This is a genomic window from Empedobacter sp. UBA7620 (genome assembly GCF_002484185.1).
GTDB classification, from domain to species: domain Bacteria; phylum Bacteroidota; class Bacteroidia; order Flavobacteriales; family Weeksellaceae; genus Empedobacter; species Empedobacter falsenii_C.
In genome coordinates this window covers 57,672-115,342 of the sequence record NZ_DLJI01000020.1, presented here as the reverse complement: position 1 = coordinate 115,342, position 57,671 = coordinate 57,672, and the positions used below count along the sequence as shown (strand labels likewise).

Below are 57,671 nucleotides of genomic sequence, written 5' to 3'. Positions count from 1 at the left end.
TGAGTTTTTACATTCGAAAGAATTTCTTCGTTTTTATCCACATCTTTTGATTCGAAAGTTTTCAAAACTTCAGAAAAAGTCAAATAATATTTAGGTAACCATTCATTTGGATAATCATTTATTAATTGCTTAAAATTAGCTTCAGAAGAATGATTTCCTTTGTTCCATTCCGTTAAAGTTTTATTCATATCTGATTCAAAATTCTTTTGTGCAAAAGTTGATACAGCGAATAAAATTGCGATTGTTAAGAAAATTGTTTTCATCATTTGTTTTTTTTTAATTTGTTGAGTCAAAGTTCTTACAAACACTTTTCGTTTGAAATTATATGTTACCGAATTGTCAATTTTCGAGGACGAATTGTAAAATGGTTTCATTTTTGGATTAACATAATCAAAACTAAATCAATCGAATATGAAAAAACTCTTTTTAGCTACTTTACTTGTAACGGCTTTTGCAAGTAATACGAAAGCGCAAGTGACAGGGCGTTACAGCCAAGTTGCGTTGACTGCGCCAGACGAATTGCGCGATAGTGAAAATGATGTGCAAATAACAAAAGACAAACAATCTTCGAAGAAAATTTGGATCGATCATTTGATTCCAAACAAGCGTATTTATGCGATTTCTTATTTAGCAAGTGACGAAAAAGTAATCTATACAATTCCGAAACAATTGGTCGGGAATTATCAAATCAATACAGGTTGTGTTATATATGATAACGAAGAAAATCAATTGACAATTTCGGCGAATAATCCTGTTGATTGCATTGGAATTAGTCAAAAAGATTATGAAAATATTTCGGTTGGAAAAGATGGTGTTTCTGTAGGGAAAACTAAAGTTGGATCGAACGGAAAAATCTCAACAAACGGAGTAGAAATCAAAGGAAGTGAAGTGAAAGTTGATGCAAAAAAGTTGCTTTCTGGCATACAATATGTTGGACGTAAAGCTTAAAAATATTCAAAATAAAAGGGACAACTCAAAAACTGAGATTGTCCCTTTTACTATCTAAAAAACTTGAAATTTATTTTCGTAATAATTCTTCGGAAATATTTTGCGTTGCTTCGAAAACTTCTTCTAAATTTTGATGCAAACCACCAAAGGCATATTTCGCTTGTCGCGCATTATTCAACAACAATTTCCATTGTTCTACGGCTAATTCGCTTACACCATTTTCAATCAATTTATTTGCAATCATCTCGTCAGAAAAATGAGCTAAATCTGTATTTGTTTTTAATAGCGCTGCATTACACAAAATATTTTCTTGTAATTGATAAAAATCTTTTTGGTCTTCAGCGTTTATTTTTTTCTTCAACTCATCTAATTCAGCAGAAATTTGACTAGAATTTATCGTTGGTTTTTCAACCAAAGTAAACTTTTGGGTTTCTGTTTTTGGTTGATATGATTCAAAATTATTTTGCTCGTTAAGAGGTTTTATTTTTGGTTCAATTGTTTGTTTTTGTGTCGAATTATTTTTCTTTCTCATCAAAAATAAACTTCCGGCACTCAATGCAATTACACCACCAGTTAACCACAACCAACCGCTTTTTCCTTCTTTTACATCATTCGTCATTTCTTCTATTTTATCAGAAATTGTCGAATCTGGTGAATTAGATGCCATAGCAGTTGCAGAAGAAGTTTTAGAACCTGAAACAGACAAATTAATCGAATCTGATTTCAAGGTTACATATTTCTCTTTAACAGGATCGAAATAACTAAATTCTACAGGCGAAATCGTATATTCTCCTCCAAAATTTGGTACAAGAACTGTTTGCTCAGCAACTTTTCCTTTCATTCCTGTATCATATGTTTTATATGCATCACGTTTTTTCGGCGCAAATTTTTCTAAATTTTTTGGCGTTGTAATTTCAGGTAAATTAATGGTATTAAAGTTTCCTGTTCCAATAATTTCGACATCAAAATTTACACTTTCATTGGTAGCAACTTCTTTTTTATCAACCGAAGCATTCATTTTAAATTGACCAACTGCGCCGCTAAAGTTCTTTGGTTTTCCTTCTTCTGGAAGCGCTTTTGCATTAATCACAACTGGATTACTACGCACTTCTACAGGCTCAGCTCCATACGTTGTTGGCAAAACGACATCTACCGAAAACGGATCAATTTCTATCTTTCCTGGTTTTTGAGGAAAAACATAATAACGTGCAATTTCTTCAGAGAAATATTGTTTTCCTCCTACAATTTCTTGCTTGATATTTTCGGGAGAACTTTTAACTATTTTTGGGCTTAATCCATCTAAATTTCCTTGACGAAAGTTTTGTTTACGATTAAGATAAGATAAATCTTTTACGTATAATTTTACTGATAAACCAACTTGTTCATTCACATAAGGATTCGTTTTCGAAACTTTACTTTGCAGAAAGACTGGTTGAGAAGTATTACTTCTAAAATTATTGTGCGTCAATCCCGTTCCTTTCACTACAACATCGACAGGTTTCGATGTATAGGTTTTTCCATTAATTACAATCTTAGCAGCTCCAATGCGGTATTTACCCTCTTTTTCAGCAACAAAAGCAAGGATAATTCCTTCTTCTATCACTCCTTTTCCATTCACATAAGAAACATTTTGCGAGCGTTGTTCACCTACAATTTGTAATCCATTATGTGGAGGATATTTCATTGGTTGATCAATCGAATAACTATCTGTATTAGATTCGATAAAAAAGCCCACGCTAAATGCTTCTCCTAAACTGACCTGCGTTTTGTCTGCATCAGATTTAAAAGAAATTTGTTGTGCTAACGCTGTGATAGACGTTAAGGCAAACACTAAAAAGCTATTTAAAACGCTTGTCGTTGTCATTACCAATCCTTAGATGTTGTTGTTCGTTGTTTTTCTGCTTTTTGTTGAATAATTTTTCGTTGGGTTTTGGCTTCCTGATTTTGCAATGCTTTTAGCAAACCGTCTCCCAAATTATTCTTTGCATTATCTTGTTCTTTACCGTCTCCATTATTTCCTTGTTTGATTTCTGGAGATTGATTATTTCCTTGTCCTTTATTATTTCCATTTTCACCACCAGCTTTCGGATTTCCTCCTTGATTTTGCTGTTTTTGCTGATCAGATTGTTGTTGTTGAGATTGATTCTGATTCTGCTTTTGGTTATTTTGGTTTTGCTGATTCTGTTTGTTTTGCTGCTGTTGTTGTTTTTGCTGATTATTTTGATCTTGTTTGTTCTGATCTTTATTATCCTTATTATTCTGATCCTTTTGCTTCTCACGTTCTTTTTCTAACATCTTCTTTGCTAATGCATAATTGTAACGTGTAGCATCATCTTTTGGATCATTTCGTAAGGCTTGTTTGTAATTATCAACAGCATTTTGATAATCTTTTTCCTGCATAAAAGCATTTCCCAAATTGTGATAAGCCAAATGTTTATCATTATTCGTTTTAGATACTTCAGCAGAACGTTTGTAATGCGCTATACTTTCTTTGTAGCGTTTTTGTTGAAATAAGGCATTTCCTAAATTGTAATTTGCTTTGACAGAAGTTGGATCTTCCATGGCAGCTTTCTTGTAGGCAACTTCTGCATTATCAAATTTTCCTTTTTGATAATACTCATTACCTTCAATAATGTAGCTTTTCGCTTTCGATTGGCTATAACCAAAAACGGATAAAAGCATTATTCCTAAAAATCCTATTTGTTTTAAAAAGTACATCATTTTACCATACAAACTTACTATTTCTTTTTGTTAAAAATCTTATATTCAGATGTTAATAATTCCACAAAAAGTAAACAAACCGCAACCGCTAAAAACCACTGATAAACGTGATTCATATCTCTTGTTGTAGAGTTAGCAATTTCGTTTTTATCTAATCGGGCTTTATACATTGATAATGCGGATAATGCATCTTGTGTATTATCCAAATGAATGTAAGTTCCGTTTGTATCTTGTGCCAATTCGCGAAGATTTTTATCTTCTAATTTTGTAATAACTGTAGAACCTGTTTCGTCCTTTTTATAGTCTTCTGCGTAGCCATTGTAGTACATCGGAATTGGAGCTCCTTTGTCTGTTCCAACACCAACTGATACAATATGAATTCCGTTATCTTTTGCTATTTTAGAAGCTTGATTAACTGTATTTTCGTTGTCTTCTCCATCTGAAATTAATACAATTAATTTACTTGTATTCGCCGAACCTTTGAATGTTTTTGCAGCTTCCTGAATCGCATTTAAGTAATTTGTTCCTTGGCTCGAAATTAACTCAGTATTAACATTTTGCAAATAACTTTCGATCGCTGCATAATCATTTGTCAATGGAGAAATTGTGTAAGCATTCGCTGCAAACGCAACCAAAGAAGCTCGATCTCCACCTAATTGATGTAATGTTTCTGTGATTAATTTTGTTGCTTTTTCTAATCGAGAAGGAGCGACATCTTGTGCATTCATAGAACTTGATAAATCTAACAAGAAAACCATATCAATTCCTTCGCGCTTTACTTGTACATCTCGTTCACCATAAAGTGGGTCCATCAATGCAATTACCATTAAAAATAAAGCCACACAAAATGCAATGATTTTGAAACCATAACGCTTTGAAGATGTGATTGGAAAAACAAATGGAAACAGTTCTTTATCTGCAAATGTTTTCTTTACACGTTCGCGCCATTGAAATACTGTTATCGATAGAAAAATAACGACAAACAATAAAATCATCAACCAAATATTATGTAATTCTCCCCACTGCATTAGATTAATTCTTTAAAAACGGTTCTTCGTAAAATGGCTTCTAATACCAAAAGGATGAATGCAGGTAATAAGAATCGTGCAAACAATTCGGTATAATTATAATATTTGACTTCGTTAATTTCTGTTTTTTCAAGTTTATCAATTTCGTTATAAATATTTTTCAAACTTTCATTATTCGTTGCTCGGAAATATAAACCTCCCGTTTTATCAGCAATTTGTTCTAACAATTTTTCATCAATTTGTACAGGACGCATATCAAAAACATAATCACCTAACATATCGTAACCATAAGGCATAGGTGCCATTCCGTTTGTCCCAATACCGATTGTATATACTTTAATTCCCTTTTCAGCTGCAATATCAGCAGCTTGTCTTGGCGAAACATACATTAAATCTCCAGAAGGATTTACACTTTCAACACCATCTGTAATCAAAATAACTACTTTAGATTTTGCCTTACTATTTTTGAGATGATTAACAGCTGTTGCTAAACCAACTCCAATTGCTGTTCCATCAGCTAAACTACCTGAATGTAACATTTCGATTTCTTGCGTCAAAACATCACGATCTGTTGTTAATGGAACACGTGTCAAAGCTTCTCCAGAATATTCGACCAAACCAACTCTGTCCGTTTTTCTTCCAATTGAAAAGTCTTTTGCAACTTCTTTTAACGCTGTTAAACGATCTGGTTTCAAATCGCGTGCTAACATACTCAACGAAGTATCTACAGTCAATAAAATATCAACTCCTTCGTCCGATTTTACTTTTGTTGTAACATCTACATAACGTGGACGAGCCAAGGCAACAATGCACAAAGCCATTGCGATAATTCGCATCAAAAATAAAAGTGGTTTGTACGTCGCTAACGAACTTTTTGCACCTCCAAATGCTTTGAGCGAAGGTAATTTTAAGGATGCTTTTTTCTGGCTCGTTTTGCGAATTTCTCTGAAAATAAAGAAAGGCAAAGCAAGCAATAAGAGTAAGATCCAAGGATTTTGAAACTCAAAATTTAGCATTCCTAATTGTTATTAAACTGTTTATATTTTTCTCCCGTCACTTGATCTTTTTTCAAATCTTCGTTCTCCGGAATTTCTAATGGTTTTACACGATCTACAAATTCATCTACCCAATTTCGATGCGAAATATTTGTTGGTTCATCAAATTCTTGTTTGGCGAATTTTACCAAATCAGCATCGAACAAAAATTGTTTAAATTTCTGTACATCTTCTGGTAAAACATCTGGTTTTGTCGCAACATATTTTACTAAATCATCCGACAAAATTTCTAATGCAGAAAAGTTATAAATACGTCCTAAATATCGTCTTACAATAAATGATAATTGCGTGTAATATTCTTTTTGTTCGCCTCGTTTCAAATATTTCTTGGCATCCAACGCTTTCAGACTTGCTTTCGCTTCGTCATAAGGCGTTTTGTACGAATCTTTGCCAGATAATTTCGATTTTGCGCGAACATATAATACAACCAAAACAATTCCGATGATAAATAAAATCAACGCAATAATGCCGTACAACCAATATTTATTCCAATAATCTCCAATAGAATATTCTTCTTCCATCACAGGTTTTATCTGGAAAATTGCATTTTTCGTTGTATCAATTGCAATATCTTGAATATCAATTTCGAGTTGTTTTGTTGTTAAATCTTTTCCATTTTTCTGAATGATAAATGATGGAATATTAAATTTCCCTGCATCATATCCAGTCAATTCTAAATGTTGAACAATTTCAGATTTTCCATCCGTTTTTACCGTGTCAATTTTTTGACCTAAAACTTCGATGTGATGATTAATTGAATCTGAAATCGTAGGAAATACAACTTTATCTCCTTCTTTGTAATCAATTTTTACTTCATATTGGATTGGCTCGCCAATTTTGATTGTCGTGCGATCTAATTTTGGCGTAATTTCTTGCGCAAACGAAAATTGAAGGATAAAAAAACTTACTAAAAGCAATAAATTCTTCATTAGGCTTTATGACTTTTAAAGTAGTTTAACAATGGGCGAACATAATCTTCGTCGGTACGAATACTGATTGCGCCTGAATGATTTTTCTTGAAAATAGATTGATAACGTTGATCTAAATCACGATAATATTGCGCATATTGTTGACGCAATTTCTTCGATGAAGTATCTATCAAGCGGATTTCGCCTGTTTCGTTATCTTGCACATGAACCAAACCTACATCTGGAAAAGATTGTTCTTTTTCATCATAAACTCTAATTCCAGTCACATCATGTTTTTTTGCTACGATTCGCAACGCTTTTTCATAATCAGACGAATCAATAAAATCTGAAAGAATAAAAACATTTGATTTTCGGCGAACCAAATTCATAAATGTTTCCAAAGTCTCTGCTAAATCAGTTTTCTTACTTTTTGGCTCATACGAAACAATTTCTCTCACCAAACGCAACACATGTTGTTTTCCTTTTTTGGGTGGAATAAATTTCTCCACTTGATCCGAATATAATATCAAACCAACTTTATCATTATAAGTAATTGCCGAAAAAGCCAATGTAGCGCTCAATTCAGCAATTGTTTCCATTTTAATTTGTTTTCGTGTTCCAAAGTTTTCAGAATTCGAAACATCAACCAATAAAAACATGGTTAATTCTCGTTCTTCTTCAAAAACTTTTACATAAGGTTCGCTGTATCGAGCCGTTTTATTCCAGTCTATATTACGAACGTCATCACCGTATTGATAAGGACGAATTTCACTAAAAATCATACCTCTTCCTTTGAATGAACTGTGATATTCACCCATAAAAAGGTTACTCGCTTTACGCTTGCTTTTTAGCTCAATACGTTTTACACGTTTGATGATTTCTTTTGCATCCAAAGTTTAAATGATTTTGAATAATGGTTTAAGGAACTGGAACAACATTAAGAATATTGTCGATAATTTCTTCTGGCGTAACATTTTCTGCTTCTGCTTCGTAGCTAATTCCGATACGATGACGCAACACATCTTTTGCCATTGCACGCACATCATCTGGAATAACATAAGCGCGTTTACGTAAAAATGCATACACTTTAGAAGCTTGTGCCAAATTGATTGATCCACGAGGTGAAGAACCAAACGAAATCATTGGAACCAATTTTTCTAATCCAACTTTTTCTGGAAAACGAGTTGCGAAAATAATATCCAAAATATATTTTTCAATTTTTTCGTCCATATAAACTTGTTTCACCATTTCGCGCGCATCCAACAATTCTTGAATAGAAATTACTTTCTCAATTTTTGGAAAAGATTGATTAATCGAATTTCTTAAAATCAAACGTTCTGCTTCAAATTCCGGATAAGTAATTACAGTTTTCAACATAAAACGGTCAACTTGCGCTTCTGGCAAAGGATAAGTTCCTTCTTGTTCCACTGGATTTTGAGTTGCCAAAACCAAGAAAGGTTTTTGTAACGGATACGTTTCATCACCAATTGTTACTTGACGCTCTTGCATTGCTTCTAACAAGGCAGATTGTACTTTTGCAGGCGAACGGTTAATCTCATCAGCTAAAACAAAATTGGCGAATATTGGTCCTTTTTTGATTCTAAAATCGTTTTCTTTTACATTGTAAATAAGTGTTCCCACAACATCGGCAGGTAACAAATCTGGTGTAAATTGTATACGAGAAAAAGATCCATCAACAGCATCAGATAATGTTTTAATCGCCAATGTTTTTGCTAATCCAGGAACACCTTCTAATAAAACGTGTCCATTTCCAAGTAATCCGATTAATAGACTTTCAATCATTTTTTCTTGTCCAATAATCGCTTTATTTATTTCCGATGTCAACCTTGCAATGCTTTCGCTTTTTGCTTCTATTTGTTGGTTTAGTTGTTGTATATCCAAAATTTCGTTGAAATTAATGTTTATATTATTGATTCAAATTTCCTCTAAAATTAACAAATACAATTGATTTAGAAATTAAAACTTTCATACAATATTGTTAAACTTTGTTAAGACAAAAGTAGTGTACCAAACGTTTTGATTATTATTTTCAGTAAAATTTTTCCAAGACTTACAAACTATTTATAAACAATAAACGTTTCCAAATAATATTTCTTTAAATGATTATACAATAACTATTTAAAGAATATTTATATTTTTACTGAAAAACAATACTGTATGAAGAATTATTTACTGATGATTTGCTTTATAACAAGCATTTTAACTTTTGCTCAAAAGATTCAGGTTGTATCTGGAAACACTGATTTTTTAAAAGATCAAAAAGAAATTAATGTTCAACTATTATTTGATGATGTTAAATTTTATGATGAAAATAAAACTGAAACTGAATATTTAGAGAAACGTGAAAAAGATGTTTTAAATAATCCGAAAAGAGGAGAAAATTATTGGAAACAATGGCTTGCAGATTGGAATGAAAATAGAAATGTTACTTTTTTGGATAAATTTATAAAAGGAACTACTAAATCTAAAAAATTAAATTTTGTAAAAAATCCAGCTGCAAAATATACTTTGATTATCAATTCTGAATGGATTTATCCTGGTTATCATGCTGGTATAGCTATTGAACCAGCAAAACTAAGCACAACTTTAAATTTTGTTGAAACTGCAAATCCTTCTAACATTTTACTTTCTATAAAATCGGATAAAGTAAAAGGAACTTCGGGTAAAAATGATTTTGTTATGGAATACGGTCGAATTGCTTCTGCTTACGAATCAACTGGAAAATTATTAGGAAAAGAATTGAAATAATTTTTCAAAAAAATACATCAAAATCCATTCGATAAAGAATGGATTTTTTTATTCAATAAATTTGACAACTTTGTTAAAAAATTTAATAAATCCTTGATTTCACCGATACTTAACACTCGTTTACCTCAATATTTTTGACGTCTTTTTTTTGTGTTGCAACTTTGTTTCAAGAAAAATGAAAAGAATATAATTCTAACATTTAGTTGTAAACAAAAACATAGATTATGAAAAAAGCATTTTTATTAGCAAGTATAATGATGGTTATGGCAGTTTCTGCTCAACAAAGACCACAACAAGGTGAACGATCTGGAAATAGAAAAGAGCAAAGAGAACGCCCAACTGTAGATCAACAATTAAAAAAATTTGATCAATATAATTTGAGTTCTACTCAAAAGAAAAAAGTAAAATCGTTGTTAGAAAGTAGAGATTCTGACATGAAAAAAGAATTTGCGAACAGAGACAAAAATTCTACTCAAAAAGGAGAAAGAGGTTCTCGACCAGAAAAAGGTACAAACGATTTTGATATTAAATTAGAGAAAATTTTAGACAAAAATCAGTTCAATCAATACAAACAAGATCGTGAAAAACGTATGAAATCTGATAAATTTAGTATGCACAAAAAACGTGATGCAAAAGGAAATAGACCTTCGTCTAAATGTGCATAAAATCATAAAAAATAGGGTTAACCTATAAATTTTGATGGTTAACCTCTATTAATTTAAATTTTGAAAGAATATTTTAAAATTTGTATGAGTTTTAAAATTATTATTGAATAGCACAATGTGTTATTTTATTTCATAAGTAAGTTTTTTTAAAGTAGTTTTTAAAATTCATTTTCATTCAATTATCAAGTGAAAAGCGAGCTAAATCGGCTCGCTTTTCTTTTTTTATTCTTCTGGCATTGCTTGCCATTTTTTATAAAGATTAATGATGAAATAAAAACTTATTAAATATAAAATTGGATTGATGTAAAGAAAAATTTTTGCAAATTCTTGTAACATCAATAATTCTTTATTTGTTTGTCTAAACTCATAAATATTCATATGTTTATTTGCTTCATATAACATTTCTTCACGCAAATCTGTGTAAAAACTAAGCATCACAATTCCAATAAAAATATTGGTCGCAACAAACCAATTAAGATTAACACCTGTCAAAACTTTATATTTTTTGGAACGTAAGCCAATTAGTGTAATCACTATAAATGCAATGTAAAAAACAAATAAAATAATATAAGGTGTGAATTGTGTATAACCAATACTCGCATCGATAGAAATTCCGAAAACGCTTCCTAAAATTGCCAAAATTCCTGCGCCAATTAATGAAATTAACCAAACTTTGAACGAACTAAATCTGAATGTAATGATAAGAACGGTAATAACTAAAGCGATTAGTAAATAATACTGAATATGTTCTAACCAAGTGGAACTATATTTCGAAAACTCAATATTTTCATACACTTTGTTTAAACTTGATTGGTTGATATAATCATTCAGTTTTTTATCTACAGTTTGATAAGGATCAATATAATTCAATTTATGATCAATGAAATAATATGGATATTGAGGCAAATAATCAATCCAATTTTTATGTTTGAACTGATAACCAATTTCTTGATTTTTTAATAAATCGGTATAATTATTCAATAAATTTTCAATTACTTTTCGATCATTTTTTTGCAACAAAGCAATCCATTGTTCATCATAAAATTGATGATTTAAAGTAGAATCTTTCGGATTGTTAAAAACCAAAAAACTATAATTATACAAACTTGCTAAGTTGTAATAAACATCTGGTTTTCCAGCAGAATTTAATGATACTGCAGCAGAATCGACAACAGCATAAGTTGAATCTACAGCTGCTGTAGTAGGATAGTCCATTTCTTCTTGAAATGAATCTGTAGATGAATTATTCTTTTTTAGAGGTTGATACGTTTGATTAAAATTAATTTTAGAATAACTAAATCGCTCCGGAAAATAATCTCTTAATAAGGTTTCAAATTCAGGATTTCTGAAATACGGATCCAAAAAAGCATCATATGAGTATGTTGGATTTTTTCTTAAATATTCTCTCTTATTTTTTTCATATAATTCTCTTGTTTCTTTTTCCAAAACCAACGAATCAAAAGCTGGAACAGACAAATTTCTCGAATAATTATCGTATCCAAAATTTGGTTGCAACGTAAAACCTTGCGTTCTATTTATAATATCGATATCTTTCAAATACTGTTCTTCGCTCATATAATTTGAAACACGAAATTTAAGACCAGTTTTGAACGAATTTGGCACATAAAACATCAAAAATATAATGAAGAAAACGGCCAAAAATTCTTTGAACAAATAATTTCTCGAAGTTGGATAATTAGATTTGAAACGATTATTTTTAATATAGAAATACAGCCAAATAACGCCAATAATAACACCAATTAATAGATAATAAATAATAATTCCTGAGTTGAAAAACACTTCATAAAGTCCACTTTCTTGCAGTTGAGATTTTTTAGTAATAAATAGAAATCCGTTGATAAATGCAATCAAGTTGAAAACTAAAACCGTCAATAAAATCCAAATAAATTTTAGATTCCAAATCAGCGGATATTTTGTAATTAAAGTTTGATTTATTTTTTTGAACATAGTTGGTTAGTTTTAATTGACAAAAAAGCGACGACTTGATTTCGAAATATCTCGAATGTATTTTACTTTCAATGATGATTTTCCGATTTCGGACAGAATCATATTCATCGAAATTTCATCATCAAAATACGCGATATATGATCCTCCATTGAATTTTATTTGCTTAATTTCGATGTTAGATAAAGCTGTTAATAACTCTTCTTTTGTGTTTTCCACATCAATTTCAACAATCGTAAAATCACCTTCCAAATCATTTGTATCTCCTTGTATTTTAAGCATTCCTTGCTCCAAAAAGAGAACTTCTGTCGATACTTTTTCAACTTCGTACAATTGTTGAGAACTCAAAATAACACCAAAAGGATTGCGAATAGATTGCGATAAAAATTTCAAATCTTCGAGAATAATTTGTTGCGCCAAAATATCCAAATTCGCCAAAGGTTCATCTAGCAACAATACTTTTGGGCGACGCAATAACGTTCGCGCCAACTCGAATCGCATTTTATAACCAGACGACAATTGTCGCCATTGCAAATCCTTGTACGGCCAAAGCCCCAAACGCGCCAACATAACATTCGCCAACAACCAATTTTCTTCGTTGTAAATATCATAACATGTCAAGGTAAATTGCAGATTTTCCATCAACGAACCATATAAAACCTCAATTCGCTGTGGCACATAAACCAATTTAGTTTTCAGCTCGAAACTAAACGGTTTTGCTTTAGAAAAATGATAATTTATTTCGCCAGAAGTTGGTTTCAATTCACCACAAATCAAACGTAATAAAGTTGTTTTTCCATTTCCATTTTCTCCAACTAATCCAACAACTTCTCGTAATTTCAAATCAAAAGTGATCGGATGAAGTTTAAAATTTCGACGATGATAAGCTTTTTCAACATTGTTGGTTGATATCAATGTTTCTTCTTTCTGAAAGGGCGGAGGAGAAGCTTGTTTCAACTTTTCCACCAATTGTAAAGCTTGCGTTGTTTTATTTTCGTTCGTAGAATTCTCGTTGTAATAAAGATCCGAATAGGAGATAATCTCTTTGTAAAAAGATTTCTCACCCAAATCCAATACACAATCAATTAATCGGCGATAGCCCAAATCAAGATCATTGTGCTGCAAATGATTTTCTACTTCGTTTAGTCGTTGGTTAAATTCATTCATATATTGATTATTAAATGATTACGAATATAACAATCCTTTTCTACAAATAAAATGGCTAATTGTAGGGAGATTTCAGTTTCAACAATTTTTGATAAACTATCTTAATTACTTTTTAATTTATTATTTATCAAATATTTATAATTAACAATTTTAACTTTATTGAATCAATTTAGTTCTAAAATCATCATTATTCACAAGTTTTAATAAAGTCTATTCATAACTTTTTAATTCATTTATATTAAATAGTTTACTATTAACAATTTAAGTAATTAATCAAGCTATAAACATTCTTTTTATAACTCAGTTGAAAAGTGGTTAATTTATTAAATAACAATCAATTACTATTAACAATTACCAAAAAGAAATAAACTCAGTTTCTCATATGGTGTGATCTTGAAACGAGTTCAGAATGACTTTAAAAGTCACAAAAAAAGCCGAGCAAATGCTCGGCTTAATTTTTCTACTATTTTAAGTATTTTTTTCACTTTCTTATTTTAAAATCGCTGCAACTCCTGGTAATTCTTTACCTTCCAACGATTCTAACATTGCGCCACCTCCTGTAGAAACGTAGCTTACTTTATCGTCGTAACCAAATTGTTTTACGAAAGCAACAGAATCTCCACCACCAACAAGTGAAAAAGCGCCGTTTGCAGTAGCTTCTGCAATTGCATCACCCAAAGCTATAGTTCCTTTTGCAAAATTTGACATTTCAAAAACTCCTAAAGGACCATTCCAAAGAATTGTTTTCGAATTGTTAATTACATCTGCAAAAACTTTTGACGATTCTACACCAACATCCATTCCCATCCATCCATCAGGAATTTCATCTGAAGGAACTGTTTGAGTATTTGCATCGTTACTGAAATTATCAGCGATTACATTGTCAACTGGTAAATAAACTTTTACATTATGTTTTTCACATTCAGCCAAAATTTCTTTCGCTAAATCTAATTTATCATCTTCAACTAATGAATTTCCGATTTTTCCTCCATTTGCTTTTACAAATGTATACGTCATTCCACCACCAATAATCAAGTTGTCAATAACTGGTAAAATATTGTTGATAATTGTAATTTTAGAAGATACTTTAGCACCTCCAAGTACCGCTGTTACAGGTTTTTCTCCGTCTGATAACACTTTGTTAATAGCTGTTAATTCTTGTTCCATTAACAAACCAAAACATTTATTTTCTGGAAAAAATTCGGCAATAATTGCAGTCGAAGCATGTGCGCGGTGTGCTGTTCCGAAAGCGTCATTCACATAAATATCTCCAAATTGAGCCAATGCTTTAGCAAAATCTTTATCTCCAGCTTCTTCCTCATTATGGAAACGAACATTCTCCAATAATAAAACTTGGCCTGATTTTAGATTACTAACTTTTTGTTTCGCATCATCGCCAATAACATCATTCGCAACGATCACATCAACACCAAGAATTTCTGAAACTTTTGATGCAATATGTTTTAATGAATATTTATCATTGAATTCGCCTTTAGGACGTCCCAAATGACTCATTAATACAACAGCGCCACCATCTTTCAATATTTTGTCAATCGTTGGTTTTGCAGCTCTAATACGTGTATCATCTGTCACATTTAAATTTTCGTCTTGCGGAACATTGAAGTCAACACGAATCAATGCTTTCTTGTTTTCGAAATTGTAGTCGTTGATTGTTTTCATATTTTGATTTGAAATTTTGAACTACACAAAAGTAATCAAACTTTCATTTTGAGACTTAAAATCATTCAATACAATTTTCAACTATTAACAATTCATAATAATATATATAGTTTAATTAATTTTTAAATTTTAAAAAAAGAAAAAAATGTTACTATTATTAGCACTGTTAATATGTGGATAACTAAAGTGAGATAAATTTTATTTAATAGCAATTAACAAGCTATTATTTGTAATTTTGTTTTGTAATGAAAGAGTTAGATATTCTATCAACAATTTATCATTTTGGTTGATAAACAACTTTTGTTAAAAAGAAGTTTTGTGAAAACTATTCATAACGGTGTGTAAATCTTTTATGCCAAAATGAAAACTTTTACTTGACTTGTATTGATTTATTTCTAATTGATTTTTTGAATCAGATTTCCAAATTTTTCTCTCGAAAAGTTATTAGTTTTATTCAATCATCTTTTAACAAGTTGTTACTTTTACTTAACATTTGATTTACAATTATTTAAACAAAAACAACAAAAACACCTGTTAATTAAATGAAAATTGCAATCGGAGCGGACCATGCTGGGTTCGATTATAAGGAGAAATTAGTACCCTTTTTAACAAGTCAAGGATTTGAGGTTGAGGATTTTGGTACGTTCTCAACAGCGAGTGTTGATTACCCTGATTTTGCACACCCAACGGCACAAGCTGTGGAAGATGGAAAAGCAGATTTCGGAATTTTGATTTGTGGTAGTGCGCAAGGCGTTACAATGACTGCAAATAAACACCAAGGAATTCGTGCTGCATTATGTTGGATGATGGATATTGCCAAGTTAGCTCGTCAACACAATAATGCAAATGTGTTAACTTTACCTGCACGCTTTATTGCGTATGAATATGCAGAAGAAATTGTGAATACATTTTTAGCAACAGAATTTGAAGGTGGTCGTCACCAAGGACGCGTAGATAAAATTGCTTGTTCATACAACGGATAATTTTATACATCTATTATAAGATATAAAATCGGTCAATTCGTAAGAGTTGACCGATTTATATTTTAAAAATTAAATTTAAAACTATTATAAAGTTTAAATAGTTAAGTATAAATAATATTTTATATTTAAAATTAAATATTTTTAAACCAATTTAAGTCAATAGTATATTTATTGATTTTAGCTGTTCTACTTTTACATCAGTTAAAAAAACAAATCATTTAAAGATTAAAAAGATGAGCAGAGCATTATTACGTAGAGAACAAGCAATCTCTTTTGTAAAAGAAGAATTTTCGAAAGGATTACAAAAAGAATTAAACATTATTCCAGTTTCTGGACCATTGGTAGTTTTGGACGGAACAGGTATTAATGATGATTTGAATAGTATCGAAAGACCTGTAAAATTCCCTATAAAATCTTTGAATGATAAAAATGCGGTAGTTGTACATTCTTTGGCAAAATGGAAACGTATTCGTTTGAAAGAATTAGAAATTGAGCCAGGCGAAGGAATTATAACAGATATGCGCGCTTTGCGTCCAGACGAAGATTATTCGCCAATTCACTCTATTTATGTGGATCAATGGGATTGGGAAAAAGTAATTGTTCCACAAGATCGTCAATTGGATTATCTTTTTTCGACAGTAAAATCGATTTATAAAGTTATTAAAAAAACGGAGCAAAATGTAGAGGCGAAATATCCACAATTGAAAGCTGTTTTACCAGAACAAATTACATTTATTTCGTCTGAAGATTTACTACAAAAGTATCCAACATTTACGCCGAAACAACGTGAAAATGCAATTTGTAAAGAATTTGGAGCTGTTTTTATTTACGGAATTGGAGGAGAATTGAGTAATGGAGAATTACACGATGCACGTGCCGCTGATTATGACGATTGGAGTACAGAAAACAGTGCTGGTTTTAGAGGTCTTAATGGTGATATTTTAGTTTGGAACCCTGTTTTAGAATCTGCTTTCGAGTTATCCTCGATGGGAATTCGTGTAGATAAAGAAGCTTTGACCAAACAATTAGAAATTAGAGATTTTTCGGATCGTAAAAATTTATTATTTCACTCGATGTTGTTAGATGATCAGTTAACAGAATCAATTGGAGGTGGAATTGGACAATCTCGTATGTGTATGTTTATGTTGAAATCTCGACATATTGGCGAAGTACAAGCGAGTATTTGGGACGGAAAAGTAAAAGAAAAATTAAAAGAAGAAAGCATCGAATTATTATAAATGAAAAAGCAGTTTCAAAATTTTTGAAACTGCTATTTTTGTATTTTATATCGAAATTAACAATGTTTATAACTGTTGATAAAGGTTGTTAATTTATTTTAATTCAGTAACTTAATAAGTGTAATAATTGTTGATTAAGAAATTCTTTCATTTTTCTTCACAATAAAACTATCATAGAATTTTTTGAAACCATGATGATTAATCAAATAGAAATATTTAGGAAATAATCGATTCAATTCGTATTGAATTTGTTTTGGAAATTTAGACTTTCTTAAACTGCGATTAATCTGAATTTGCGTTTCTACTGGAGCTGGTTTAACAAGCGATGGAAGAAGGTTGTAAATTCTTAAATCAAATTCCCAAGCATGCTGTAAATCACAATCAATAGGACGTTGAATTGTAGGAAGTGGAGTTTTAATTTTATTCAAAAATTTTTCTGCGGCCTTTCTTGTCCAAATGGCAGCAATTGTTGTGATTGGAATACTCGTTCCGCAAGCTGCAATTATATATTTTTGGTCAACATCAGCTATTTTGATATGTTTTCGTTTTCCATTAAACAACTTCAAAACATCCCAATGATCTTTTCTTTCTAAATCATCATATTGAATCATTGCTTTTTCTACAGCAGATTTGAAATCATTAACCAAAATAGCATCATCTTCTATAATCAAAGCAAAATAATTTTCAGAAGTCAAAAAAGTTTCTAGCGTTTTCACATGACTCAAATAACAACCAATTTCTCCAGGAACTAAATCGCGGTCATATTTATTTTTTACTTTATAGGTTGACGAATCCAAAGTTTTGGCATCTACAGCAGAAATTCTTTCGTAAGTAATCTCACATTTTTCGAATTCTTTTTGCATCAATTCAAGTCGATCCGTAGCTCGATCAAGGTTAATCAAGTAGGTTTGGTATAATGGTTTAGTTTTCATTCAATTAATTATCAATGCAAAAATAGTTTTTTTGGCTCAATTTTCGCAATAAATCAAAACGTTACAAGTAATCTTATCCTTTCCGTAACATAGAATTGGCTGTAAATTGTTATTTTAGAAAAAGGATATATTACCTTTGCAGTGGTTATGTTGTTTATTAACATCTTATCAATAGTTATTAAAAATAATTTGATAATCAAATAATTAAGGTGTTTATTTATTAACTATTTTAAAATAAATCTCGAAAAAACAAGAAGAGATTTGACAGAAAACAAATTATGCCAAGAAGAAATTTTAAAAATACAAAGGCGAAAAAAGACAAAAACATAACAAAGTTTACGAAGTCTATCATCGAAGTTTTATTTCAAAATCCGAATAAACCTTTAAATTATAAACAAATTGCAGCAGCTTTAAACCTAACAAATCGAATTGATACAGAATTATTGATTAAGAATTTGAATGTTTTATTAGCTGACAAAAAGATTTCTGAAGTAGAAAGAGGAAAATACAAAATCAATGCGACCAATGATTATATGGTTGGAATTGCGGATTTGACTTCTTCAGGGAGTGCTTATATTATGATTGATGGTCTTGAACAAGATGTCTTTGTACAAAAAGGAAAAACGCGAAATGCCTTAATGGGCGATACAGTTCGCGTATATGTTTATCCAAAAAAACATGCCAATCAATCGAGAGCAGAAGGAGAAATTGTAGAAATTGTCGAGCGTAATAAAACTGAATTTACAGGAATTTTCGAGTTAGGAAAGAATGGAAATTTTGGTTTTGTAACGATGCAAAATGGTAATCACGACTTCTTTATTCCGAAAGAGAAAATTAAAAATGCTCAACCAGGAGAAAAAGTTGTGGTTCGATTAACAAACTGGCCAGAAGGATCTAATTCACCATTTGGGGAAATCACGCAAGTTTTGGGTAGTCCAGATGATACGGATGTAGAAATTCATGCGATTTTGTTAGAATACGATTTGCTAGCACAATTTCCAGAGGAAGTAGAAGAAGAAGCAAATCAGTTGGATACTTCGATAGATGAAGCCGAGGCAGCTCGTCGTAGAGATATGCGAAATGTAACGACATTTACAATCGACCCGAAAGATGCAAAAGATTTTGATGATGCTTTATCAATACGAAAATTAGAGAACGGGAACTGGGAAATTGGTGTTCACATTGCTGATGTTACGCATTATGTTCGTCCAGGTTCGTTGATCGAGCAAGAAGCATACAAGCGTGCAACTTCTGTTTATTTGGTGGATAGAGTAGTGCCAATGTTGCCAGAAGTGCTGTCGAATGTTGCGTGTTCTTTGCGTCCAAACGAAGATAAATATACGTTTTCGGGAGTTTTCGAAATGGATGATAATGCAAAGATTGTAAAAACATGGTTTGGTCGTACAGTAACGCATTCAGACAGACGTTTTACATACGAGGAAGCACAAGAAATTATCGAAGGAAAAGATGGAGATTTTAAAGATGAAATATTGACTTTAGATCGTTTAGCAAAAACAATGCGTCAAAAACGTATGAAATATGGAGCGGTTAATTTTGATAAAGTTGAAGTAAAATTTGATTTAGATCAAGCGCATAATCCACAAGGAATTTTCTTCAAAATTTCGAAAGATTCGAATAAATTGATTGAAGAATTCATGTTATTATGTAACAAAAAAGTTTCTGAATTCATCAGTTTAGATAAAAACGGAAAAGAAAATGCGAACACTTACATTTATCGTGTTCACGATGATCCGAATCCAGATAAATTATTAGACTTAAAGAATTTTATTCGTCAATTTGGTTACGAATTAGAGATTGGAGACCGTAAAACAACTATTAATTCGATGAACAAATTGTTAGCAGAAGTGAAAGGAAAACCAGAAGAAAATATGGTGGAAACTTTGGCTATGCGAACAATGGCGAAAGCAAAATATACAACAGAAAATATTGGACATTACGGTTTGGCGTTCGATTATTACACGCATTTTACATCGCCAATTCGTCGTTATCCAGATATGATGGCGCACCGTTTGTTGCAAGATTATTTAGACGGTAAAAAATCTCCTGCAGCGGCTGTTTACGAAGACAAAGCAAAACACTGTTCATCTCGCGAAAAAATTGCCGCAGAAGCAGAACGTGAGTCAATCAAATACATGCAAGTAAAATACATGGAGCAATTTGTTGGCGAAACGTTTGATGCGTTTATTACAGGCGTACAAGATTATGGAATCTTTGTTGAAATTCCAGAAACGCGTTGCGAAGGTTTGATTCGTTCTCGTGCGATGAAAGGCGATCATTTTGTTTTTGACGAAAAAAATCATGCATTAGTTGGAAAAAGAACTGGCGTGAAGTATCAGTTAGGAAGTCCGGTTAGAATCAAAGTTTTAAATGCTGATTTAATCAAGAAGCAATTAGATTTTGAATTAGTTGATGCTTAAGTTTCATATTTTAGACTTATCTTGCAGACCTTAATTATGTTATGGAAATAATATTTTCGGCCATACTAATAGGTTTTTTGTTAAGTACAATTCTTATTGGACCTGTATTTTTCTTACTTATTGAAACCAGTTTGCGTAGAAGTTGGAAAACCGCTGTAGTCCTAGATTTGGGAGTTATTGCAGCTGATATTTTGTGTATTGCAGCAGCCTATTACGGAAGTAAAGATTTTACAGATTATGTGACCAATCATCCAAAGTTTTACCGCATTTATATCATTGCAGGTTTCTTTGTATTGATTTACGGAATTTTCATGTATTTCTCTAAACCAAAGCTACATATAGAAGGCGAAGCGGGATTTGTAAGCAACAATTATTTGAGAACATTTATTAATGGATTCATCATGAATTTGTTGAATATCGGAGTCATTGTTTTTTGGTTTGTAATTGTCTCTTCAATTATGATCCAATATCCAAATCCAAGCGATTTTATGCTCTATATGGGAGTTGTTTTGACCACCTATTTTGTAATCGATTTGGGAAAAATATTTTTGGCAGGAAAACTTCAAAAACGTTTTACCGATCAAAAAGTATTTATGGTACGAAAAGGAGTCGGAATTTGTCTTTTAATCTTTGGATTAATCATTATCCTAAAAGGCTTCGGATTCTTTAAAGAAATCGATCAAAAGATAGAGCATCAGCTTATTAATCAAGAACAAACAAGTTAGAAATATAAATCCGATCGAGATTCTTGATCGGATTTTTTTATAGAAGATATTTTCCAGAATCCTTATAATTCCATGTTCTTACTTTCATCAAGTCAGCAATTGTAAAGGTAATTTTTTAATAAATGATTTTTTATATTGGTTTAAATTTAGTTACAAATAGATGTTTCTATTTTAGGGATTTTATATAATTTTAATACTCTATTTTTATTACTAATATTCATAGTTGTATTGTGTAATTTGGTAGAAACCTTGATACATTCTTTATTTTGAATAATTTTATCCAACGCAATGTCTGTAAATTCTATATCTTCAGATAATTTCTTATTGATAACGAGAATACTATTTTCTTCAAAATCTATTTTAGGAATAGGAATTCCGGGAAACCTGGTTAAGTTTAATTGTTTATAAATTTTTGTAAAATCTTGTATGTCAGTTATAATTTCTATTTCTTGATCTGTTTGTACTGAATTTTCTTTGAGCATTAAAATTAATTCATATTGAATTTCTTTTTGTTGAAAATTTTGTTGTTTAGTGTTTACAGAACAAGATAATAAATTAAGAACTATCAATATTGGTAAAAAAAATATTTTTCTCATAGCTAAATATGATAAAAAATTCCAACTGAAATTTATTTTCAGTTGGATTTAAGTTGTTTGGTTAAAAATTATTATTTAATGATGATTTTGTTAGTTTGTTGTTGTTTTCCATCATCAGTTTTTACAATATAAACTCCTTTAGGTAAATGTCCTACTTCTACTTTTATCTCATTAGAGAAGTTTGTTGTGTAATCTTTGCTATATACAGATTGTCCTATAATGTTTAAAATATTTACATTTACTTTTGATGCACCAGCACTTAAACGAATGTAGAAATTTCCATTACTTGGATTAGGATAAACTTTTACTTCATTATTCGCTTGAATGTTAGAAATACTTAATTTTTCAGATTTTATTGTACAAAATTCAACACTTAATTTGTTAACTGTTCCTTGGTTAGAAGGTGATATATCTGCTAATCTAAAATAATATGTTCCATTTGCTGGTTCATTATAATACTTCGCTAAATCTGTTCCAATAGCTGTGATTTTTGCACCTGCTACACCACAGTTTTCGAAAGTGTTTCCTCCATAGCTATTGTATTCATAAGTCATATTTGGCTTTCCTGAACAATTCGCATAATTCAAGAATTGATATCCTTTATCAACATTTTCTTTTCCCATCAAAAAAGCAAGTTCACCTTGGTTTGCGTGTGTAATATCTGTGTGGATAGAGAAATTTTCAATATTTCCATTATAATTGTCAATTGTAAGAGCTGGTAAATTTAGAATTCCTGCATTTTGCCCTGTCATATCAGGTATTGTTAATGGAGAAGAAATTACATCATATGTTTTACATACCAATTCTATTGATCTATTAACAGCAACGTTAGGACTTGCTGCATAGAATATATTATCTACAGCTTCTACAATAATATTTGCTTTAGATGTCTCAGTTCCTTCAGGAATTGTTACAATTGCAGAACCTGTGTTAGGTACATTACTTGCTAATATTGTATATGCATCTTCTATTGTGTTAACATTCGCTTCAAAATTAAGTAATTTAATAGCTACATTTTTGACATTAATATTACCACTGTCTGTTCCTGCGACGTCCCATTTCACTTCAAAAGGAGTTCCTGCTTTTATAGATTGATTAAGGTCAATATTTGTAATTTTAAAAGGTCCTTCTTCTTTTACAGAAACTTTTACTTTCTCAGATGCGATTTGTCCTTTAAGCTTCGACGTGCCAAAATCTATCAGATCTCTTGCTTGTAATGTAAAATTCATATCTCTTGCAATATCAGATACTGTATTCCAAGTAGAATATAACTGTCCCTCTGCAACATTTAATATTGGTGGGAAATAAGCTATTGGTGAACTTTGATGTTGATAAACTCTAAAGTTTGCTCCTTCTGTGTTGTTTCTGCTTGTATCAACCCAATTACCTGTATATTTTCCTAATAAAGGGTCTGATTGTTCCCAAGAATTTGAAATAAGAAAATCAGGACTTTCTGCATCAGATACTGTTCCTTTTAACTTAAATGCTGTTCCTTTAGGAATATTATATTCGCTTTTTTCTACTGTAACTACAGGAGGTGTATTATTATTAGGTGTAAAAACACCACAAGAAGTTGTTGCTAAATAATCATTAATTTGTTTAAGATTATGGTGATTAAACTGAGAAACAAAATCAGGTACAACATCATGATTTCCAGTAACACCTGGGTATCCCATTACAGTAACGCCACTTCCTGTTTCTACATTAGCTCCAGTTTCCTCTGCTCTTGCGTGAACGTGATTTGCTCCAAATTGATGACCTAACTCATGTGCAACTATCATAGCCGCCTTGTACGCTGAATGACCTACATTTCCTGCGTAAGTAGAACCTTTTACACTATTATTACAAACACTTCCTATTAATCCTGCTTTACCGCCATTTGTTTTTCCTGTCAAAACAATCCCTACGTCATAATTTGCAGAACCTATTTTGTCGTCTAATATTTTTTGGGTCAAATCATTTAAGTTTGTTACTTCTATTCCCAGAAAATTGAAAAAATAATATTTATCATCTTCTTTTGTTAGAATAGAAAGTTCATCTGTACCATCAACTAATTCTAATTCTATGGCTAAATCTATACCATATACAAAATTCACAACATTAAGAACATTTGCGATAGCTAGCATAGAAGTTTCTTTAGTAGGTATTTCACCTTCTGCTACTTGAGATTTATTAAAATCAAAATCTGTAACTACACCTATTTTATATTTTCTTACTCCTAGAGGATTGTTGTTGCTAGAGTTAGCTGTTTTTGCTGCTAAGAATGTTTTTAAATTCTCTTCAGAACCACACTCAAAATTTCCTAAAATACTACTTTCCTTAGATGTTAGAATTTCGTAATTTCCATTCTTTTTTTCAATAGAATAATTATTGTTAGGAGAAAGAACTAATGCTGTTACTCCTTTAGAAGGAGAATAAGATAAAACAATTTTGTCTTGAGAATTATCTGAAGAATATCCTACATAAGTTTTGATGTTAGGATATTTTGCTTGTAATTCTGGAGATAATACCTGATTTTCAACAATAGTAAAAGTTTTTTGCGTTTTGTTCAAACCAGGGATGCTTACTTCGAAAGATTTCGATTTGTTTTGTAACGTACCTTGTAGTTGAGTTTCTAATCTTGATAGATTTACGGTTTTGATTTTGCTTGTAGGAAAACCTGCCGTTAAAACTTCATTTAGAGAATTACTTTGTGCATTTGCATTTGTGTAAAATAGTCCGAAGACTAAGCTTGTAGCGAGTAATTTTTTTTTCATTTTTAATGTTTTAATGTTTATCTAAATTAAGATTAAAAATTATAAAAAAAATAGTGAGGTATTAATTTAGAGAATAAACCTATGTAGTTGATTTAAAATGAATAAAATTTACACAAAGGTTCTTAATTAAGAAAATATTAACATAAAATTCGGTTACTCAACATAATTTTATTAGCTACTTTTTTCTCTCTTTTAAAAGATTTGTTTGTTGGTAATTACAAAATCAATTAAAAAAGATAGAATATTAAAAAATCGTTTACAATTTTCACAAGAAATTTATCTTCTTTTTCTGATTTTTCGATTTTAGAATTCTTTCGATGTTTTTTTATCGTTTATTTGAAAACGTGAAGATTCATTATTAATACTTCATTTAACATTTAATTTTAGGAATGCTAAAAGAAGTATTAATACTAATTTATCTTTCTGTATTTATATTTTCCTTATAGTAATGATTTACCAGAATCCTTATAATTCCATGTTTTTACTTTCATTAAATCAGCAATTGTAGAGGCAATTTGATTGAGATAAGTTTGTTTTTGTTTGAAATTTTTAGGATTAATTCCGTTTCCAATCAGCAAAATAAATCCTTCGTCAGAACCTTTTACTTCATCATTGTGATCAGTCCACTCGTTTCCATTTCCACGCCCGTGATCAGTTGTTATAATAATAGTTGTTTGATCTTTATAGAATGGATCGCTTTGGACATAATTCCATAATTCTTCAATCATACGATCGTTGCGGTTTATCGAAGTGATATATTGATCGTAATCTTCATCATGTCCGTAATCATCAGCTTCTCCATAACCTATAAAAAGTAATTTAGGTTTCTGATTTTTCATGGCTTCTAAGGCAAATTCGTGCGTAAAAATATCAAATCTAGTTCCCCACCATTGTTTTGGCGTTTCTAACTGAAAACGTTCGATAAGCAATTCTCGTTCAGATTTATTTTGATTAAAACTATTTTGATATCCAGCATTTACAAACAATTTAGAACGCTCTTGATTGAAAATATTAGTATACATTCTCCAGCTTCCAAAAGCCATTACTTTATTGTTTAAATTCTTTTGCTGATTTGCAATTTCAAAAACTGAAACATTAGGATTCGGAATATCTTTGTTATTTTTAATTCGCTCATCATCAGATTTTCCTGTAATTATTTCGTTGTATCCAGGATAAGACCATAATCTTTTGTTGGTAAGATTAACAAAATTTTGTTCATCACGATTTCCTAAAATAACTCCTTTTTCTTTAATTGTTTTCCATGTAAATGGCATCAATAATTCGCGACGTTTTATAGAATCTTCTGTCCAATATTTTTCATTAGTTTGAACAATAAGTGAGTTGTATTTTTTATCATTTAAAATTGATTTTTCAACTCCACGAAAAACTTCTTTCCAACGAACACCATCCAACGTAACCAAAATAACTTTCGGTTCTTGAGCAAATAAAAAATTTGAGAAGAAGGCAAGAATAAGAAATGTATACTTCATGTGATTTTAATTTCTTATAAAAATAGGAAAAGCATCGATATGATGCTTTTAAAAATATTATTTTTCTAACTTATCAACGATTTGTTGATAAACTTCTTCGGCGCTCAAATTTTGAAAATAATCATAGTTTTTAAACTTTTTTGGATCTTTTCCGAAGATAGAAGTCGGACGAATTTTCATCGATTCGTCTTGTATCACATCATTCATAGATTGTCCATATCCCAAAAATCCGGCAAACGGATGCGTTCCACCCCAAATAGAAATCGTGCGCGTTCCCATCAACGAAGCTAAATGCATATTTGCGCTATCCATAGAAATCATTACTTCTAATTTAGCAATTGCTTGTAATTCTTCTTCAAAAGAGATGGTTCCAGCTAAAGATTTGATGTTTGGATTGAAATTTTCCCATGTTTTTAATTCATCAATTTCAGGTTTTCCACCGCCAAACAAATAAATTTTGTACCCATTTTCAGTTAATTTCTTCGCTACGATTTTCATCTTTTCTATTGGATACATTTTACTTGTAAAGGCTGCAAAAGGAGCAATTCCAATTGATTTTGGTTCCTTAATCGATTTTGGTTCGATTTTATGCTTTAAATCGACGTTAAAACCAAGTTGACGTAAAACATCAGCATAGCGTTCAGTTGTTAATTTTAATTGCTTAAAAACGCGATTTTTTTGATTGATTAAAGCTCTTTTCTCTGTACGACCTTTGTCTAAAGTAGCGGTTCTTGTTCCATTAAGTTGAAACAATGTTGTAATTACTTTTGATCGGATTACATTATGAAAATCAGCAACATAATTAAAATTATATTGTTTTAATTCTTTGTATAATTTGAACAAGCTAAAAAAGCTTTTGTATTTTTTGTTCAAATCAACTGAAATAAATTTGATTTGAGGAAATTGCTTGAAAATATTTCCCATAAAAGGACGCGAAGCAACATAAACTTCGACATTAGGATTTTGTTCAATAAACTCTTGTAAAACAGGAGCAATCATTGTGACATCGCCCAAAGCAGAAAAACGTAAAACTAATAGTTTTTTATGATTCGTTTTCTCCATTATTCCTATTGTTAATTTCTTTTGCAACCATTTTCATTTGCTTTTCAAATTCTTGCTTAGATGCTTCAAAATATTGATCAGAATTTTCGGCATGTTTTGCAATTTTACGTAACGACTTTCGGTCACTTTTTATGAAAATTTCACCAATTTTAGATGCTTCTTCATGAGAAAAACCGTATTTTATTAAGATTTGTCTACCAACGTAAACAGATGAGAAAAAGTTTTCTCGATAAACTTCGTCTATACCATCTTTCAAATAATTATACGCATAACTACGATTTTTTGCACGAACAATAATTTCTAAATTCGGAAAGTTTTTACGAACAATATAAACTAATTTTTGATTAATTTCTGGAGGATCCAAAGCAGCTACAAAATATTTTGCATGTTCAGCACCAGCCGATTTTAGTAAGTTAACATTTGTTGCATCACCATAAAATACATTAAAACCTTGTTTGCGCATTTTCTCTACACGCTCGCTATCGTTATCCAAAACAATTGATTTTATTCCAGTACTTTTCAATACACGGCTAATTGTATTTCCAAAATCTCCAAAACCTGCGATGATAATTTGTCCATCAGCTGAATTTGGATTTATTTTATCGTTTTCAATGATTGTTTTTACTTTTGTTTTTACACCAAAATATTTTAGAATTAATTTCTCATTCAATACTAAAAGTAAAGGCGTAATCACCATTGTAATAGCTGTTGTTGCTAACATCAGATCGTACCATTCTTTGTTTAGAATATCTAAATTTCGAGTCAATGATAAGATAACAAAAGCAAATTCTCCGACTTGCGATAAAAGTAAAATGAACAGCCATTTTTGATCAAAATCAAATTTATGTTTGATTCCAATAAACCATAAAACTAATGATTTTATTAACATTATTCCAAATGTTAATCCAAGAATCATAAAAGGTTTATCTGCAATTAATTTGAAGTTAATCGTCGATCCAACCGCAATAAAAAAGATTCCTAATAATAATGATTTGAACGGCTCTATATCACTTTCTAATTGATGTTTGTATTCGTTATTCGCCAAAACAACACCTGCTATAAATGCTCCTAAAGCAGGAGAAATTCCAACTTTTTGCATCAAAATTGAAACTCCAATCACTAAAAGTAGGGCAGAAGCGGTGTAAATTTCTCGAACTTGTAATTGTCCAACATACTTAAAATAAGGTGTAATAATGTACTTTGCAATTACGTAAATAAATGTAATTGCACCAACAATAACTAAGGTTTTCATGAATGCTGGTCCACCAACTAACAAACTTTTAGAATCATCTCCAATGGATTGAATCAAAGAATCTCCGACTAAAAGTGGAATAATTGCCAAGATTGGAATTACCATAATATCTTGAAATAACAAAACAGAAAAAGTTGATTTTCCAATGCTTGTTTTGGTCAATCCTTTCTCGCTAAGTGTTTGCATAATAATGGCTGTTGAAGACATGGTTATTGCAAAAGCTATAGAAACAGCCAAAGAAAAATCCATTTTCAAGGCAAACATTCCGACTAAAGTTGCAATAATTATCGTCCCCAAAACTTGCATTCCACCAAGGTTGATGATTTTATTTTTCATCTTCCAGAATTCCTTTGGATCAAGTTCTAATCCGACCAAAAAAAGCATCATTACTACACCAAATTCTGTGGCGTGCATAATGTCTGTTCCGTCATTGCCAACAAATTTCAGCACATAAGGTCCAATTAAAACTCCTGCAATTAAGTAACCTAAAACTGAACCCATTCCTAATTTTTTGGAAATAGGAACGCAGATTACAGCGGAAAAAAGAAAAATAAATGCTTGGCCTAAAAAGTCGTTCATTATTTTATAAGGTTGATTAGATGATGCGTCTAACTATTATTTTGTTTTGATTGAAATGCAATCGCATAAAATTTGAATTGTTTTATCATCGCCAATAATCCGTTTGCACGTGTTGGAGATAAAAATTCTGATAAACCAATTTCGTTGATAAAATCTGTATCCGATTCTAAAATATCTTTTGGCGTTTGATGATTGTACATTCTCACCAATAATGCCGCAATTCCTTTTGGTAAAATAGCATTAGAATCAGCTTTAAATTCGATAGTATCACCGTCCAATTCTGCATCTAACCAAACAGAAGATTGACAACCTTTGATGATTTTATCATCTGTTTTTGCTTCTTCTGGTAAAGTATTTAAGCTTTTTCCTAACTCGATCAAATATTCGTAGCGTTGTTCCCAATCTTCAAAAAATGAGAATTCGTCTACTATTTCGTTTTGAATTTCTTTAATTTTCATACTACAAAGTTAGAAAGTTTTTGATAGTTTTTCCTCAAAAAAAGACGTTAAATAGCTCGATTCTTTTAGATTTCTTATTTTTGTGTTTTGATAAATTTCAATTCCCAAAAAATGAAGTACACTTTCATTGTTAATCCAAATTCTGGAAACGCAAAACACGATATTTCGCTCGATTTTTTACAATCAAAATTTGATTCTTCAGATGAAATCGTTTTGAAAGAAACTGCTTATCAATTTCATGCAAAAGAATTGGTGAAGGAGGCGATTGCTGAAAATTCGGATGTGATTGTTGCGTGCGGTGGTGATGGGACAATCAATGAAGTGGCGAGTGCTTTGGTGAAAAAAAATATTCCATTGGGAATAATTCCTGCCGGATCTGGAAATGGTTTGGCAACAAATCTTAATATTCCGAAAGATCCTAACAAAGCGATTGAAATTATCAAATCAAATGCAGTTCATACGATTGATGTTGGTAGAGTAGAGAACAAGTTTTTTTTTAGTAATCTTGGTTTTGGGATTGATGCAGAAGTTATCAAAACGTATGAAGAAAATCAAAAGCGTACGATTACTGGTTATGTTGATGCATCTGTGAAAACATTGTTGAATTATAAATCGAAATTATTTCGTCTTTATATAGATGATGTAATTATCGAGAAGAGTTTTTATTATCTTTTCTGTTCTAATTCTAACATTGCTGGTTACGGGATCTCTTTTACACCAAAAGCTGATTTGTCTGATGGAGAATTGGATTTATTGATGATAGAAGATTTAGATGTTTTCGAGCAGTTTTATTTTTCGGTATTGGTTTTAGCCAAAAAGATTGATTTTTTGAACAAAGCAAAGTATCGAAAAGTTAAGAAATTTAAGATTGAAAGTTTAGATCATAATCCGATTACGTATCAGCTTGATGGAGAGATTCATAAAACCGATTCACTTCAAGTAAAAGTTAAGGTATTACCAAATGCTTTAAAAATCATTTTTTAAACCTTAATTATCTATTTAATTAACAATATAAATTGTACATTTTCAATTAATTAAAATGTTATTAACGATTTGTTTGTAACCAATTTCATCATCAATTTATTTATTAATCTTCGCATTCGTTGTAACTTTGATTAAAATTTTTGCAATGAATACGCCTTATAAAATTTTAGCAATCGATTCTAATCATGAATGTCTGAATAATGGACTTCGCGAAGTAGGTTTTATTGTTGATGAAGATTATACTTCGCCCAAAGAAATCATCGAACAAAAGATCAATGAATATGATGGAATGATTGTAAGGAGTAGATTTCCAATTGATAAAGATTTTTTGGCAAAAGCAACGAATTTAAAGTTTATTGGTAGAGTAGGGGCAGGCTTGGAGAATATTGACGAAGAGTTTGCTGCCGAAAATAACATTGTTTTATTTAATTCTCCCGAAGGAAACCGTGATTCTGTTGGTGAACATGCGATTGGTATGTTGTTGATGTTGATGCATCATTTGCGTAGAGCTGATAACGAAGTTCGTAATGGAATTTGGAAACGCGAAGAAAATCGTGGTGATGAGTTGAAAGAAAAAACGGTTGGGATTATTGGTTATGGAAATATGGGAAACGCTTTTGCGAGACGTCTGCAAGGTTTTGAAGTCAATGTAATTTGTTATGATATTTTGCTAAACAAAGGAGATGAATTTGCAAAACAAGTTACGTTAGAAGAGTTTTTTGAGCAAGCTGATGTTGTGAGTTTACATACGCCGCAAACGCCGGAAACGATGCAAATGATTAATGCAGAATTTATTTCTAACTTCAAAAAACCATTTTATTTTGTGAATACAGCTCGTGGAAAATCTGTTGTAACAAAAGATTTGGTTGAAGCAATGAAAACTGGAAAAGTTTTGGGGGCTGCTTTAGATGTTTTAGAATTCGAAAAATCGAGTTTCGAGAAATTAGTTGCATCTGAATTACCAGAAGAATTTCAGTATTTAATTCAAGCAGATAATGTTGTTTTAGCCCCACATATTGCTGGTTGGACGCATCAAAGTAAAGTGAAATTAGCAGAATTTATTCGTGATAAAATAATAGATTGGAAGGATAATCAATAAAATGATTAATTGATATAAGTTAAAAAGGTTCCTAAATTTCGGAACCTTTTTTCATTTTGTAAGTTTTTTGTAAACTTTATACAAAATAACTGCTACTATAATAACAAGAACGATTTGGAGTAGAATCCAAAGTATCACATTAAATGTCGATTCGCCTGAAATTGATAGCATATATATGTCTCATGTGTTAACTGAATACTAAAATATAAATTATTTTTAACATTTCGTTAATGATTTAAAAAAAGTTCTATTCATCATCTTGATGTGTTAATTGATAACTTATCACATATCAATAGATAAGTTTTTTTTGCACCATAAATTTGTATAAAAATAAATTACTATGAATTACCAAATATTTAAATCAGAATCAAGAGGAGGAGGAAATCACGGATGGTTAAACTCTAAACATTCTTATAGTTTTGCGAATTATTACGATCCAGCTCGTATTCATTTTGGTGCATTGCGTGTTGTAAATGATGATATAATTACTGGAGGTATGGGATTTGGAAAACATCCTCATGATAATATGGAGATTATTACAATTCCTACAAAAGGAGGAATTTCTCACGAAGATTCAATGGGAACTGGTTCTGTAATTGAGTCTGGGGATGTACAAGTAATGAGTGCAGGTACAGGAGTTTTTCATAGCGAAATGAATGCTTATGAAAACCAAGAAGGACATTTTTTTCAGATTTGGATTATTCCAAATAAAATGAATGTTGAGCCTCGTTATCAACAAATTTCTGTTCGTGAAGTTGCTAAAGAAAACGAATTATACCAAGTTCTTTCTCCAAATGCGGACGATCAAGGAGTTTGGATTCATCAAGATGCATGGATTTTCTTAGGAAATTATATAGAAGATAAACAAGAAACATATAAAGTACAAAAAGAAGGAAATGGTGTTTTCTTTATGGTTGTTGAAGGAGAAGTTGAATTTGATGGAAACAAATTGGGAAGAAGAGATGTCATCGAGATTAAAGATACAAACGAGTTTTCGTTTAATGTAACGAAAGATTCTCGCTTGATGTTAATCGAAGTTCCTATGGATATTTAGAAATTTTTTCAAGTTTTAGTTGTTTTATATATAGAGCAGATTTCAGAAATGGAATCTGCTTTTTTTGTTAAAAAAATATCATTATCAACACAAGTATTTAGTATATTTACTGCTTATAAAACTTTAACTCAAAACGTATTAATCTATACTATATGAAACGTTTATTAATCATTGCATCTTTCGCTTTAATGATTATCAGTTGTAAAAATGATAACATTGAAATTGATTCTACATCTGCACAAACTTTTAGTGAAACGGTAGACAAAATTTCGAAGGCTTTGCCTGTTATGCAACAAGATAAATTTAAGGAAGCTTTGCAAATTATTTTCGAGTACAACACAAGTCAATCAATGGATAATGAAGCGCGTTGGGGAATTGTGCGTACGTTGTTGGATGGAAAAACGGTAGATGAAGTTTTTGATATTGCTGAAAAAGTTGCGTTACAAAATAAATTTACTTGGAATAGAAATCAAGTTCCTTTGGTGAATGGAATTCCAAAACCAGGTGCAATTGAAACTGTAGAAACGCCTACTGAACCAACTTCTAATGTACAACGTTTTGATTTTAGTGTAAAACAAGATGATACAGGAATTGCAATTTCGCCATTCTTTTATAATGCACAAGGAGAGGAAATACAGTTAGATCAAGCTGTAACAGCAACGATAGAAGTTTTTAATTCAGGTAGTATTGTGTACACATTTCGTTCGACAATTGATCCAAATTCGATGGATGATTTGTATAGAAAGAATGCAATTAATATTAAATATTCATCTTTAGATGCTTCTAAAATTAAAAGTGATCGTTTGGATATTTTGGTTCGAATTCCGAATTCTGAACGTTATTTAACGAATCGTAAAGCAGTAAAAGTTCCGTTGAATTTAGTTGGAGCTACAGAAGTTGTAGATTCGGCTGCGGTTGAAAGTACGCCTGCTCATGTGAGCAAAGAAGCAGGAATGGTAAAATCTCTTTCGAATCGTTTTATGACGAATTTATCGAAGAAGAATTATTCTGGCGCTTTTGCATTGACAAGAAGTGGAGAGTGGAATACTTTTCAAAAATTTTCTTCTGATGAAACAATTAAAAATTTAGAGCAAGCAACAATTAATGATGCAAAAGTGTTGGATGCTGGCGAAAAAGTTGCATTAGTAGAAGTTCATGCAAATTTAAAAGACCAGTCTTCTAAGACGTATCAAGTGACTTTAGAAAAGATCAATAATAAATGGTTTGTGGTTAATTTTAAATAATTATAAACTTATTAAACATAAAAAAAGCGTTCAAGATTTGAACGCTTTTCTTGTTTTATGTTGAAATGAATTATTGTCCGTTTGCTTCTTTAGCAGCGTCCGCTTTCATTTTTGCATTTGCAGTAATCGCAATTTCTACACGACGGTTTTGAGCACGTCCTTCTGCAGTTGTATTATCAGCAATTGGCTCTTCTAAACCTTTTCCTTTAGATGTTAAACGAGAAGAAGCAATACCTTTAGAAACTAAATAGTCTTTTACAGATTGTGCACGTTTTTGAGATAATGGTAAGTTATAATTTTGAGAACCTACGTTATCAGTATGTCCAACGATTAATAAATCTGTATCAGGATATTCGTTGAAAACTTCTACTAATTTATCTAAGTTAGATTTAGCAACAGCAGTTAAAGAAGCTTTGTTGTAATCAAAGGTAACTTTAGAGTTTTCATCTAAAATTAAGTTAATTCCTTCTTCAGTTCTTACAACTTCTGCACCTGGTAAAACTTGCTCAATTTTTTGCGCTTGTTTATCCATATTGTTACCAATAACACCACCAGCAGCTCCACCTACAGCAGCTCCGATTACAGCACCTAAAGCAGTGTTACCACCTTTACCGATATTATTACCTAAGATTCCTCCAATAACACCACCAGCTACAGCACCAATACCAGCACCTTTTTGTGTATTATTTGCATTTTGTACAGCTGTACAAGAAGACATCATAAATGATCCTCCTAATACAATTGCGGCTATTTTAGTATTTATTTTTTTCATAATTTCTAAGTTTTTTAAATTGTTGATTAACGTACGAAGTTATAAATCACTTGAGCAATTTTTCCGTTTGCATTGATATCTTGTACCAATTTCATCGAATTTGCATCAACATAATCTACACGCATTTTATATCCTGCTGTATTTTGTTTCGCTTTGATTCCTGTAACATCTTTGAAGATGAAATAAGTTGTAGAACCATCTTGTTGTAAATCCCAAATAATGTTAGCCGTTCCTGAAGGACAATCTCCACCTGCATTATTGAAAGTGTAAGTTCCTTTTTTGTTGTTTTGAACCAAGTTCCAAGTAGAACCTTCATAACATTCTGGATTTGCTGTGTCAAAAACTTTCGCAACTGCATCAGTAATTTTTACATTACCTTGTACCTCGTTTGTTGTTAAACCTTGGTAGTCTACATTTGTCAAAGTCCATGCACCTCTTACTTCTTTACCTGTTTGTATTTCTTGTTTTGCAACGGTTGTAGATGCACAAGAAGTTAAAAATGCTGAAGCGCATATCCCAAATAATAAAATACTTTTTTTCATAGCTATTTATTTTATCTATTATTAATCTTAAAAAACGGCTTTTATAAATTAGATTTAATAAAGTTTTAGAAAAAAAACGATTCCTAATACGTCTGATTAGATAATCATTCTTTAAAAACGCTTATTTTAATTTTCAGCTTTAATAATATAGATTAAAGACGAATATTGACCTGTTTTTTTAGCTTGAGTATTAGACTTCAAACCAATTCTAAGCGCATTGATAAAACCTAACTTATTACCTTTATATTTTTCAGATAGTAGACTCACATAAAATGAATCTAATTTCATCGGGTGGATAGATTCAATTTTCATACCAAAGTTGCTAAATAACTTTCGCATGCTGGTTTCTGTGAAATGCCATAAATGACGAGGTACATCATAAGCCGCCCAATGTTCACCATAATATTTAGCATCATACGATTGGTGGTTTGGTACAGCTATTACTAAGATACCACTTTTTGTTAAATGTTTCTTTAGTTCTGTAATTATTTCTTTCAGATTAGGGATATGTTCTAAAACATGCCACAAGGTAATCACATCATACTTTTCTGTATTCTGTTCTAATTCTGTAGAAGTAACTTTTTCGATTCCAACTTTTGATTGCGCAATTCGTCTTGCCGAATCATTTGGTTCCATTCCCAAAACATCGTAACCATTTTTTTGAAGATGCTCTAAAAAATCTCCAACGCCACAACCATAATCTAGAATTTTTTTACCAGTACCAACTTTATTAATCAATTCTAATTTATTATTTAGATTGATTGATTTTGCCATTTGATAAAAACGTTCGAAAATAGATTTCTTTCCATCGGTATGGGAAATGTAATTTTTACTTTCGTAATACTTTCCTAAATTTTCGATAGGCTGGGGGAGAGTATACAAAACTTCGGTTTCTGAATCTTCGTAAATCTCGAACTTTTCTCCTGTTAAAAAATAATCTTTTAAATCTAATTTCTTAATACCAGAAAATCCTTCTTTTGAAGGATTTTCTTGAGATGTTTCACGTGGAACATTTTCCATATTATCTTCCCATGTAAATTAATAATACACTTATGTCTGCTGGCGACACACCACTAATTCTTGATGCTTGCGCTACCGTTGCAGGTTTTATTTTTGTTAATTTTTGACGAGCTTCTATCGACATCGAACCAAAAACATGATAATCTATATCAGCTGGAATTTTTAGATTTTCCAAACGATGCAATTTATCTGCATTCTGTTGTTCTTTCTTAATATAACCTTTGTATTTGATCTGAATTTCTGTTTGCTCTAATTCTTCTTGATCGTATTCATTCGTTTCAATAAATTCTTTCACACGATTCAATTTTGTGAAGTCAGAAAGCTTTAATTCAGGACGAGAAATAACCGAAATCATTTTGTTTGGTTGTTTCAAAGGTGTTCCTTCACGCTCTTCAATTACATCATTTATCTCTTGTGGCTTGATAGAATTTTCTTCGAAATAATTAACAAGCTTTTCAGCTTTATCAAATTTTTCTTCCATTCTTCTCAAGCGATCTTCTGAGGCTAAACCAAGTTCAAAACTTTTTCGTGTTAAACGTTCATCTGCATTATCTTGTCTCAATAAGATACGATATTCTGCACGAGACGTAAACATACGATAAGGTTCTTCTGTACCTTTTGTAATTAAATCGTCGATTAAAACTCCTATATATGCTTCGTTACGATTTAAGATAAATGGATCTTTTCCTTTAATTTTTAACACAGCATTTATACCCGCCATCAAGCCTTGAGAAGCAGCTTCTTCATAACCTGTTGTTCCGTTAATTTGTCCAGCACAATATAAATTATCAATTAGTTTAGTTTCTAACGTATGTTTTAATTGTGTCGGTGGGAAATAATCGTATTCGATGGCATATCCAGGACGCAAAATTTTTGCATTTTCAAAACCAGGAACAGAACGTAAAGCTCTTGCTTGAATATCATCAGGCAAAGAAGTTGAGAATCCATTTATGTAGAATTCCATTGTGTGCCAACCTTCCGGTTCTGCAAAAATTTGATGACGATCTTTGTCTGCAAAACGATTAATTTTATCTTCGATAGATGGACAATATCTTGGTCCAGTCGATTTAATTGTTCCGTTAAACATTGGAGAACGATCAAAACCTTCGCGCAATAAATCGTGAACTTCTTGATTTGTATAGGTAATCCAACAAGAACGTTGTTTTGTTAATTTTGGCGTATTTGTGTAAGAGAATTTCGAAGGATTTTCATCACCTGGTTGTTCAACCATTTTCGTATAATCGATAGAACGACCATCTACACGAGGAGGAGTTCCTGTTTTCATTCTTCCAGCTTCGAAACCTAAATCAACCAATTGTTCCGTAATTCCAAAAGCAGCAGATTCTCCCATGCGTCCACCTCCAAATTGTTTTTCTCCGATATGAATCAAACCATTCAAGAAAGTACCATTTGTAAGAACAACAGATTTAGAACGAATTTTCATTCCCATTGCTGTAATTACTCCACAAACTTTACCATTTTCAATGATTAAATTTTTAACCATATCTTGAAAGAAGTCAACATTCTCTGTTCTCTCTAAAGATAAACGCCATTCTTCTGCAAAACGCATACGATCTGATTGTGCACGTGGAGACCACATTGCAGGACCTTTTGATTGATTCAGCATCTTGAATTGAATCGCAGTTTTGTCGGTAATAATACCAGAGTATCCACCTAAAGCGTCAATCTCGCGAACAATTTGTCCTTTTGCTATTCCACCCATAGCAGGATTACAAGACATTTGTCCGATTGTTTGTAAGTTCATTGTAACAAGAAGCGTTTTTGCTCCTAAATTGGCTGCTGCCGCTGTTGCTTCTGCACCTGCGTGACCACCACCAACTACAATTACATCATATTCTGATTGAAATATCATTTGATTGTAAACTTATTTTTCTTGTTAAAATAATAAATGTTCCACGTGGAACATTATTGATTTAGATAGCTACTAAATGTTTCTAAATATTGATTTTCTTTAGCAGTCATCAATTCTTTGTCATCTGGTTCTTTGTCCATATAACCAGCAAAATGTAATATTCCGTGGATAACAACACGAGCCAATTCGTCCTCAAAAGAAACACCATTTTGCTCTGCATTATCTTTGATTCGTTCGACGCTAATAAAAATATCACCCATCAATTCGTCTTCAATAGAATTATCGAAACCGATAACATCTGTGTAATAATCGTGGTCTAAATATTGTCGATTAATTTGAAGTAAGTATTCGTCATCACAGAAAATATAGTTTAAATCTTCTATTGTTTTCCCTTCATTCTTCATACTCTCTACGATCCAATCTATCCAAGTTTGAGCATCTTTTAGCTCAAAATCTGTTTCGTAAAATATTTCTATCATTGTTCTAAAACCAGTAACCTAAACTTAAATTAAATAATCCTTTTTTTGTGTAAGGCAAATAACTCCAAATGAAATTTAAAGGTCCTAATGGACTATCGTAGCCATAGGTAACGCCATACCCAAGATATTTGTAATCTGTTAAACTTAATTGCTCAAATCTATCTGTGATATTTGCAATATTCATAAATACACTTGTGTAATGATTTTTCAAAATTCGAGCTTGAATATGAGAGCCAAAAAGCAATTGATTGTCGCCAATCGCAGAGCCAAAAGGAAGCCCATAAAACTTGGTATAATTTAAAAAATCTTGTTCAACATAACCTCCGATATAAAACTTCTGAGGCATTGTTACATTATCGTTGAAAAAGGTTCCAAAGTTAGCAGTAAATCTGTAACTTAGGAAATTATTTAACGGAAAATTTGCCTCTAAACTCGATTCTAACAAATAGTTATTTTCAAATCCAGTTACATTAGAATCAAACAAATACTTAAAGCTTCCATCAAATTTTAAACCACTACGCGCAAAATTTGCATTATTTCGATTATCTGCTTTAATATATCCATACGCTTTCCAATAATAACCTTCGGATTTTGCTGGAAATTCTTCATTAGAAGCAATAAAATTATTTGTGAAAACTTTTGTGTATTGATGCTCTAATCCAACGCCAATCGCAAATTTTTCTTTAATCGTGGATTGAATATAGAGTTGATTGATGTATTCTCTAAAGTTATAATTTACTTTTTTGTAGATATTATCTTGACCAAAGAAGTTTCTTAAATCAATTTCTTTGTCAAAATAATGCGAAAAAGAGTTGAAACCAATACTTGGAAAATAACCATTATCAATGAAAAAATTGATGTTATATCGCGCATAGTCTCCAACCACAACATCAGCAGAAAGCACCGAGTTTTTGACAAATAAATTCTTTGAAGTAAAGTTTAAAAGTAATCCTGTTTTGAATAAATCATCGTAATGTAATCCAAAACGGATTGATTGTTTGGTCTTATTTTCTTGAACTTTTAATGTCAATAAATTCTCTTCATCGTTAATTTCTGAGATTTTATACGTGATATTATTGAAGTTTCCTGAAGCATATAATTTCGAAATTCCAGCTTTTAAATCATCATATTTTATAATTTCAGGAGTACGAATCCCTAGCTTACCTTCGATATAATTCTTGTTGAAATTCTTCAATCCTTCTACTTCAATTTCTTTCACCAAAACATAATCATCAAGTTTAATTTCGTTTCGAGTTTTGTTTGAAGCATGCTGTTTTTTTGCAATTTCTTTGAGTTGATCATATACTTTTTCAGAAGCAATAAGTCCACGATTGTAAATAGAATCTACTTCGTCAAAACTTGTAACTGCATATTCTTTTAACTCTGGTTTAATCAATAAATCGACTAATTTCTTTTGTTCATCCGTTTTTTTAACGATACTCATCGTCATAATTTGACTCAAAATATCAATAGCAGAATTTAGATCATCACGTTTTTGTAAACCATCACCTAATTCGACGCCGATAATAATATCAGCCCCCATATCTTTCACTTCTTTCACGGGGAAATTGTTGACAACGCCTCCATCAACATATATTTTACCATCAATTGTGACAGGATCTAACATGGTTGGATAAGCGCCCGAAGCCAAAATAACGCGAGGTAAAAATCCCGAACGAAAGACTTTTTCTTCTCCAGTTTCGAGATCGGTTCCGATACAGACGAAAGGTGTTGGAAGTTTATTGAAATCATCAATATCATGAACTGGACGCAATAAATAGGTCAACAAATCAAGTGGACCTTGTCCTTTTGAAATGGCATTAGGAATCGTTAATTTGAACTTATCAAAAGGTAATTCTAAGATGTATTTTTCTTTGTATGCTTTCTCGAAAAAAGGAATTTCTGCACGATCTTTATTTTGAGTAATCAGCGAAGAAATGTCAAATTGATGCATGATTTTCTCGAGTTCATCAGGCGTATATCCAGCCGCATATAATCCGCCGATAATTGCGCCCATACTTGTACCTCCGATGTAATCAATTTTGATTCCAGCTTCTTCAATTTTCTTCAAAGCGCCAACATGTGCATAGCCTTTTGCGCCACCACCACTCAATACAACACCCACTTTTAGACGCGTTGAATCGTTCTTCGTTTCTTGTGCAAAAGAAATGGTTGAAATAATGAAAATGAAAGCAAAAAGACTGCGCATAAATTGATCTAAATTGAGGAATAAAGATAGCAATTTTGAATCTAAGTTGTAGAATTGTTTAACCTATTCTACATTATTTTCATAACAACTTAAATAATATGAAAATTTCGAAAAGTCTGCAGAAAAAGCTTTATTTAGTTTTAGAAAAGGCTTTAGTTTTTCTATTTGTGAAACAGAAAGTGGATATGAATCATAAATTTCTGATGGATAATCATCCTTATTTAGGATAAAATCATTTAAATAAAGAAGAATCTGTTCAGATGTTATTTCTAATTCGAATTCATTGTTCAGAGAATCGTCAGAATTATTATACTCTTCAATTAATCTAATTATTTTATCCATTTATTTTTTTTTAAATTACAAAAAAAGAGCTACTTTTCTGTAACTCTTTCAATAAATTATTCTTTGTAATAAACGCGTTTTATACGTTGGGAAACCGAAGTTAAGACTTCATAAGGAATTGTTCCTAACCATTCGGTAACGTTAGCTAAAGTTGGCGAGTTTCCAAAAATAGTCACTTCGTCACCTTCTTTACATGGAATATCGGTAACATCAACCATCATCATATCCATACAAATGGTTCCGGTAATTGTAGCCAAATGCCCGTTGATACCTACTTTTCCTTTTCCGTAACCAAGTGAACGACGAATTCCGTCTGCATAACCAACAGGCAAGGTTGCAATTTTGGTATGACGCTCCGCTGTAAAACGACGACCATAGCTTACAGTTTCGCCTTTTTCAATCTCTGAAATCTGAGAAATTACCGTTTTGAAACGCACAACAGGTTTCAAATATTTCTCCATAAAATCGGTATATTCAGAGTAGCCATACATTCCGATTCCTAAACGAACCATGTCATATTGATGTTCTCCATACGCTACAATTCCAGGAGAATTTAATGCATGTTTGATTGGTTTTATGTTTAAAGCAGTTGTAATTACTGAATAACTATTATCAAAACGTTCTAATTGATATTTCGCATAATCTTCCTGCTCTGGCATATCGGCAGTTGCTAAATGCGTGAAAATTGAGCGAACATAAACATGTGAATTATCTTTTAGAATTGCAATTAACTCTTCGAAATCATCTTCATGAAAACCAAGACGATTCATACCCGTTTCCATTTTTAGGTGAATTGGATAAGGCGAAGAAATCTGTTTTTCTTGTAGTTTCTGAATAAATAGTTTCAAGACGCGCAAACTATAGATCTCTGGTTCTAACTGATAATCGATAACCGTTGAATAACTACTCTGTTCAGGATTCATCACAATAATTGGAACGGTAATTCCGGCCTCGCGTAATTCTTTTCCTTCGTCTGCAATTGCTACGCCTAAGAAATCGACACCGTTATTTTGTAAGGTATTTGCCACCTCAAAACTTCCTGTTCCATAACTATTTGCTTTCACCATACACATCAATTTTGTGGTAGGTTTTAGTAACGAACGGTACACATTTATATTCTCGATAAGGTGTTGCAAATTGATTTCGAGAACAGAATCGTTGGAACGTGTTTCTAATTCATTCGAAATTTTTTCTAATTTGAACGGACGAGCACCTTTTAATAAAATAGCTTCGTTGTCGACATTTTGATGACGGAATTGTTCTAAGAATTCTTCAGTCGAATTGAATGAACGAACATAAGATTTGAATAAATGTTTGAACTGAGAAATTTTTTCTCCAATCAAAACTATTTCATCAAAATGATAAGGGTTGACTAAATCTGCCGCTTGTTGATATAAATCTTGATCAGATAAGTTACTTTGTAAAATATCCGTCAATACCAACGATTTTTTGTCGCGTGGTTGTTGATTTAACACATTTAGTCCAATTTTTAATGAATTTAGATCAGAATTGAAAGTATCATTAATTAAAATTGAATGATTAATCGCTTCTTTAATTTCCAAACGCATTTCGATTGGTAGAAGTTGATTAAATTCGTTTTTAAGTTGTTTATAATCAATATTTAAACTGATTAAAGTCGTTAAGCAAATTAAACTATTTTTAATCGAAGCATCATCGATAAAAGGAATCGAATAAGTGAATTCTTCTTGATTATGTAAAATAGAAATTTGTGTATTAGTTTGATTACTTTGTATTTGCTTGATTTGTACAGTGGCAGAATTGGAGTAACCATATGTATATTTATCTATTTGTGCTAAATGAGCGTTTTCAAGAATAGCTTGATGAACTTTTTCGTTTTCGATATTGAAAACTAATTTATCAACATGAGAAAATAGTTTCAGTTTTTCCTGAATCAATTCATCTTGATTTTTAAAATTCTCTAAATGCGCTTCTCCGATTTTTGTCAACACACCAATTGTAGGTTGAATAATTTCTTCGAGATTTTGCATTTCATTTGGCATCGAAATTCCAGCTTCGAAAATACCCAAATCGTTTTTCTCTTCCATTTGCAAAACAGAAAGTGCTGCTCCGAATTGAGAATTGTAACTTTTTGGACTACGAACAATCGAGAATTTTTTCCATAACAATTGATTCAACCATTCTTTAACAATCGTTTTTCCATTGGAACCGGTAATTCCGATCACAGGAAAATGAAATTGTTTGCGATGAATTTTTGCCCAATTTTGTAAAGCAAGTAGTGGATTTTCGACCTCGATAAAATTTGCATGAGGCAAATTTGTCAACGCTTTTTCCACGACAAAATTTCGAATTCCTCTTTGATAAGCGTCTTGCAAATACAAATGCCCGTCTTTTTGGTTTCCGTGAAAAGCAAAGAAAATTCCGTGAGTTGGATTGACAATCATGCGCGAATCAAAGAAAATTTGATCGATGATTTCGTCTCCATTTCCAATCAAAGTACCGTTGATGATACTTGCAATTTGATTTAGATTATAAGTTTTCAACTTTGTGTTTGTTATGTTCTTCCCAGAAAGCAACTCGGCTTAATGGTTCGTATTCTAGTACTTCGCCAAGCTCTACAAGGCGATCACTGTCAATTTTTCGGTGCGAATAATTGGCTAAATTTCCTGTACGAACGCAGATTGCATGCACTTTTGTTACATACTCGGCAGTTGCCATTAAATTGGGCATAGGACCAAAAGGACGACCTTTGAAATCCATATCCAAACCAGCAACAATAACGCGTTTGCCTTCATTCGCCAATTGATTGGCTACGTCTACAATACCGTCATCAAAAAATTGTGCCTCATCAATTCCTACCACATCGCAATCATCAGCCAATAATAAAATTGCTGAAGAATACTCAACCGGTGTTGATGTAATAGAATTTTGATTGTGTGAAACGACTTCGCGGTCCGCATAACGCGTATCTATCGTAGGTTTGAAGATTTCGACACGTTGTTTGGCAAATTCGGCACGTTTTAGACGGCGTATAAGTTCTTCGGTTTTACCAGAAAACATTGAGCCACAGATGACTTCTATCCATCCACTTTTTTTGTTATGATTAAAGGTATTTTCGAGGAACATAGTTCAAATAATTTAGATTAAAATGTGAGAACAAATTTACGGAATAAATTAGATGAAAGAAGTAAAAAGTAGATTAAAGCTCATCTTGAAACTTTAGATGAGCTTTAGTGTAGATGTATAGCGCGCTTAACTTACTTTTATTTTGCCTATATAGGCTGAATTTGATGCAAATAAGTTGTCTGCATTTACAAATGCTATCCATACATGTAGCTCTTTGTCTTGGTAGCGAGGTAATAATGTAAATTCGTGTGATAAATCTGCACGAATACTTGTTGTTTGAAAAAATAGTGTCCCAACATTTAGATCATTATCTTCTGCTAATAAGGCTACCATGTAGTCTGTTTCGGCAATGGTTCCTGATGCATTGTCCGCCCAATCTATTACAATAGTAAGTGGTGTAGGAGAACTAATGGCTAGTGGTTGAGGATCGATTCCTTTTCCTTTGGAAAATTGGATTTGGTGATAGTTAGGAATGATTTCTAAGTTTTCCATATCGCATTGAAATGCATTGATTACGTTACTCATCGCAGCGTTGTAAGTAGATCGTAGACCTACTTTTGTGCCAAAGAAAGCCTTAACGTATTCCCTGTAACTGGCAATAAAGAGTACGGCTTTGTTGAACCGATCTTTGATTAAGGCTTGTTTTGGAGATGGAGCTTTGGTTGATTTTTTAGGACGAATACGAGATATTTCGTATCCGTTGACATTTGCAATTACAATACGTCCTGTACGACCTGATGTACCTGAAATGATGCTGTCAATAACTTTACCCATAATTTTGTGTTTTTTAGTTAAACTTGGTTTTAATTGTTATAGTGAATTTAGGTCAGGAATTGACATCTTTTTATAAGTTGCAATGAAATGGAATGATTTGGAAGGGTGTGTACTGTTTTGATTAGTGTTGTACTTTTCTGCGGCGTCTGTTCGGTTGTTCTTCGGTTATGTGCCGTAACGCTTCGGTGTTTGTTCGGTGTTTGTGTGGTTGTGATGAAGAAATTGGGCAGAAAAAAAGAGCCTTGATAGGCTCTTGGTTATTTGATTAATTGTTTGAGGATTGCTTCGTATACCTCGTGTCGGAAATAAACGTTGCGTCCAAAGTAATTGTATGCTTTTAAGATTTTCTTTTTCCTATAATTGTATAATGTGCTTTTACAAATTTTTAGGTATTGTAGCACATCCCTTTCTTCCATTAGGTATAAATCTAAAGAACTAATGTTACCATCTTCGAATGCTTGTTGCATTTTGTTGATTTCTTCAATTAATTGTTGAAACCAATTTACTGAGTTTAATGGTTGACTCTTCATAGTACAAGTTGTAAGACTTATATAAAATTAATCTATTATCTTATTGATTTTACATAAGAAGTGAATTGTCCCCCCAATTGTCCCCCTTAAAAATAATAATACTTGTGTGTTTTTATTGATTACGGAAGTGGTTTGTTGTAGCTTTTGAATAAATGACCATATAGTTACATAGAAATAGATGAGTCTTTGATTTTAGAAATCAGTAGTTTGCTCATCGTTTTTTCATCTTTGATGAAGGTTAGTACTTGTTTAAACTTTTGAATAAAATAACCACATAGATACATAGAAATTGATGAATTTTTGATTTTAGTAATCAGTAGTTTATCATAGTTTATCATCTTTGATGAAAGTTATTGTATATTTATTTTACTTATCTTAGTGAGGAAAGGGATAGGAGGTGTTGAGTATGATGTGAGTGTGGTTGAGCTTATGGAAATTGTAAAATATAAGGATGGAATACAATGTTAATATATAAAAATAATTATGAAATTTCGATTTAACTTTTTAATATTCTCGGTATTTTTTTATTCGATAATTGCCTTAATCTATGTATTAAATTATGAACCATTTTTATTAACGAGAGTTGTTCTTCCTCTAATTTTTATTTTTCTTTTTTTATATAGAAATAAATTCACTTGGATTTTTTTAATTATTCTATTAGTTTCAAGTATAATAACATATACTTTACAATGTAATTATCCTATATCGAACTATCTTTACGGATATATGTGTAGGAGAAGACCTCTTGAAGTTTATATTTATCTATCTAAATATATTCCTCTAGATGTAACTACTTATTTTTATAAAATGATATATTTAGGATATTTATTTTTAGCTTTAATAATTTTAAATCTAAGAAAATATAAAAATATATATGGTTTTAGGTAAAAAAGATATTCCTGTAAATGAGATTATTTTAAATTAAAACTAATAACTTGTTTATACTTTTAAATATAATCACCACATAGATACATAGAAATTGATGAATTTTTGATTTTAGTAATCAGTAGTTTATCATAGTTTATCATCTTTGATGAAGGTTATTGTAGATTTATTTTATTTATCTTAGTGAGGATAGGGATAGGAGGTGTACCTAAATGGAAAAAAGAGAAGTATTATGGGAGTACCCTTAAAATTTTGTTTCTTGTTTATTTTTATTATGTATTCTTGTTCATCATTACAGGATATTAATGATAAAACAGAATATAGGTTAGTAAATATTGATTCAACAAGTTATCAATATAATAAATTATTATTTTTAGAAAATAATTCAGAAGTTTATGTTGTTGTAATTCAGAAAAATAAAAATTGTTCTTTTCTTGAAGGAGAAACATATAGATTAAAATTAAAATCAAATTTACCCATAAATTATCCTAATCATAAAGATTTAAATTCTCAGTATATGTATCATAATGAAGTTGTCTATTTTATACAAAAAGATGCTACTAAATGGGGCTTTTATAAGATCGAAAATGATAAAAAGTATTGTAAGTAGTAAATAGAAATGAGAATTATTCAAAAAATATTAATAGTTATAAATATCTTAGTTGTATTTATAACTATTCAATCTTGTTTTACGACAACTAATTTAAAACAAGAGAAAATAGTAATTGATAAAAAATTATGTTTAATAAAGGCGATTCCTGGAGAAAGTAGAGCTCATATATTTTTTGTGTCTGAAAAAGGTGAATTGAGTTATTGTATTGGTCAGGTACTTAATTTTGAATATGGGAAATTTAATATAGATAGAAAGTATAAGATTAAGACTATTGCGTTAAACTTAAAAGAAATAGAAACATTAAAAGTTTCTTTTTTGAAAATTTCGGAAAGTTCTTTATATAAAGATACTTCTGTTGTAAAGGATAATTGGCAATACAGTCTATATTTAGATGGAATAAAGAAAGGATTTTGGTATTCAAACAATACGGAAATAATACCCAAAGAGCTAAAAGACATTACCTATATTATAGAAAACAAGATTAAAGTTTTACATGAATTACCAGGAACATCTTAAGACAAGATAGTGTTTCAGATGTGTAGTTGCACTAGATATTATTATAAATAAATTCACAATACCATAAAAAGGCAGACGGAGGTTTGCCTTTTGTTATTTTTAGTAAATCTTTTATTTTTTTATGGGAGATAGTTGTTCGCTTTTATAGTAAAGTAAAAAGTCTCACAACTTGTATGAGACTTTTTGAACTATTTCTTAATAATTGTTTTTTCGTTTATTGTACCCAAATCATCAACAAATTTGAAGTAATATAAGCCAGCTGGTAAAGTTTGTAAATTAACTTTAAGAGCAGTTGCATTTTTATTATTTCCTGATACAACAACTTTTGCATTGATATCATAGACAAACCACTCGTTAATACCAACTGTACTATTTATTTGTACAAAATTTGATGTTGGGTTAGGAGAGATGGTGAAAGTGTTTTGATAACTTAAATTATTCGAAATAGAAATCATATCTTCTCCCATTCCTATATAGGCTGTTAATTCTTCATTTTCTAAAGATATAAATTCATTATCCTTTGTACAAGGTTTTATATAAGCTCTAAATTTTGATTTAGCATTAAATCCAGGTTTAAGGAAAATACTATTTGATCTAAAAATAACATTTAAATTTTCATTGATAGGAGCACTTGCATTTATAATATTTCGAGATTTATATTCTTTTGAATTTATTATAGGATTCGTAATATTCATAACATCCTGACAAATAAAAGGAGCTGTTATGAATGTTTTTTCAGCGCTAAAAGTTCCTCTAATTCCATTTGAACATTTGGCTGCAACTTTCCAAGAGTAAGTTGTATTGGGTGCTAAATCAATGATAAGACGATTGTTTGTAGTTGAAGAAAAGCTTTTAGTCCCATTAGGAGTTGTTAAGAGTATTTCATAATCATTCGCACCTGAGACACTATTCCAAGAAAAATTAGCTTGCGAATCTGTAATATTATAATTTTGTAAATTCGTAGGGATTGGTAAAGAACATGGAATATTATTACTTGTATAATTTATCTGTATAGAGATGATTTTTTCCTCAGTAATATTTTGACCTTGCGCTGTTACATAACCATATATTGCTTTAAATTTGTATTCTGTAACTCTTGGAGTTGTAAAAGTGTGTTTAAAACCTAATGTTATTTTTACTTGCCCTCCTGGTTGTACAGCTTGTGTACCTTCAGGAAACTTACCTGTATAACCATTGTCTGTAGAAACAGGATGTATATTAGCTCCCATATTTGAAGGAAATCTATTATTAGAAAAAACAATTTCAACAAATCCAGTTTGACCATACGAAATTACATCGGATTTATTCCCTATAGTCACCTGAGAATATACTTTGAATATAAGTAAAAGTAATAAAAAACTAAATAATTTTTTCATAGATTATTTTTTAGTTTCTAATTCATTAATTCTTTCTTCTTGTTGAGCCATTTTTTTGTTTTGCTCAATTAGTAACAATGTCAATTCTTCTATTTTTTGTAAAAGAAGATTGTTCATTTCACCTACTTTTAATCCTTTTTCTTGAATTTCTTTTGCAGATGGAATACCTGGTAAATGATTGTTTTCTTTTACAAATTTTTCTACTTCTTCTAATTTAGGGAATTCATAATCTGCTTTTAACTCAGATTTTCCTGTAAAGTATTTTTGGAATACATAATCTGCAGGTACAGCCAGATCTACAATAATTTCTTCTGCATGTATTTTGCCTTTTACAGTTAGTTTTTCGTCAGGATTAGAGGTTCCAATACCTAATTTTCCAGCAGTTAAAACCATTTGTTCTGTGCCATTAGAAAAGAATTTCAAGCCATCCCATCCAGATAAGCCAACAACATTTCCTATTCTAGATAAACCATAATGAGCTACTTTTTGGTTATTATAATCGAATGTATTAAAAGTATTAAAACCTAAAAGTGTTCCATAAAAACTTGCATTTTGGCCATATAAATCTCCTTCTATTGCTGTTTTACCAACAATACTTACACCTTCAGTAAATCCTAAATGATAATTGATTACAAGTTGATTGTTAACAGGAGAGATGGCATTTTTCCAAACTAAGTCTCCATTATCATAGCGTCTTATTTTAAGATCACCAGATGAAGCTGATAAGTCAAAGGCGTTTGTATTGATTTGTGCAGATAAAGAAGATGCTCCAATAAGTGCAACTAAAGTTGATAATAAAATTTTTTTCATAATTGTTTTGTTTAATTTTTAATAAAATATTTTGATATAGGGTTTGAATTTTTAAATTCTAATATGATTATATAGTTTCCTTTCTGAAATAAAGAGACATCTATTAGTAAATTTTGTGTATAAGAAACATTTTTACTAATTTTTAGATTTCCACTTGTGTTGTAAATAGAATAGCTTACAATTTGAGCTAATGAAGATGATATGTTAAGATATTGTGTTGTGGGTATAGGAAAAATTTGTATTTTATTGTCTTTTCTACTTGTGTTATCTTTTCTAGATCCTATTACAGTTCCAGTTTCATTTTCTAAAGTAGATTTAAAGTTTTTTGAAGCAGGTTTTATTCTAATTTGATAACTGTCTTGTGGAATTATTCTTACTTGCCCCCCCTGATCTGAAAATATTAAACTTCCGCTGAAATATGTATTAGCGTTATCTGTAGTAATTACAATGTTTTCTGAATCAAAATCAAGTGATACATTTAAATTTTCGCCCATAATAAAATTAGTTATAAATTGTTGAGCATTAGTTTGATTAAATGTTATTAAGACAAAAAGGAGTAAAAGTTTCTTCATAATTTTTTTATAAAAATATGTAAAGAGAAATCTCTGTGGTATACCATATTTATGGTATTTTTATTTCATGAACATTAAACTTTACTTACTTACTATTTTTATTTTTTCAACAATTATTTTTGGTCAACAAAATAAATATGATGAAGTTGTACGTCAATATTACTCTATTTATGAAAACCATGCAGATTTGAACAAAGCATATATAGCTGTAGAAAAAGCGTATAAATTGAGTAAGTATATAAAATCTGAAAAATGGTTAGCTAAAACAGCTTATGGTGTTGGTTACTGTAATTATGTTTTTGAAAAAGATTCTATAAGTGAGATTTATTTAAATGAATCTATTTTAAATGCTGAAAAATCAAAAGATTACGAAATATTAGCGAAAGCTTTTAATGTAAAGGGAAGTATTTACAATTATCAGAAAAATTATAAAAAAGCATTAAATTATTTTCATCAATCAATTAGATATTCTGAAAGTATTGATCAATTATCTGATAATACTGCTAATGTGTTGAGTAACATAGCTAATATTTATATTACTGAACATGATACAATTAATGCAAAAAAGTATTATCATGAAGCTGTAAAGATTCAACGAAAGAATAGGTTGTATAAATCTTTGAGTAATACTTATAATAGTTTGGGAGTATTATATATGGATACGAATAAAGATAGTGCTTTGTATTATATCAATAACTCATTAATGTTAGCTATAAATAATAAATTGGAGAATGAATTGGTTGATAAATATCTTAATCTCGGGATAATCTATCTTAATTTTAATGATATTAATAATTATGATAAAGCTAAGTATAATCTAATAAAAGCATTAAAACTAGCGTATAAACATAAGACATCTAGGTACAAATTTCAAGGAAATTTATATTTAGGAATCTATTATAAAAAAGCAGAACGAGATTTTATAACATCAAAAAACTATTTAGAGACAGCATTATCACTTATTAATAATAATAAAGACAAAGAATACAATTTGGCTTTGTATAAAGAACTTTCTGATGTTTATTATAAATTATCTGATTTTAAGAATGCATATAAATTTAAGAGTTTAGAGAATGACTTAAAAAATCAAATTTCAGATACAGAAAAAAATAAGCAAATTCATGAAATTCAAACAAAATTTGATGTGGAGCGAAAAGATTTTCAGATTGATTTATTGCATCTTCAACAAAAGAATCAAGAGATAGAAAATCGTTGGATAATAATCGTATCACTTATTAGTATTTTAGGATTGCTGAGTTTAGGAATATTGTATCGAAGTAAACAAAGAAAGAAGAATTTATTGCAACTACAACAGAGCGAGGTGAAACGAATGCAAGATGTTGTGAAAAGTCAAGATAATGAACGAAACAGAATAGCAAAAGAGTTGCATGATGGAGTAGGAAATAAGTTGGCTGTTTTCAAAAATATTCTATATCAAGATGTTTTTACTCAAGAAGATATAGATTATTTACAGACTGGAACAAAAAATTTGATGAAAGAAATTAGAGAAATTTCTCATAATTTGAGTTTATCTATTTTAAATCAAAAAACGGCTTTAGAATTAGTTGTAGAATTAGTTGAGACTTTTCAGCGGAAAACAACAATAAATATCGAATTAATTATCTATCCTAATGAGGCTTTTGATTTGTTGGATGAAGAACAAAAAATACATCTTTATAGAATTTTACAAGAAATTCTTCATAATATATATAAACATGCTGATGCTCAAAATGTCTCAATAACTGTGACAAGACATCATATGATGTTTAATTTGATTATAGAAGATGATGGAAAAGGATTTGATATAAAAGAAACAAAACAAGGGATAGGAATTTTGAATATTAATGAGCGAATAAATCTTATAGGAGGAGTATTGAAAGTGGATTCGGTATTAGGAAATGGAACAACAATAATTATAACGTTAAATGAAGAAGATAAGAATAGGATTGGTTGACGATCATCAACTTTTTTTAGATGGTTTAATAAGATTATTAGAACAAGAAGATGATTTCGAAATTGTTTTTTCAACAACAAAAGCCATTAATCTACTCGATAAACTAAATGATGTTTTGATTGATATTTTGATTGTAGATATTTCTATGCCTGATATAAATGGATTAGAATTAATACATAAAATTAGGGATCAATTTTTTTTAGGGAAAATAATTGTTATTAGTTCTTATGCGAATAGCATAGATAAGTCATGTGTAGATGCTGCATTATTGAAAGAGGTTTCTAAAAAAGAGTTATTTGAAACAATAAAATCTGTACATAATGAAACCTATAAAAAGCATGACAATGTATTGGGTACTACTAGTATTTTTTCTTCTTTTTTGAGTAAAAGGGAAAAAGAGATTGTTAATCTGATAGCAATAGGTTTAACAGTACACGAAATGGCTGATAAAACATTTTTGAGTAAGCATACGATAGAAACACATAAGAAAAATATATTTTTAAAGCTAGAAGTTACAAATAATGCAGAACTAATAAAGAAAGCAATGATGTTGGGGATTATTGAATTATAATTTATGCAATAGAATTTATAAGAAAAGAGATTTTTTTGCGTTTAATGAAAAAACTATCTAATTTATTGTTTTGAGTATGAAAAAATTTTTATTAAGCACTTTATTGATTTCTTCGTTTTTAACCTTATCGTCTTGTGGAGATAAAAAAGGTGGAAGAAATGATTTGTCTGAAAAGGAAGAAGTAGAGAAGGATTCTACTAAAGGTGTAGTAGTAACTCTAGAAGGGGTTTTTCCGACGAATGATGTATATCAGTTGTTTTATTCTACAACTGATCAATATGATGAAAAAAAATCTCTTCATGTTCCTGTTTATGGTCAACAAGTATTACAAAAAGTTGTATTTAAAATTCCAGAAGGAGAAAAACCATTGTATATTCGTGTAGATATGGGATCTAATCCTGCGCAAACTATAGCAACGATTAAAGAAGTTAAATTTAGTTATAACGAAAATGATTTTAAAGTAGATAATAAAGATGTAATAGGTAAATTTTTTGTTAATAACCCTAGTATAGAATATAATCCTGTAACTTTATCATTAAACTTGAAAGCTGATCAAAATAATGTTTATGATCCATTCATGATAAGTAATGATGAATTAAAAAAATCTTTAAATAAATTATATAGTTCAAATTCAGCTAAATAATTTTAAACAAAGATACTATGTATAGAAGAAGAAACTGGTTTTTGTATTTTGTACCACAAATGTTTGATTTTATTTGTGTAATCAGTTTTTTTCTCATTTTTGTTAGGCTTCAATATATCTATTTTTATCCAAAGGAACATCTTCCTTTGATGCATTTACCTTCTTACTTAGAAGTCTTTGAAGCTCATTATAAAGCATTATTCTTATTACTTCTCTCTTGGATTATAATTTCTCAAAATATTAAACTTTATGAGGATTCTAGAAAAACAAAATTAATCAAGAGTATTAAACGAGTATTTCTACAACTTATCTATTTCTCGGTTATTTTGTTTGCAATTTCAGGTCTAAAAGAGTATGATTTGATGTCCTTTTATTTAGGATTAATTTACATTTCGATTCTTCTTGTTTTAATGATTTGTTTTCGTGTATTTATATTTTTTTATAGAAGATCAAGACATAAAGCTGGTCTAGATTTGATGAATGTTTTGATTGTAGATGAAAATATCAATACCAAAAAATTTGTAGAAATTGTAGAATCAAGAAAAGAGCTTGGATTTAATCTTACTGGTAATTTTTCTCAAGGAAATAAATTTGAATTGCTAGAAGACAAGCTAGTTTATGACAAGGTAGATGTAGAAAGTTTTATTGTAACAAATGATATTCACCATATTTTTATTTCTCAGTTTGGAACAATTGATAAGAATGTCTATCGCAAATTATCCATATTAGCAGAACAAAATCATATTGAGTTAAATTATATCCCTTATTCAATATATAATAATTTTACAAATCTGAAAATAGATTATATTGATACTTTACCAATATTGGAAGTTAAAAGATTTCCTTTGGATTTATCTTATAATCAATTTATTAAGTTTTGTTTCGATAAGTTATTTGCTCTGTTCATTTGTCTATTTATATTAAGCTGGTTGATTCCAATTATTTCTTTATTAGTTTTTATTGATTCTAAGGGGCCGATATTTTTCATTCAGAAAAGAAATGGATTAAATGGGAATGAATTTGGATGTATTAAATTTAGAACAATGCGTCACTCAAAATTAAATTCAATAAAGGCAACAGTACGTAATGATGATAGAATAACTAAAGTAGGCTCATTTTTGAGAAAAACTTCTTTGGATGAAATGCCTCAGTTTATAAATGTATTGTTAGGTGATATGTCAATTGTTGGCCCTCGCCCGCATATGATTTCTCAAGATAGTTATTATAAAGAAATTATTGAAAAATATAATCTACGACATTATGTGAAGCCAGGTATTACTGGGTTATCTCAAGTAAAAGGCTACAGAGGTGCTATAGATTCTGATTTGGATATGGAAAAACGTATTTTTACAGATGTATATTATGTAAGAAATTGGTCTTTTCTATTAGATATTCAGATTATTTATCTAACTATTCTTCTTGTTGTGAAAGGAGATGAGAATGCGATTTAACTACATTAAATAAGCAATATAATAGAATAAAAAACATAATACCTCTTTGTCTATTTAGAGATGATTCTGTTATAAAGAAACTTATTGTAATTAATGCAAAAGAAAGATGAACAAAATCTTTGGTACGTATTGCATGATATAAATTTATTAAAACACAAGAAAGTACTATACAGAAACCAAAAAATCCTAATTCGGCAAAAGTCTGTAAATATTGATTATGAAAATTTAATTCGCCAAAATATTTACTTAAACCTCTATCTATTTGTTTTTCTATTATTTTATCTTGAGCAGCATTTAATCCAAAACCTGTCCAAAAAATATTATCTTCTTGAATAAACTCTTTGAATAATCTATATTGATATAGTCTAATTGCTGTACCAGAAAAGTAATAGTTTTCGCCAAATTCTGGCTGATATAAAGCATTATGTAAAGAAACATTAATTACACCGTCTTCTATTATTGTATTATCTTTTGTGTCTTCTAATTCTGCATAAAAGCGACTAAACATATAATTACCTGCAGTAATAGCAACTATAATTCCTACAGAAAAAATTATTAATAAGTTCTTTTTGCTTAGTTTATTATAATTATTGAATAGATAAATAACAAAAATAAATAGAGTAATAAGAATAAGATTTTTTGAGGATAATAAGATTAATGAAAGAAAAAGAATAGCTAAGGCTGTAAAATCAAACCATTTTTTTGATTTTTTACTAATTAAAGCTAAAAATGAGAAGGATACAAAAACAGATACATAGATGGCATTTACTTTAAGACTGACCAAGTTATGATATAAAAACCAGTTAGATTGTTGATCTGATAAAAATCTAAATAAAGCTCTTATCAAGCAAAATACCATAAAAGTAGCTATGCTATAACTAAATGTGTAGCATAGTTTTCGTAGCTGCTGATTCGAAATAGGAGGAATCAGTATAAAAATAAAAGGAATTATTAGTAAAGGAATTGTTTTGCTTATAGCTTTAATAGATTCTTCACTATTGATACTCCATGTGATAGATATTGCTCCAATGCAGAACAAAATAACAGGAAGTATGAGTGAAAGATTAAAACTAAATTTCAGTAACTTATAATTTAGAACTACACTTATAAGCAATAATATAGTTGCGATATTATTGTATATAAAAGGTAAAGGTAAAGTAACAAGACACAATAAGATAGAAAAGTTTATTGCATTTTCTATCTTAATGTCTTTTATTTTATTTAACAACCAATTCATTATAGAATGTTATGTTTACTAATTTAGCATCATCACTGATTGTTCTTAAACCAACCGCATATTTACCTTTTGGTAATTTAGCAATAGAAAACTCTGTTTTAAAACCTGCAAATTGTATGTTTTTTTCATTAGGAAATGCTTCTTTTAAATCTGGTCGTGATGATTTATAGGTTTTTATAGCATAAAGTTGATTATCCTTTTTTAAGATAATTTCTACTTTAGTTTTTTCATTATCTCGATTCTCTATAGCACTCCATCCATTTATTTTGAAAGAGTTTTCTTTGTCTTTGTCTTTTTCAATGGTATCAATACTTGCTTTAACAGTTGTATTATTACTAACATTTTTAGTCAAAATAGGAAGTAAAATTTCATTAGTACCTATAGAAATTGTTTGTTGTATATCAGAAGAATGCAAAATATTATTTTCATCTTCTATTACGATAGATAGATTATAATCACCAGGTTTTAAGTTATTTATTTTAAAAACACCTTGAGCCCCTGTTTTTAACATTGCACTATCTCCTTTGAAAATTTCCATGATATCATTTCTATCAGAAATTTTAGCATCTACAACAAATTCGTTGTTTAGCATATCTTTTAATACAAATTTGGTATGTGTTATACTTGGATTCTTATGTCCTTCTATATAAGCCCATCCACTAATTAATAATACTTTTTCTTTTACTAGGATTTCATCAAAATTACCTTTTACATTTTCTGTTCTATTTTGCGATAAAATAGATTTTTCGAATGTTGCTAAAAATAGTTTTGACTTAGTTTCTAAGTTTTGATTAATAAAATTATTCAAATCAAATTGTTGATTGATAATTTCTTTTGGATAAATAATATAATATTGTCCAAATTTTTCGATCGCAAACTTACCTGTATTAATTAATAATGCAAAGCGATCTAAATAGTCAATTTTTGTAATAAATGCAGATTTTTCTGGAGTTTTACCTTCTAATAATTGTTTATTTATTAACTGTTCAAATTTTACTTGTTCTTCACCATTTGTTCTAGCTACGTAAGCAGAAGTAATTTTACAATTATTTTTATAGGCCAAATATCCAAAATCTTGATAATCGTTCTGATTTTCTAAGCTATTTTCATAAGGTGGATACATAATGATATGATCTACTTTAGAAAAAACTTGATTTAAAAAATCAACTTTCTCAAATGGGACTTCATATTTTCCATCGCTATATTTATCGTTGGTGAAAAACATGCTTGTATCATAAATATTAACGAAAGCTAATATGATTAATAAGGTTCCAATAATATATTGGTTTATTTTAATTCTTGAAATAATTATTATTGCAAATAGTAATAGAGCATAATATATTACCCAAATATATCTGGCGCTAGCTCTGAAAACATTTCCTAATTTTATAATAAGTTCAGGGGCTTTTAGTTCGTATAACGTTTGATCATTATAAGTTACAATATTTGTGATAGCAAAACCTGTAAAAAATAAAAGAGCAACACTAAAAAGCAAATAAGTTAAGTAGGTTTTTTTTTCTATTTTTTTTCTAATAATAAAAATAGGGAAAGTTAAGATAAAAGCCAAGCAAAGCATAAACATGCTTCCAATTCCAAGATAA

The 57,671-nt window shown here is 30.4% G+C and carries 51 protein-coding genes (2 of these 51 cut by a window edge); 17 read left to right on the top strand and 34 right to left on the bottom strand.

Annotated elements, in window-relative coordinates; translation table 11 throughout:
• Positions 1–374 carry the 5' portion of a tetratricopeptide repeat protein gene (locus tag B2217_RS03895; RefSeq protein ID WP_180905518.1) on the bottom strand. The gene continues 364 nt to the left of window position 1, outside the view, so the window shows 374 of its 738 coding nt (coding positions 1–374); it begins with the start codon at positions 372–374; the stop codon falls past the left edge of the window.
• A gap of 37 nt (positions 375–411) precedes the next feature.
• On the opposite strand from B2217_RS03895, the gene B2217_RS03890 reads away from it, so the two are divergent.
• Positions 412–948 carry a hypothetical protein gene (locus tag B2217_RS03890; RefSeq protein WP_180905519.1) on the top strand — a complete coding sequence of 179 codons (537 nt, stop codon included), beginning with the start codon at positions 412–414 and terminating at the stop codon, positions 946–948.
• A gap of 70 nt (positions 949–1,018) precedes the next feature.
• Here the strand turns inward: B2217_RS03890 and B2217_RS03885 are convergent, their stop codons facing one another.
• From B2217_RS03885 to B2217_RS03855, 7 genes are read right to left on the bottom strand one after another with little or no spacing between them, the layout of a single operon-like run.
• Positions 1,019–2,812, bottom strand: a complete 1,794-nt coding sequence (locus B2217_RS03885; protein WP_180905520.1) for a BatD family protein — start codon at positions 2,810–2,812, stop codon at positions 1,019–1,021.
• A complete protein-coding gene (locus B2217_RS03880; protein WP_180905521.1) occupies positions 2,812–3,669 on the bottom strand; it encodes a tetratricopeptide repeat protein in 858 nt (285 codons plus the stop codon). The genes B2217_RS03885 and B2217_RS03880 overlap by 1 nt, the downstream gene beginning before the upstream one ends.
• Positions 3,670–3,686: 17 nt before the next feature.
• Entirely contained in the window at positions 3,687–4,697 is a 1,011-nt protein-coding gene (locus B2217_RS03875) for a vWA domain-containing protein (RefSeq protein WP_180905522.1), read from the bottom strand.
• On the bottom strand, positions 4,697–5,713 hold the full coding sequence (locus B2217_RS03870) for a vWA domain-containing protein (RefSeq protein WP_114998629.1): 1,017 nt from the start codon (positions 5,711–5,713) through the stop codon (positions 4,697–4,699). The genes B2217_RS03875 and B2217_RS03870 overlap by 1 nt, the downstream gene beginning before the upstream one ends.
• A gap of 2 nt (positions 5,714–5,715) precedes the next feature.
• Positions 5,716–6,681: a BatD family protein gene (locus B2217_RS03865; protein ID WP_219034077.1), complete on the bottom strand. Its 966-nt coding sequence runs from the start codon at positions 6,679–6,681 to the stop codon at positions 5,716–5,718.
• Positions 6,681–7,553: a DUF58 domain-containing protein gene (locus tag B2217_RS03860; RefSeq protein WP_125350567.1), complete on the bottom strand. Its 873-nt coding sequence runs from the start codon at positions 7,551–7,553 to the stop codon at positions 6,681–6,683. Before B2217_RS03860 ends, B2217_RS03865 begins: the two co-directional genes overlap by 1 nt.
• 25 nt (positions 7,554–7,578) lie before the next feature.
• Positions 7,579–8,580, bottom strand: a complete 1,002-nt coding sequence (locus B2217_RS03855; protein WP_038336178.1) for an AAA family ATPase — start codon at positions 8,578–8,580, stop codon at positions 7,579–7,581.
• A gap of 258 nt (positions 8,581–8,838) precedes the next feature.
• On the opposite strand from B2217_RS03855, the gene B2217_RS03850 reads away from it, so the two are divergent.
• Positions 8,839–9,429: a hypothetical protein gene (locus B2217_RS03850; protein ID WP_221855673.1), complete on the top strand. Its 591-nt coding sequence runs from the start codon at positions 8,839–8,841 to the stop codon at positions 9,427–9,429.
• Positions 9,430–9,653: 224 nt separating this feature from the next.
• Positions 9,654–10,094: a hypothetical protein gene (locus tag B2217_RS03845; RefSeq protein ID WP_125350800.1), complete on the top strand. Its 441-nt coding sequence runs from the start codon at positions 9,654–9,656 to the stop codon at positions 10,092–10,094.
• A 222-nt stretch (positions 10,095–10,316) separates the two neighbouring features.
• Here the strand turns inward: B2217_RS03845 and B2217_RS03840 are convergent, their stop codons facing one another.
• From B2217_RS03840 to B2217_RS03830, 3 genes are all read right to left on the bottom strand, one after another.
• Positions 10,317–12,062, bottom strand: a complete 1,746-nt coding sequence (locus tag B2217_RS03840; RefSeq protein ID WP_291069374.1) for a hypothetical protein — start codon at positions 12,060–12,062, stop codon at positions 10,317–10,319.
• A 12-nt stretch (positions 12,063–12,074) separates the two neighbouring features.
• Positions 12,075–13,226: an ATP-binding cassette domain-containing protein gene (locus tag B2217_RS03835; RefSeq protein WP_291069373.1), complete on the bottom strand. Its 1,152-nt coding sequence runs from the start codon at positions 13,224–13,226 to the stop codon at positions 12,075–12,077.
• Positions 13,227–13,715: 489 nt separating this feature from the next.
• Positions 13,716–14,906, bottom strand: a complete 1,191-nt coding sequence (locus B2217_RS03830) for a phosphoglycerate kinase (RefSeq protein ID WP_291122112.1) — start codon at positions 14,904–14,906, stop codon at positions 13,716–13,718.
• Positions 14,907–15,448: 542 nt separating this feature from the next.
• On the opposite strand from B2217_RS03830, the gene rpiB reads away from it, so the two are divergent.
• Together rpiB and asnA are read left to right on the top strand one after the other, a co-directional pair.
• Positions 15,449–15,889, top strand: coding sequence for a ribose 5-phosphate isomerase B (gene rpiB, locus B2217_RS03825; RefSeq protein WP_038336192.1), 441 nt, complete (start codon positions 15,449–15,451; stop codon positions 15,887–15,889).
• Between the two features lie 233 nt (positions 15,890–16,122).
• The gene (asnA, locus tag B2217_RS03820; RefSeq protein ID WP_286495665.1) at positions 16,123–17,127 is read left to right on the top strand and encodes an aspartate--ammonia ligase; all 1,005 of its coding nucleotides are present in this window, start codon (positions 16,123–16,125) and stop codon (positions 17,125–17,127) included.
• A 134-nt stretch (positions 17,128–17,261) separates the two neighbouring features.
• On the opposite strand, the gene B2217_RS03815 is transcribed toward asnA, so the two are convergent.
• Positions 17,262–18,059 carry a glycosyltransferase family 25 protein gene (locus tag B2217_RS03815; protein ID WP_280049795.1) on the bottom strand — a complete coding sequence of 266 codons (798 nt, stop codon included), beginning with the start codon at positions 18,057–18,059 and terminating at the stop codon, positions 17,262–17,264.
• A 278-nt stretch (positions 18,060–18,337) separates the two neighbouring features.
• Between B2217_RS03815 and rnr the strand changes: the two genes are divergently transcribed.
• Both rnr and B2217_RS03805 read left to right on the top strand, forming a co-directional pair.
• Complete coding sequence (gene rnr / locus B2217_RS03810; RefSeq protein WP_291122111.1) at positions 18,338–20,497, top strand: ribonuclease R; 2,160 nt, start codon at positions 18,338–18,340, stop codon at positions 20,495–20,497.
• A 41-nt stretch (positions 20,498–20,538) separates the two neighbouring features.
• Entirely contained in the window at positions 20,539–21,222 is a 684-nt protein-coding gene (locus B2217_RS03805; protein ID WP_286478574.1) for a LysE family translocator, read from the top strand.
• Positions 21,223–21,368: 146 nt separating this feature from the next.
• Here B2217_RS03805 and B2217_RS03800 read toward each other — a convergent pair whose 3' ends face one another.
• From B2217_RS03800 to B2217_RS03775, 6 genes are all read right to left on the bottom strand, one after another.
• Positions 21,369–21,818, bottom strand: coding sequence for a hypothetical protein (locus tag B2217_RS03800; RefSeq protein WP_180905537.1), 450 nt, complete (start codon positions 21,816–21,818; stop codon positions 21,369–21,371).
• Between the two features lie 71 nt (positions 21,819–21,889).
• Positions 21,890–24,574, bottom strand: coding sequence for a reprolysin-like metallopeptidase (locus B2217_RS03795; RefSeq protein ID WP_291122110.1), 2,685 nt, complete (start codon positions 24,572–24,574; stop codon positions 21,890–21,892).
• A 440-nt stretch (positions 24,575–25,014) separates the two neighbouring features.
• Entirely contained in the window at positions 25,015–26,064 is a 1,050-nt protein-coding gene (locus B2217_RS03790; protein WP_180905539.1) for an alkaline phosphatase family protein, read from the bottom strand.
• A 57-nt stretch (positions 26,065–26,121) separates the two neighbouring features.
• Entirely contained in the window at positions 26,122–27,126 is a 1,005-nt protein-coding gene (locus B2217_RS03785; protein ID WP_180905540.1) for a glycosyltransferase family 9 protein, read from the bottom strand.
• Positions 27,107–28,957, bottom strand: a complete 1,851-nt coding sequence (locus B2217_RS03780) for a monovalent cation:proton antiporter-2 (CPA2) family protein (RefSeq protein WP_180905541.1) — start codon at positions 28,955–28,957, stop codon at positions 27,107–27,109. The genes B2217_RS03785 and B2217_RS03780 overlap by 20 nt, the downstream gene beginning before the upstream one ends.
• A 29-nt stretch (positions 28,958–28,986) precedes the next feature.
• Positions 28,987–29,415, bottom strand: coding sequence for a SufE family protein (locus B2217_RS03775; protein ID WP_038336207.1), 429 nt, complete (start codon positions 29,413–29,415; stop codon positions 28,987–28,989).
• 111 nt (positions 29,416–29,526) lie between these two features.
• Between B2217_RS03775 and B2217_RS03770 the strand changes: the two genes are divergently transcribed.
• From B2217_RS03770 to B2217_RS03755, 4 genes are all read left to right on the top strand, one after another.
• A complete protein-coding gene (locus B2217_RS03770; protein WP_180905542.1) occupies positions 29,527–30,399 on the top strand; it encodes a diacylglycerol/lipid kinase family protein in 873 nt (290 codons plus the stop codon).
• 145 nt (positions 30,400–30,544) lie between these two features.
• A complete protein-coding gene (locus B2217_RS03765) occupies positions 30,545–31,498 on the top strand; it encodes a 2-hydroxyacid dehydrogenase (RefSeq protein ID WP_180905543.1) in 954 nt (317 codons plus the stop codon).
• 340 nt (positions 31,499–31,838) lie between these two features.
• Positions 31,839–32,552, top strand: a complete 714-nt coding sequence (locus B2217_RS03760; RefSeq protein ID WP_291122109.1) for a pirin family protein — start codon at positions 31,839–31,841, stop codon at positions 32,550–32,552.
• A gap of 152 nt (positions 32,553–32,704) precedes the next feature.
• The gene (locus tag B2217_RS03755) at positions 32,705–33,796 is read left to right on the top strand and encodes a hypothetical protein (protein WP_291122108.1); all 1,092 of its coding nucleotides are present in this window, start codon (positions 32,705–32,707) and stop codon (positions 33,794–33,796) included.
• A gap of 70 nt (positions 33,797–33,866) precedes the next feature.
• Here the strand turns inward: B2217_RS03755 and B2217_RS03750 are convergent, their stop codons facing one another.
• The 11 genes from B2217_RS03750 to B2217_RS03700 form a co-directional block, all read right to left on the bottom strand.
• Positions 33,867–34,568, bottom strand: coding sequence for an OmpA family protein (locus B2217_RS03750; RefSeq protein ID WP_286486618.1), 702 nt, complete (start codon positions 34,566–34,568; stop codon positions 33,867–33,869).
• Between the two features lie 26 nt (positions 34,569–34,594).
• Positions 34,595–35,110 carry a lipocalin family protein gene (locus B2217_RS03745; protein ID WP_038336217.1) on the bottom strand — a complete coding sequence of 172 codons (516 nt, stop codon included), beginning with the start codon at positions 35,108–35,110 and terminating at the stop codon, positions 34,595–34,597.
• A 126-nt stretch (positions 35,111–35,236) separates the two neighbouring features.
• A complete protein-coding gene (locus B2217_RS03740) occupies positions 35,237–36,130 on the bottom strand; it encodes a class I SAM-dependent methyltransferase (protein WP_180905545.1) in 894 nt (297 codons plus the stop codon).
• 1 nt (position 36,131) lies between these two features.
• Positions 36,132–38,003, bottom strand: coding sequence for a tRNA uridine-5-carboxymethylaminomethyl(34) synthesis enzyme MnmG (gene mnmG / locus B2217_RS03735; protein WP_180905546.1), 1,872 nt, complete (start codon positions 38,001–38,003; stop codon positions 36,132–36,134).
• 53 nt (positions 38,004–38,056) lie between these two features.
• Positions 38,057–38,482 (bottom strand): rRNA maturation RNase YbeY, encoded by a 426-nt coding sequence (ybeY, locus tag B2217_RS03730; protein WP_286478541.1) that lies wholly within the window; start codon positions 38,480–38,482, stop codon positions 38,057–38,059.
• Positions 38,483–38,486: 4 nt separating this feature from the next.
• Positions 38,487–40,691, bottom strand: coding sequence for a patatin-like phospholipase family protein (locus B2217_RS03725; RefSeq protein WP_291122107.1), 2,205 nt, complete (start codon positions 40,689–40,691; stop codon positions 38,487–38,489).
• Between the two features lie 63 nt (positions 40,692–40,754).
• Positions 40,755–41,033 (bottom strand): DUF7683 domain-containing protein, encoded by a 279-nt coding sequence (locus tag B2217_RS03720; RefSeq protein WP_280049806.1) that lies wholly within the window; start codon positions 41,031–41,033, stop codon positions 40,755–40,757.
• A 56-nt stretch (positions 41,034–41,089) separates the two neighbouring features.
• On the bottom strand, positions 41,090–43,555 hold the full coding sequence (locus tag B2217_RS03715; RefSeq protein ID WP_291122106.1) for a bifunctional UDP-N-acetylmuramoyl-tripeptide:D-alanyl-D-alanine ligase/alanine racemase: 2,466 nt from the start codon (positions 43,553–43,555) through the stop codon (positions 41,090–41,092).
• Positions 43,542–44,138, bottom strand: coding sequence for a thymidine kinase (locus B2217_RS03710; RefSeq protein ID WP_291073183.1), 597 nt, complete (start codon positions 44,136–44,138; stop codon positions 43,542–43,544). Before B2217_RS03710 ends, B2217_RS03715 begins: the two co-directional genes overlap by 14 nt.
• Before the next feature lie 126 nt (positions 44,139–44,264).
• Positions 44,265–44,912 carry a DUF6266 family protein gene (locus B2217_RS03705; protein ID WP_180905551.1) on the bottom strand — a complete coding sequence of 216 codons (648 nt, stop codon included), beginning with the start codon at positions 44,910–44,912 and terminating at the stop codon, positions 44,265–44,267.
• Between the two features lie 257 nt (positions 44,913–45,169).
• Positions 45,170–45,442 carry a helix-turn-helix transcriptional regulator gene (locus tag B2217_RS03700; RefSeq protein ID WP_038336224.1) on the bottom strand — a complete coding sequence of 91 codons (273 nt, stop codon included), beginning with the start codon at positions 45,440–45,442 and terminating at the stop codon, positions 45,170–45,172.
• Between the two features lie 1,117 nt (positions 45,443–46,559).
• Between B2217_RS03700 and B2217_RS03695 the strand changes: the two genes are divergently transcribed.
• Together B2217_RS03695 and B2217_RS03690 are read left to right on the top strand one after the other, a co-directional pair.
• Positions 46,560–46,937, top strand: a complete 378-nt coding sequence (locus tag B2217_RS03695; RefSeq protein WP_180905552.1) for a hypothetical protein — start codon at positions 46,560–46,562, stop codon at positions 46,935–46,937.
• Between the two features lie 9 nt (positions 46,938–46,946).
• On the top strand, positions 46,947–47,456 hold the full coding sequence (locus B2217_RS03690) for a hypothetical protein (RefSeq protein WP_180905553.1): 510 nt from the start codon (positions 46,947–46,949) through the stop codon (positions 47,454–47,456).
• A 188-nt stretch (positions 47,457–47,644) separates the two neighbouring features.
• Here B2217_RS03690 and B2217_RS03685 read toward each other — a convergent pair whose 3' ends face one another.
• From B2217_RS03685 to B2217_RS03675, 3 genes are read right to left on the bottom strand one after another with little or no spacing between them, the layout of a single operon-like run.
• Complete coding sequence (locus B2217_RS03685) at positions 47,645–48,832, bottom strand: 3-coathanger stack domain-containing protein (protein ID WP_180905554.1); 1,188 nt, start codon at positions 48,830–48,832, stop codon at positions 47,645–47,647.
• 3 nt (positions 48,833–48,835) lie between these two features.
• Positions 48,836–49,642, bottom strand: a complete 807-nt coding sequence (locus B2217_RS03680) for a hypothetical protein (protein ID WP_180905555.1) — start codon at positions 49,640–49,642, stop codon at positions 48,836–48,838.
• Positions 49,643–49,653: 11 nt separating this feature from the next.
• Positions 49,654–50,214, bottom strand: a complete 561-nt coding sequence (locus tag B2217_RS03675; protein ID WP_180905556.1) for a T9SS type A sorting domain-containing protein — start codon at positions 50,212–50,214, stop codon at positions 49,654–49,656.
• A gap of 67 nt (positions 50,215–50,281) precedes the next feature.
• Here B2217_RS03675 and B2217_RS03670 point away from each other — a divergent pair, with 67 nt between their 5' ends.
• From B2217_RS03670 to B2217_RS03655, 4 genes are all read left to right on the top strand, one after another.
• Entirely contained in the window at positions 50,282–52,168 is a 1,887-nt protein-coding gene (locus B2217_RS03670) for a tetratricopeptide repeat-containing sensor histidine kinase (protein ID WP_180905557.1), read from the top strand.
• Complete coding sequence (locus B2217_RS03665; RefSeq protein WP_180905558.1) at positions 52,140–52,739, top strand: response regulator transcription factor; 600 nt, start codon at positions 52,140–52,142, stop codon at positions 52,737–52,739. The genes B2217_RS03670 and B2217_RS03665 overlap by 29 nt, the downstream gene beginning before the upstream one ends.
• A 76-nt stretch (positions 52,740–52,815) precedes the next feature.
• The gene (locus B2217_RS03660; RefSeq protein WP_038336030.1) at positions 52,816–53,382 is read left to right on the top strand and encodes a hypothetical protein; all 567 of its coding nucleotides are present in this window, start codon (positions 52,816–52,818) and stop codon (positions 53,380–53,382) included.
• 59 nt (positions 53,383–53,441) lie between these two features.
• A complete protein-coding gene (locus B2217_RS03655) occupies positions 53,442–54,833 on the top strand; it encodes an exopolysaccharide biosynthesis polyprenyl glycosylphosphotransferase (RefSeq protein ID WP_180905559.1) in 1,392 nt (463 codons plus the stop codon).
• Here the strand turns inward: B2217_RS03655 and B2217_RS03650 are convergent.
• Positions 54,793–56,070, bottom strand: a complete 1,278-nt coding sequence (locus B2217_RS03650; RefSeq protein WP_038336029.1) for an O-antigen ligase family protein — start codon at positions 56,068–56,070, stop codon at positions 54,793–54,795. The genes B2217_RS03655 and B2217_RS03650 overlap by 41 nt on opposite strands.
• Positions 56,051–57,671, bottom strand: the 3' portion of a protein-coding gene (locus tag B2217_RS03645) for a DUF6311 domain-containing protein (protein ID WP_152606156.1). It continues 887 nt past the right edge of the window; only the last 1,621 of its 2,508 coding nucleotides appear in the window; its start codon lies beyond the right edge, outside the window; it ends in the stop codon at positions 56,051–56,053. Before B2217_RS03645 ends, B2217_RS03650 begins: the two co-directional genes overlap by 20 nt.

Coding starts and splice junctions, on each gene's coding strand:
- B2217_RS03685 (WP_180905554.1), bottom strand. CDS start 48,832: ATGAAAAAATTATTTAGTTTTTTATTACTTTTACTTATATTCAAAGTA.
- B2217_RS03785 (WP_180905540.1), bottom strand. CDS start 27,126: ATGGAGAAAACGAATCATAAAAAACTATTAGTTTTACGTTTTTCTGCT.
- B2217_RS03755 (WP_291122108.1), top strand. CDS start 32,705: ATGAAACGTTTATTAATCATTGCATCTTTCGCTTTAATGATTATCAGT.
- B2217_RS03680 (WP_180905555.1), bottom strand. CDS start 49,642: ATGAAAAAAATTTTATTATCAACTTTAGTTGCACTTATTGGAGCATCT.
- B2217_RS03885 (WP_180905520.1), bottom strand. CDS start 2,812: ATGACAACGACAAGCGTTTTAAATAGCTTTTTAGTGTTTGCCTTAACG.
- B2217_RS03890 (WP_180905519.1), top strand. CDS start 412: ATGAAAAAACTCTTTTTAGCTACTTTACTTGTAACGGCTTTTGCAAGT.
- B2217_RS03650 (WP_038336029.1), bottom strand. CDS start 56,070: ATGAATTGGTTGTTAAATAAAATAAAAGACATTAAGATAGAAAATGCA.
- B2217_RS03745 (WP_038336217.1), bottom strand. CDS start 35,110: ATGAAAAAAAGTATTTTATTATTTGGGATATGCGCTTCAGCATTTTTA.
- rpiB (WP_038336192.1), top strand. CDS start 15,449: ATGAAAATTGCAATCGGAGCGGACCATGCTGGGTTCGATTATAAGGAG.
- B2217_RS03815 (WP_280049795.1), bottom strand. CDS start 18,059: ATGAAAACTAAACCATTATACCAAACCTACTTGATTAACCTTGATCGA.
- B2217_RS03690 (WP_180905553.1), top strand. CDS start 46,947: ATGAGAATTATTCAAAAAATATTAATAGTTATAAATATCTTAGTTGTA.
- B2217_RS03875 (WP_180905522.1), bottom strand. CDS start 4,697: ATGCAGTGGGGAGAATTACATAATATTTGGTTGATGATTTTATTGTTT.
- B2217_RS03880 (WP_180905521.1), bottom strand. CDS start 3,669: ATGATGTACTTTTTAAAACAAATAGGATTTTTAGGAATAATGCTTTTA.
- B2217_RS03695 (WP_180905552.1), top strand. CDS start 46,560: ATGGGAGTACCCTTAAAATTTTGTTTCTTGTTTATTTTTATTATGTAT.
- B2217_RS03675 (WP_180905556.1), bottom strand. CDS start 50,214: ATGAAGAAACTTTTACTCCTTTTTGTCTTAATAACATTTAATCAAACT.
- B2217_RS03800 (WP_180905537.1), bottom strand. CDS start 21,818: ATGAGAAAAATATTTTTTTTACCAATATTGATAGTTCTTAATTTATTA.
- B2217_RS03850 (WP_221855673.1), top strand. CDS start 8,839: ATGAAGAATTATTTACTGATGATTTGCTTTATAACAAGCATTTTAACT.
- B2217_RS03720 (WP_280049806.1), bottom strand. CDS start 41,033: ATGGATAAAATAATTAGATTAATTGAAGAGTATAATAATTCTGACGAT.
- B2217_RS03795 (WP_291122110.1), bottom strand. CDS start 24,574: ATGAAAAAAAAATTACTCGCTACAAGCTTAGTCTTCGGACTATTTTAC.
- B2217_RS03845 (WP_125350800.1), top strand. CDS start 9,654: ATGAAAAAAGCATTTTTATTAGCAAGTATAATGATGGTTATGGCAGTT.
- B2217_RS03765 (WP_180905543.1), top strand. CDS start 30,545: ATGAATACGCCTTATAAAATTTTAGCAATCGATTCTAATCATGAATGT.
- B2217_RS03705 (WP_180905551.1), bottom strand. CDS start 44,912: ATGGGTAAAGTTATTGACAGCATCATTTCAGGTACATCAGGTCGTACA.
- B2217_RS03775 (WP_038336207.1), bottom strand. CDS start 29,415: ATGAAAATTAAAGAAATTCAAAACGAAATAGTAGACGAATTCTCATTT.
- B2217_RS03835 (WP_291069373.1), bottom strand. CDS start 13,226: ATGAATGAATTTAACCAACGACTAAACGAAGTAGAAAATCATTTGCAG.
- B2217_RS03660 (WP_038336030.1), top strand. CDS start 52,816: ATGAAAAAATTTTTATTAAGCACTTTATTGATTTCTTCGTTTTTAACC.
- B2217_RS03865 (WP_219034077.1), bottom strand. CDS start 6,681: ATGAAGAATTTATTGCTTTTAGTAAGTTTTTTTATCCTTCAATTTTCG.
- ybeY (WP_286478541.1), bottom strand. CDS start 38,482: ATGATAGAAATATTTTACGAAACAGATTTTGAGCTAAAAGATGCTCAA.
- B2217_RS03870 (WP_114998629.1), bottom strand. CDS start 5,713: ATGCTAAATTTTGAGTTTCAAAATCCTTGGATCTTACTCTTATTGCTT.
- mnmG (WP_180905546.1), bottom strand. CDS start 38,003: ATGATATTTCAATCAGAATATGATGTAATTGTAGTTGGTGGTGGTCAC.
- B2217_RS03840 (WP_291069374.1), bottom strand. CDS start 12,062: ATGTTCAAAAAAATAAATCAAACTTTAATTACAAAATATCCGCTGATT.
- rnr (WP_291122111.1), top strand. CDS start 18,338: ATGCCAAGAAGAAATTTTAAAAATACAAAGGCGAAAAAAGACAAAAAC.
- B2217_RS03750 (WP_286486618.1), bottom strand. CDS start 34,568: ATGAAAAAAATAAATACTAAAATAGCCGCAATTGTATTAGGAGGATCA.
- asnA (WP_286495665.1), top strand. CDS start 16,123: ATGAGCAGAGCATTATTACGTAGAGAACAAGCAATCTCTTTTGTAAAA.
- B2217_RS03830 (WP_291122112.1), bottom strand. CDS start 14,906: ATGAAAACAATCAACGACTACAATTTCGAAAACAAGAAAGCATTGATT.
- B2217_RS03670 (WP_180905557.1), top strand. CDS start 50,282: ATGAACATTAAACTTTACTTACTTACTATTTTTATTTTTTCAACAATT.
- B2217_RS03805 (WP_286478574.1), top strand. CDS start 20,539: ATGGAAATAATATTTTCGGCCATACTAATAGGTTTTTTGTTAAGTACA.
- B2217_RS03655 (WP_180905559.1), top strand. CDS start 53,442: ATGTTTGATTTTATTTGTGTAATCAGTTTTTTTCTCATTTTTGTTAGG.
- B2217_RS03770 (WP_180905542.1), top strand. CDS start 29,527: ATGAAGTACACTTTCATTGTTAATCCAAATTCTGGAAACGCAAAACAC.
- B2217_RS03665 (WP_180905558.1), top strand. CDS start 52,140: ATGAAGAAGATAAGAATAGGATTGGTTGACGATCATCAACTTTTTTTA.
- B2217_RS03780 (WP_180905541.1), bottom strand. CDS start 28,957: ATGAACGACTTTTTAGGCCAAGCATTTATTTTTCTTTTTTCCGCTGTA.
- B2217_RS03710 (WP_291073183.1), bottom strand. CDS start 44,138: ATGTTCCTCGAAAATACCTTTAATCATAACAAAAAAAGTGGATGGATA.
- B2217_RS03725 (WP_291122107.1), bottom strand. CDS start 40,691: ATGCGCAGTCTTTTTGCTTTCATTTTCATTATTTCAACCATTTCTTTT.
- B2217_RS03760 (WP_291122109.1), top strand. CDS start 31,839: ATGAATTACCAAATATTTAAATCAGAATCAAGAGGAGGAGGAAATCAC.
- B2217_RS03790 (WP_180905539.1), bottom strand. CDS start 26,064: ATGAAGTATACATTTCTTATTCTTGCCTTCTTCTCAAATTTTTTATTT.
- B2217_RS03700 (WP_038336224.1), bottom strand. CDS start 45,442: ATGAAGAGTCAACCATTAAACTCAGTAAATTGGTTTCAACAATTAATT.
- B2217_RS03740 (WP_180905545.1), bottom strand. CDS start 36,130: ATGGAAAATGTTCCACGTGAAACATCTCAAGAAAATCCTTCAAAAGAA.